This window comes from Kitasatospora sp. NPDC059646 (assembly GCF_042734615.1).
In the GTDB taxonomy this organism is placed as follows: domain Bacteria; phylum Actinomycetota; class Actinomycetes; order Streptomycetales; family Streptomycetaceae; genus Kitasatospora.
Genome location: NZ_JBHWDS010000041.1, coordinates 1 through 54,838, shown reverse-complemented (window position 1 = coordinate 54,838; position 54,838 = coordinate 1). Strand labels below are relative to the sequence as shown.

Here is a 54,838-nt window from a genome sequence, read left to right as displayed (position 1 = left end):
GACCCCCCGGCCCGGGGCCGCGCACGGCGCAGAGGGTGTGTGCGGGACGGGTGAAGCGGACCCTGACCGTCCGCCGGGTCTGTCAGAATCCCCCTTCGGAGCGACCGCGTTCCGGAGGGGGATTCCCTCTCTGCGGAAGAACGTCCCCGGCACGGGGCAACCAGGACAGGGGATCGGGTGTCCAACCAGCGTGACGAACGTGACAGGGGCGGCGGTGGTCATCACCCTGCCCGGGGCGGCCCGGCGGGCCGGTAGTCGGATGGGCTTTGCTGCGGCGGCAGCGGACGCGACCGGGGCCAGCGTCGACCAGCTCACCGACACCTACCGGGCCCACTACCGATCCCTGCTGCGACTCGCGGCCCTCCTGCTCGACGACCTCTCCTCCTGCGAGGACGTCGTCCAGGAGGCGTTCATCCGGGTGCACGCCGCCCGGCGCCGGGTCCGCGACCCCGAGAAGACCCTCGCCTACCTGCGGCAGACCGTGGTCAACCTGTCCCGCTCCACACTGCGCCGCAGGCTGCTCGGCCTGCGCCTGCTGCCCAAGCCCATGCCTGACATGGCCAGTGCAGAAGAGGGGGCTTACGATGCGCTGGAGCGCGACGAACTCAAGGCCGCGCTACGGGGGTTGCAACGCCGTCAGCGGGAGGTGCTGGTGCTGCGCTACTACGCCGACCTGACGGAGGCACAGGTCGCGGAGGTGCTCGGCATCTCCATCGGCTCGGTCAAGGCCTACGGGTCGCGCGGACTCGCCGCCCTCCGGGTGCGGCTGGAGACCGGTGATGACTGACCGGCACCACCCCCACCCGCGCGGCGAACTGACCGAGGAACAGCTCCGGGACCGGCTGCACCGCGCCGTCGCCGCCGTCCAGCCAGCCCCCGGGGCGCTGCCCCGGCTGCGCACCGCCGTCCCCCGCCGCCGGGCCGCCCGGCGGCGCGCCTGGGGCGGCGCCGCCGCACTGGCCGCGGCCGTCGCCGTGCTGCCCGTGGTGCACGCCGCGCAGCCGTTCCACCTGTCCGGAGACCCCACCGGCGGCCAGGCCGCGCCCGGCGGCACCGCCCCCGCCCCGGGCAGGTCCGCGCCCGCCACCGGCCACCCGCACAGCGCCCCCGCCGAGTCGCCCACCGCCCCCGGCAGCACCGGCCCCGGGACCTCCGCCGGGCCCGGCGCCGACCCCAGCCCCGGCACGTCGCCCGCCGTGCCGCCGCCGTGCACCCGCGCCGACCTCGGCCGGCCCGACGCCCGGCAGGCCGCCGCCGGCTCGGCCGACGGCCGGATCTACGGCTGGTTCCAGCTCACCAACACCGCCGACCACCCCTGCCGGGTGACCGAGCCGGGCACCGTCGCCGTCGCCGCCGGGGCGAGCGGCGTCCGGGTGCTCGCGCACACCGCCGGCGACCCGGCGGGCGGACTGCCCGACCCGGCCGGGCTGCCCCGCGAACTGCTGCTCGCCCCCGGCGGCTCCTACCTGGTCCGGTTCGCCTGGGTGCCGGCCCGCTGCGACACCGCCTCGCCCGCCCCCACCGGGCAGCAGCCCACCCAGGCGCCCAGCAGCGCCGCGCTGCCCGCCGCCGCCGGCCCGGCCGGCAGCAGCCCCGCGCCCGCCGCCGCGTCCGACCCCAGCCCCACCGCCGGCGCCACCCCCGGCGGCCAGGCCAGCCCCCCGCCGGCCGCCGGCTTCACCCTCGGCTACGCCCTCGACGCGGCCACCGGGCCCGCCGCCACCACCGCCCTGCCGGCCGGCTGCGGCGGCACGGTCTACCACTCGGCCCCCGAGCCGGCCCCCGTCCCCGGCGGCCCCGCGCCCTCACCGAGCGCCGCCTCCTGACGGCCGGTCAGGCCTGCCGGGTGGGCAGCACCACCAGGTGGCGCAGGTTGACGTGGCGCGGCCGGCTCGCCGCGTACCCGACCAGGTCGGCGACGTCGGCGGCGGAGAGCGCGCCGATCGCGTCGAACATGGCGCCGAGCTGGCCGTCCGGGCCGAGCGCCGGGTTGTCGATGTGGCTGCCCAGCTCGGTGTCGGTCAGTCCGGGCTCGACCGCGGTGACCCGCACGTCGCGCGGGCCGTACTCGGCGCGCAGCGCGGCCGACAGCTGGGTGACGGCGGCCTTGGTCGCGCCGTACACCGCGTAGTTGGGGAACACCACGTGCGCGCCGATCGAGGAGACGTTCACCAGGTCGGCGGTGGCGCCGGCGGCCGCGGCGGCCACCAGGTCCGGGCCGAAGGCGCGGACCACCCGCAGCACGCCCGTCACGTTGGTGTCGATCATGCGGGTCCACTCGTCGATCCGGCCGTCGTCGACCGGGTTGGGCAGCATCACGCCGGCCGCGTTCACCACCAGGTCGACCCGGCCGAACGCCTCGTGCACCCGCTGCCGGGCGGCGTCCACCGAGGCCTGGTCGGTGACGTCGGCGGGCGCCGGCAGCGCGCCCGGGCCGAGCTCGGCGGCCAGCCGCTCCAGGCGGTCGGCGCGGCGGGCCAGCAGCGCCACCCGGGCGCCGTCCGCGGCGAGCTGCCGGGCGACGGCCTCGCCGATGCCGCTCGCGGCGCCGGTGACGACGGCGGTGCGGCCGTGCAGGGTCTGGTACCCCATGGGAAGTCACGCTCCTGTTCGGGTCTGCTGCGGTGACGTCCACGAGTCTCCGCGCGCGCCGCCGCGCCGCCCAGGGCTGCGCTTTTCCTGGGTCTGCCGGAACCACCCTCCCGGCCGACGGCCCCGCGTATCGTCGAGGGATGAGCGAGGTGGGGGAGTTCCTGCGGCTGCGCCGGGCCCGGATCCAGCCGTCCGACGTCGGACTGCCCGAGCACGGGCGCCGCCGCCGGGTGCCGGGGCTGCGCCGCGAGGAGGTCGCGCAGCTGGCCGGGGTCAGCGTCGACTACTACGTGCGGCTCGAACAGGGCCGCGGCGAAGGGGTGTCCGCGGAGGTGCTGGACGCGGTCGCCCGGGTGCTGCGGCTGGACCGGACCGAGCGGCAGCACCTGCACGACCTGGCCCGGCCGCCGCGCGGGCCGGCCGGGCGCAGCCCGCGGCAGCTGCGCCCGGGCCTGCGGCTGGTGCTGGACGCGCTGGACTCGCCCGCGTTCGTGCTGGGCCGCTGCCTGGACGTGCTGGCCTGGAACGCGGCCGGCGACGCGGTGATGGGGTTCTCGGGGATGCCGCCCGGCCAGGTCAACGTGGCCCGGCACGCGTTCCTGTCGGAGGCCGGCCGCCGGCTCTACCCCGAGTTCGAACGGGTCGCCGCCGAGACCGCGGCGTTCCTGCGGGTGGACGCGGCCCGCCACCCCGACGACCCGGAACTGGCCGCGCTGCTCGCCGACCTCGCCGCCGACCCGCTGTTCGCCGAGCTGTGGGCGCGGCACGGCGTCCGGGAGAAGAACCACGGCCGCAAGCTGCTGCTGCACCCGCGGGCGGGGGAGCTGGACCTCGGCTACGAGACGCTCGTCCCGCCCGGCGAGCCCGGCCTGCACCTGGTCGTCTACACCGCGGAGCCGGGCTCGCCGACCGCGCAGCGGCTGGCGCTGCTGGCGGACGGCGCACGGGTCTGACGGCGGTCCGCCGGGAGGGGCCGGTCAGATGCCGAGCGACTCGGCGCGGGCCTCGGCGCGCTGCAGCAGGGCGTGCACCTCGGCCTGCCGCCGGCCCGGGCGGTCGTTCCACAGGTCGGGCGAGGTGGTCGGGCGGCCGGTGGCGTGCAGCACCTCCATGACCTGGGCGCGGGCCCGGCGCACCGTGCAGGCGGTGCCGTAGCCGTGCGCGAGGACGGCGGTCTGCGCGCCGAGCAGGCAGACCCGGCCGGCCGCGTCCCACATCGCGCCCTGGATCCAGCCGGCCTCGGCGAGGTAGCGGGAGGTCAGCCGCAGGTGCCCGGCGACGGTGACCGGCACCGGGCGGGCCGGGCGACGGCCCAGCCGGTCCAGCAGGGTGCGGTGCGGCAGCGGGTAGCCGTGGTTCCACGGCTGGCGGACCGAGCCGTACGGCCCGCCGTGGGTGCCGGGCCGCACCGGGGTCAGCGGCAGCAGGGGGAGCCGGTCGGGGGCGGGGAGTCCGGCCAGGTACTGCTCGATCTCCTCGACCAGGCCCAGGTGCTGGGCGAGGACGGGCAGGTCGAGGTGGTCGAGCGGGGGTGCGGAGACGGTCACGGCACAACTCCTACGGTCGTTATGTCGTATTTGTACCTCTTCGGCTGAGGCTCCGTCAGGAAGCGCACCGCAGCCTTTTCGTGTCCCCACCGTTCGTCACCGCCGTTCCGATCACCCCCCGCGATCCGGTTGGATGAGGGTATGAACGAGCAGACGAACGTCGTCCCGGCGTGGGAGCAGCGGTTCCGGGCAGCACGGGTCTCGCTGCCGGACTGGGCGGACGAGGCACCCGAGCGGGCGCTGTACGTGTCCAACGCGACCGGCACCTACGAGGTGTACGCGTGGGACCGCGCCACCGACGAGCACCGCCGGGTCACCGACCGCCCCAACGGCACCACGGACGCCGAGCTCAGCCCGGACGGCGAGTGGATCTGGTGGTTCGACGACACCGACGGCGACGAGTTCGGCGTCTGGCGGCGCCAGCCGTTCACCGGCGGCCCCGACCAGGAGGCCGTGCCCGGCGTCCCCGCCGCCTACGAGGCGGGCCTGGCGCTCGGCCGCGACGGCACCGTCGTGGTCGGCACCTCCACCGACGACGAGGGCACCACCCTCTACCTGCGCCGCCCCGGCGCGGACGAGCCCGAGGTGATCTACCACCACGCCGAGTACGGCGGCATCGGCGACCTGTCCCACGACAGCACGCTGCTGGCGGTCGACCACACCGAGCACGGCGACGCCATGCACGGGGCGATCCGGGTGCTGCGGCTGTCCGACGGCGCCACCGTCGCCGAACTCGACGAGGTCACCGGCCGCGCCGAGCCGCGCGGCGTCTCCTGCCTCGGGTTCGCCCCGGCCGCCGGCGACACCCGGCTGCTGGTCGCCCACCAGCGCACCGGCCGCTGGGAGCCGATGCTGTGGGACGTCGCCACCGGCACCGAGACCGAGCTGAACCTCCGCGACGAGCAGGGCCGCCCGTTCCCCGGCGACCTGTCCGCCCAATGGCGGCCGGACGCCCGCTCGCTGCTGATCGAGCACGAGTACGAGGCCCGCTCCGAGCTGTTCTCCTACCGGCTCGACACCGGCGAGCTGACCCGCCTCGACACCCCGCGCGGCACTGTCGCCGGGGCCACCGCCCGCCCCGACGGCACGGTCGAGTTCCTGTGGTCCTCCGCCGCCGAGCCGTCCGCGGTCCGCTCCACCGCCGGCACCGTGGTGCTGCGCGCGCCCGGCCCGGTGCCGCCCGGCTCGGTGCCGGTCGAGGACGTCTGGGTGGACGGCCCCGGCGGCCGGGTGCACGCCCTGGTGCAGCGCCCCGCCGGCGAGGGCCCGCACCCGACGGTGTTCGAGGTGCACGGCGGCCCCACCCACCACGACAGCGACTCCTTCGCGGCCGGCCCCGCCGCCTGGCTCGACCACGGCTTCGCGGTGGTCAGGGTCAACTACCGCGGCTCCACCGGCTACGGGCAGGCCTGGACCGACGCGCTCACCGAACGCGTCGGTTTGATCGAACTGGAGGACATCGGCGCGGTCCGCGCATGGGCGGTGAGCAGCGGCCTGGCCGACCCGGACCGGCTGGTGCTGTCCGGCGGCTCCTGGGGCGGCTACCTGACCCTGCTCGGCCTCGGCACCCAGCCCGACCTGTGGACCCTCGGCCTGGCCGCCGTCCCGGTCGCCGACTACCTCACCGCGTACGCGGACGAGATGGAGGCGCTGAAGTCCCTGGACCGCACGCTGTTCGGCGGCACCCCCGAGGAGGTCCCCGAGCGCTGGCACGCCTCCTCGCCGCTCACCCACGTCGAGCGGGTCAAGGCCCCGGTGTACATCAGCGCCGGCGTCAACGACCCGCGCTGCCCGATCCGGCAGATCGACAACTACGTCCGGCGGCTGGAAGAGCTCGGCAAGGTCCACGAGGTGTACCGCTACGATGCCGGGCACGGTTCGCTGGTCGTCGACGAGCGGATCAAGCAGCTGCGACTGGAGATCGACTTCGTCCGGCGGCACCTGGCCCCCGGTACCGTCCGGTGACCCGGTAGGCCCGGCCGACAGGGGGGACAACTGATGGGTGGACGCGCCGCGCTGGCCGCCGTCGCGCTCGGGGCCGTCGTGCTGGCCGCGGCCGGCTGCTCGTCGAACAACGAGACGTACGACTGCGTGGAGGCCGCCGCCCCAGCGAAGGCCGACACCGGGCTCGACCTGCAGTTCCTCGCCAAGGGCAAGAGCGGCGGCCGCACCTCCAAGGGCTCCAGCGGCTCCAAGGGCAGCAGCGGGTCCAGCGGCAAGAAGGGCTCCGGCACCTCCCACTACACGGGAGGCGGCACCACGGTGGTCCACCACTACCACCACCGGCCGGGCTCCACCCGCACCGACGACTACGTCGACGAGTGCGGCAACCCGTCGCCCGCAGCGGGCTTCGGCGGCTTCAACGGCACCGGCCCGGCCTGCGCCACCCCGAACGCGCTGCCCGCCGCGAGCCCCGTCAGCGGCTCGCCGTCGGCGTCGCCGAGCGGGGCCGCGCCGAGCGCCGCCGCCCCGCCGGTGCCCTGCCCCGGCCCCAGTGCGACGCCGTCCGGCAGCGCCCCGGCCCCGCCGTCCGCGCGCCCGTCGCCGTCGGCGTCCCGCTCCGGCACGCGCTGACGGTCAGTCCAGGGCCGGGTCCAGTCCGAGGGCCCGGTCCTGGGCGGCCTCCGCCTCGCGGCGCACCAGCCGGAACCACATGAAGACCACGAAGCCGGCGAAGACGAACCACTCCAGGGTGTAGCCGAGGTTCTGGAACGCCCGCAGGCTCAGCCCGTCCCCGCCCTGCGGCTGCACCGTCGGCACGGCCGACAGGCCCGCCGGGACGTCGTCGGCCGCCACCCAGCCGTCGTACACCGGGTACGGCAGCACGTTCACCAGCGTCGCCGGGCTGATCGTGCCCAGCTGCCCGGTCGGCAGACCGCCCGCCACCGCGCCGCCGCTGCCGCTGTTCTCCGGGGCCTGCAGCCGGCCCGTCACGGACACCTGCCCGGACGGCGCCTCCGGTGCCGCGCCCGGCGAGCCCGCCGCCCAGCCGCGCACCACCGGCACCGCCCGGCCGCCGTCGGTGAGCAGCGGGGTCAGCACGTAGTAGCCCTGCCGGCCGTCCACCGTCCGGTTCGGCACCAGCAGCTGGTGGGCCGTGTCGTAGGAGCCGGTGACGTTCACCGTCCGGCCGAGGGTGTCGGTGCCGACCTTCGCCGCGGCGTCCGGCAGCACCTCGGCCAGCGGCCGGGCCTCGGCCTGCGCGGCCGCGGCCGCCGCCCTGCCGTTCTCCTGGTGCGTCGACACCCGGTTCTCGAACCGGCCCAACTGCCAGGAGCCCAGCATCAGACAGACGCCGATCGCCGCCACCGCGACGACCGAGCCGACGAGCCACCGCGGGCTGAACAGGAACCGGTACACCCCACCACGGTAACCACTCCTGACACCGGCCCCGACCCCCGGGTGCGGCCGCAGTACGGTGGCGCGATGACCCCCGCGATCCGCCCGCTGACCGCCGACGACCTGACCGCCCGCTGCGACGCCCTCGCCGACCTGCTGCTGGACGCCGTCGACGACGGCGCCTCGGTCGGCTTCCTGGCCGGCACCGGCCGCGACGAGGCCGCCGCCTGGTGGCGCACCCTGCACCCGTCCGTCGCCGACGGCAGCCGGCTGCTGTGGCAGGCGACCGGCCCCGACGGCCGCCTGCTCGGCACCGTCTCGCCGGTCCGCGAGACCCGGCCCAACGGCCGGCACCGCGCCGAGGTCGCCGAACTGCTGGTGCACCGCGACGCCCGCGGCGCCGGCCTGGGGCGGCGCCTGCTGGCCGCCGCCGAGCAGGCCGCCCGCGACACCGGCGCCACCCTGCTGCTGCTCGACACCCAGACCGGCAGCGCCGCCGAACACCTCTACCGCACCGCCGGCTGGACCGCCTTCGGCACCGTCCCCGGCCACGCGGCCACCCCGGGCGGCGTCCTCGCCGACACCACCTACTACTACAAGCGGCTGGTCAGCCAGCGCTTCCCGGGCGCAGGAACTCGGGCTGGTCCAGCAGCCGCAGCCAGCTCCCGTCCGGCTGCTGCCGCACCACCTGCGCGCGGGCCCCGGCGCCGTCCTTCGGCGGGGTGGCGGTCAGCGCGACGCCGTCGGCCGCCAGCGTCGGCAGCGGCGGCTCCGGGGCGAACTGCGGACGGTGCGCCAGCACCTGCTCCCACAGCGCCCGGATCGCCTCCCGGCCGACCGTGAACCGCCCCGGCGGGTACGCCATCACGGCGTGCTCCTCGTACAGCGCGGCGACCCCGGCGGCGTCGCCCGCGTTGGAGCGCTCCACGAACAGCCGGGTCAGGTCCTCGGGCCGCATCGCCTTCTCGTACTCGCTCATCACTGCCTCCTCGTCGTGGTGCCTCCATTCTTTTTCCGCCCCGACCAGAAGTCCAACAGCTGGTTCTGCTCAGAACTAGAATCAGGACTCATGGAACTGAGGCAGCTGGAGTACTTCCTCGCCGTAGCCGAGGAGCGCAACTTCACCCGCGCCGCCGAGCGGGTGCACATCAGCCAGTCCGGGGTCAGCGCCCAGATCAGACAGCTGGAACGCGAACTCGGCGCCGAACTCTTCGACCGCACCACCCGCACCGTCACCCTCACCGTCGCCGGCAAGGCCGCCCTCGAACACGCCCGGCAGGCCGTCGAAGCCGCCCGCGCCGTCGGCCAGGCGGTCGGCGAGATCAGCGACCTGATCCGCGGCAGCCTCACCGTCGGCATGGTCGCCGGCTGCACCCTCACCCCGCTGTTCGACGGCCTCGCCGCCTTCCACCGCGCCCACCCGGGCGTCGAACTCGCCCTGCTGGAAGGCGAATCCGACCACCTCACCGAAGCCGTCCGGACCGGCGCCCTCGACCTCGCCCTGATCGGCAGCGCCGGCACCACCCCCGACGGCCTCGACGCGCACACCCTGGTCGACGAACCCCTGGTCGCCGCCGTCCCGCCCGGCCACCCGCTCGCCGGCTCCGCCACCACGCTCGCCGACCTGCTCGCCCACCCGCTGATCTGCCTGCCGCCCGGCACCGGCGTGCGCACCGTCCTCGACCGCGACTGCGCCGCCGCCGGCCTCACCCCCCGGATCGCCCTGCAGGCCTCCGCCGCCTCCGCGATCGCCGACCTCGCCGCCCGCGGCCTCGGCGTCGCCGTGCTCAGCCGCTCCATGGCCGAGGCCTTCCCCGCCCTGCTGCCGGTCCCGGTCGCCGGCCTCACCACCCCGGCCCTGCTCGCCCTGGTCTCCCGCCCCGGCCCCGCCCCCGCCCTGCGCGCCCTGCGGGCCGAGCTCCGCCGGGCGTTCGACCGCTGAACGCCCGGCGGGAAGGCGTCAGTTCACGAACGCCAGCTCGTGCGGCGTCCCGTTGAACCGCAGACCGCCGTCCTCCGTCACCGTCACGATGTCCTCGATCCGGACGCCGAACCGGCCCGGCAGGTAGACGCCCGGCTCGATCGAGAAGCACATGCCCGGCACCAGCGGCCGCGTCTCGCCCTCGATGATGTACGGCGGCTCGTGCGTGGTCAGGCCGATGCCGTGACCGGTGCGGTGGATGAAGTACTCGCCGTACCCGCCTTCGGTGATCACCGCCCGGGCCACCCGGTCGATCTCCTGGCAGCTCACCCCCGGCGCCACCGCGTCGAACGCGGCCTGCTGGGCCCGCCGCACCAGGTCGTGCACCTCCTGCACCTCCTTCGGCGGCTCGGTGCCGACGAACACCGTCCGGGTGGTGTCCGAGCCGTAGCCGTCCAGCAGCCCGCCGAAGTCCAGCACCACCGTGTCACCGCGCTCGATCACCCGGTCCCCGGCCTCGTGGTGCGGATTCGCCCCGTTCGGACCCGAGCCGACCACCGTGAAGTCCACCTGGCTGTGCCCGTGCTCGATCAGCAGCGCCGCCAGATCGGCCGCCACCTGCCGCTCCGTCCGCCCCGCGAACGGCACGCCCAGGATCGCCCCGTACGTCAGGTCCGCCGCCGCGCCCGCCGCCGCCAGCCGGGCCAGCTCGTCCGGCTCCTTCACCGCCCGCAGCATCGGCAGCACCGCCGTCAGCGACGCGTACGAGGTGCCCGGCAGCGCCTCCTGGAACCCCAGCAGGTGCATCGCCCACGCGTTGTCCGAGATCCCGTACCGGCCGGACGGGTCCAGAGCCGGCGCGAGCACCGCGAACGGGTCCTGCCCGTCCACCCAGTCGGCCATCCGGACCGCCTCCGCACCGGCCGCCCGCTCCGCGTCCGGACGCTCCAGCTTCGGCACCAGCAGCACCGGCTCGGCACCCGGCGCGACCACCAGCGCGGTCAGCCGCTCGGTGCTCGCCGTCGGGTGGTAGCCCGTCAGATAGGTCAGGTCCGGACCGGGCGTGACGACCAGCCCGGCCAGCCCCGCATCGGCGGCGGCCGTCGCGGCACGGGCCATCCGGGCCTGGAAATCGGCGGTGGTGAACGGTTCGGGCATCAGGATCCCTCCCTCGGGGTCAGCGGCCGGCGGCCGCGTAGTGACGCAGGAACAGTGCCTCGACCAGGGCCATGTGCTCGATCTCGCCCGGATCGACGCTCTCGTTGGGCGCGTGGATCAGCGAACGGGGCTCCTCCACACCCATCAGGATGATCTCCGACTCCGGGTACTGCGCGGCAAGCGCACTGCACAACGGAATCGAACCGCCCTGCCCCAGGAACGACAACGGCCGGCCGTACGCCTCCCGCGCCGCCCGGTCCAGCGCCGCGTACGCCTTCCCGTCCGTCGCCGCCCGGAACGGCGAACCCTGCGACTCCGGCTCCACCGACACCCGCGCACCCCACGGCGCCGCCGCCACCAGGTGCGCCGTCAAAGCCTGCTGCGCCGCGCCCGGATCCGTCCCCGGCGGCACCCGCAGGCTCACCCGTGCCCGCGCCTCGGCCGGCACCGCCGACGCCGAACCCACCACCGGCGCACAGTCGATGCCCAGCACCGTCACCGCCGGACGCGCCCACAACCGGTCCGCGACCGTCCCCGAACCCGTCAGCGCCACCCCGTCCAGCACGCCCGCGTCCGCCCTGAACTGCTGCTCGTCGTACCCCACGCCCGGCCAGACTCCGTCGGACGGCAGACCCTCGATCCGCGTCCCGCCGTCCGCGTCGCGCAGCGAGTCCAGGATCCGGACCAGCGCCGCGAGGGCGTCCGGGGCCGGGCCGCCGAACATCCCCGAATGCAGATCCGACTCCAGCGTCCGCACCGTCACCACCACGTTCGCCATCCCGCGCAGCGAAGTGGTGGCCGTCGGCACCCCCACCGCCGCGTTGCCGGTGTCGGCGATCAGCAGTGCGTCCGCGTGCAGGTCCTCCGGATGCTGCGCCAGGTACTCCTCCAGGCCGCCCGTCCCCTGCTCCTCCGAACCCTCCACGACCAGCTTCACGCCCACCGGGAGTTCGTCGCCGAGGGCCCGCAGCGCGGTCAGGTGCATCACCACGTTGCCCTTGCAGTCCGCCGCACCGCGCCCGTACCAGCGCCCGTCCCGCTCGGTCAGCTCGAACGGCGGCGAGACCCACAACTCCTCGCCCAGCGGCGGCTGCACGTCGTAGTGGCAGTACAGCAGCACCGTCGGCGCCCCCGGCGGCGGCGGACGGTGACCCAGCACCGCGAAACTGCCGTCCGGCGTCTCCACCAGCCGCACGTCCCGCAGCCCAACCTCCGTGAACGCCGCGGCCACCCACTCCGCCGCCTCCCGGCACCGCGCCGGCGGCTGCTGCCGCGGATCCGCCACCGAGGGGATCGCCACCAGCTCCGCCAGGTCCGCCCTGGCCCGCTCCATCAACCCCGCGACCCGCACACCCAGATCGTCCGCCACGCCCGTCCCCTTCCGCTGAGCCTCCGGCCGCTGTCCCGAGTCCGGTGCCCCGGGCCCGGGTGCGACCTCGACGCACCGATCATGCCCCGCCGGGGGCGCCCGGGGGCAGCGGTGCCGGACAGTGTCGTGCGGTGTCGCGCGGTGTCGCCCGGCGGGCGTACGGGGTGCGGGGGCCGTACGGGGTGCGGGGGCCGTACGGGCTGCCCGGCGTCACGCCACGGCGGCGGCGTCCAGGATGCGCGACCACCACGCCAGCTCCCGGACCTCGTCCCTCCGGTACACCCGGGCGCGCTCGCTCCGGTAGGCCGCGACCAGGCGCTCGGCGGTCGCCCGGGTCAGCGCGGGCAGGTGGTGGTCCAGGATGCACTCCCACGCGGGCGCCGACGGGCCGGCGGTGTCCCGGTGCAGCTCACCCAGCGGCAGCTCCCGCGCGACCGCCCACACCACCAGGTCCGGGGCGTCCGCCAGCAGGTGCCAGTGGTTCGACGACCGCTCGCGGAGCATCTCCTCCAACTCCTCCAGGATCGCCCGCCGGAACATGATCGCGATCCGGACCCCGGTCGCCTCCGTCTCCGTGCCGAACAGCGCCCGGAACTTCGCTCCCGACGGATCCCGCCAGATCTCCTCCCGGCCCTCCGGCGTCAGCGTCTGGAACGCGAGCGCCGGCCCCTGCCCGGTCGAGAACAACGCCAACGCCGTCGTCGCCTCGTCCACCGCGTAGCCGCCGCGACTCGGCCCGCGCCGCTCACCCCGACGCAACCGGAACGGGATCCCGTCGCTCTCGAACTGCCGCACCAGCCTGCGCATCACCGGATGACGGAGCAACAGGTCCTGCGCCACCGTCGGATTGTGGTGACGGTGCGCGTGGTCGTGCGCGGCCCGGGCCAGATCACGCGCCGCACCGCTCACGATCCGGACGTCCAGCACCGCCCGGTCCAGGTGCTCCGTCGACAGGTCCGCCGCACCCCGAGCGATCAGCCCGATCGTCTGGAACCCGTCGATGCACTCGATGCCGGACAGGTCGACACTGCACCCGCCCCACCCCAGCTCCGCCCGCCACAGCAGCTCGTCCACCCCGAGCACCACCCGGCCCACGATCCCGAACAGCTCCGGGCACTCCCGCAACAGCTGCGCCCGCCCCGCGTTCTGCGGACTCGCCAGCAGCTCCCGCCGGGCGCCCAACCGCTCAGCCGCGTCCACCGGCCCCGCCAACTCGGCCAACTGACTGGCCGGCACCCGCAGATCCCACTGATCGTCATCCACCCGCTGCGTGTACGTCGGACGCAGCCAGTACCCGGAGTAGAACACCGGAACACTGGTCGGCCCCTGCTCGACGGGAAACGACTGTGCCATCGCAAACACGCTCATGCCCATCACAACGGCACGACCCCACACAGGTGACGGCCCCACCCCGCCCCCGCCCGCACCCCTGCCCCAACGAGTGAGGACCGCCGCCGATCACCACCGACAACCACGCCCGGCGCAGTCCGGCATGCCGGGAGGCGGAAACCGGTCCAGCATCCCCACCATGAACGGCAGCCGCACTCTCACGACCCTCATCGGAGCCCTGGCCGGGGTCGGCCTCGCAGCCTGCGGAACCACAGCACCGACCACGCCGGCCAGTCCCACGACGACCGCCACAGTCACTGTCACGCCTTCGCCGGTCAGCCCCGGCGTCCCACAGCCGACCACGCCGGAACCCGTCCGCCCGACGGAGACGACCGCTACCGAGGCCACTCCGTCGACCCCGGCCGAGACCCCGACGGACAGCGCCGCCGCCACCCCGTCCGGCGGTCAGGTCACCTGCAGCATCCGATCCAACTCGGGCAACTGCTACAACGCAGGAGAGATATGCCGCCAGCGCGACCTCGGAAGAACCACCACGGACGCCGCCGGCCGACCCCTCACCTGCGTCATGGAATCCGGACGACCCCACTGGCACTACTCAACCGACTGACCACCCTCCGATCGGGCACGGGGAGATCCCCAGGCGGGTCCGACAACGAGGAAGGGCCCTGCCGGATTTCTCCGGCAGGGCCCTCACCTGCACTTACGAAGTCGGGGTAGCGGGATTTGAACCCACGGCCTCTTCGTCCCGAATGAGGTCCGGGAGTGGGAGCGACCAGCAAGTTTTGGAGAAGTACCAGGTAGGAGCGTTGGTCTTGGGTGCCATTCGGGAGGCCGGGGCGCCCGCAGAGGGGAGATCTTCTCCCAGGATTCTCCCGAGGGCTCACACGCTCCGGCCTCCTGCCGAAAGGCAAAGTTCCGTGGACCGCCCCGGGGCTGGCAGTCGCCCCCCGGGATCGCTCATGCTGTCTGGGTACCTGCCCAACGAAGGGAGCGGCCCGTGCCCGAGCGAAGCCCGCGTGGAACCTACCTGCGGATCGCCGACGCGCTGCGCATCAAGATCAAGGAGAACCCGGAGCTGACGGCGCTTCCGTCGGAAGCCGCGTTGATGCGGGAGTACGGCGCCGGCCGCACAACGGTGAAGCGGGCGCTCGATGTTCTTGCAGCCGAGAAGTTGATCCGGTCGAAGCCGGGCATCGGATGGGCTGTCGCCGGGGGCGAGGTCAAGCCTCCGGTGATCGAGCAGCTCACCGCCATGGTTCGGGCGCTCGAAGTCGGGGCGGCCTTTCCGCCCGAGCAGAAGCTCGTTGAGGCCACCGGAGCCTCACGCGGAACTGTCCGCAGTGCTCTTGCACAGCTCGAAGGAGCCGGTGTCCTCGAAGTTCGCCACGGGAAGGGACGCCATGTCCTGACTCTTCCCCCCAGCCAGTCCTGACCACTGCCATTAGGAGCAGATGCCATCGTGTGGGCCTACGAGCTTGCCGAATCCCTTCTCTCCACCGATCTTCCCCGCCGATGGATCCACTCCAAGGGAGTGGCGGCCAAGGCGCGGACTCTCGCAGGGATCCTCGGCCCGGATGCCGAGCTGCTGGAGTCCGCAGCGGTTCTTCATGACATCGGGTACGCGCCGCGGATCGCGGACACCGGGTTCCACCCCCTCGACGGTGCCCGTTTCCTTCGCCGGGAAGGCGTGGACGAGCGCGTCGTGCGGCTGGTGGCCCACCACTCGTGCGCTCTCCTCGAAGCCGAGGAACGGGGCCTTCGGCAGGAGCTGGAGAGCGACTTCCCGTTGGAGGAGCCGCGCTTGGTCGACGCGCTGATCTACTGCGACATGACCACCACGCCGGACGGAATGCCGACCACGACGCCCGACCGCATCGCGGAGATCGTGGGCCGCTACGGACCCGAGAGCATCGTCGGGCGCTTCATCCGGCGCGCCGAGCCGGAGATCGGGGCTGCCGCCCAGCGTGTCGAATCCCGCTTGGAGCAGGCCCGAACCTCCGCCTAGCCGATGTACGGCACGGTGCGGTCCTGCGACAGGCCGTGGTCGATTCGAAGCCGCATTGACGGGTGAATGTCCAGGTCGGCGAGGTCCGCTGGGCTTACCCAGCGGACCTCCTTGGACTCGGAACTCGTCCGCAGCGTTCCCCCGACGGGGCGTGCTCGGAAGCAGATGGAGAACTGCTGCCGGACCTCTCCGTCGTCGTACGCCATGACGTGGTTCGGATCCGTGTACAGGCCGACCACGGACAGAACCTCGACATCGATGCCTGTCTCTTCCCGAACCTCACGAACGACGGTGTCGCTGACTGACTCGCCGACATCGTGGCCGCCACCCGGCAACGCCCACAGGTTGTTGTCGGTCTTGTGGATGAGCAGCAGTTGCCCCTCAGCGTTCGTCACCACGGCCGTCACGGACGGAACCACCGAGTTGGCCGGCGGGGCTGCCGGGTCGTGAAAGTAGTCGATGCGGCTCACGCGGCCTCACTTCCGAGCTGGGGCGAGCTGATGCTCCGTGAACTCTCCCAGATCTTCTCGATGCTTGCGGCGTAGGTGCTGAACAGCTCGCCACCAGGCACCCGGGCCAGGTGCATGACCGGCGCCATGAACGCGCCCACGCCATAGACGTGGCCGTTGACCAGCAGGTCGTCGTCGGCTCGGTAGAGCGAGTTGTAGAGGGTGGTCGAGTGGAGCCGGAACTCGACCCCGGGCAGGCCGAACAGCGGCCCGTAGTTGGCCAGCGCGTTCCGGATCTTTCCCGCCATCGCCGCACCGATCCCCTCGTCCTCCCCACGCTGGGCCACGCCTGTGCAGTCAGGGTCACCGAGCATCAGTCGGACCGGCACCCCGGTGTTCGCCTTCTCCCGGATGAGCTGATGGAACTGCGGGTCCTCCGACAGCCAGAATCCGGCATAAACCACCAGGTCAAAGCTCCGGGTCGCCTTTGCGTACAGCGATGTCCAGAGTTCCTTCGGTGCGACCGCACGGTGCGGGTACAGCTTCACCAGCTCGGCTCGGCCGGCTTCGGCGGTCGCGCTGCTGGTCTGCTCGTCCGCCCAGAGGTCCGATAGGTCTCTCTGCAGCAGGTTGGCGAGCGCGTACTGGAAGCGGCGGTGCGGACGGCGTCCTCCCCTGGCTTCTACCCAGCGTTCGACGGTTCGAGGGCTCACTCCGAGTCGCTCTGCGATGTGCTCCAGCGTCAGTTTGCTTGCGAGGATCGCCCCTCGCAGCCTCTCGTTGGCCAACTCGCCCTCCCCTGGACGAACATGCGGCGCTTGGACGATTCGGGACGCTTCGACGGTAACGAAACTGTTCGGCAGCCGTCCAGGAGTGTCGTGTTCTGACGGCGCCGAAGCGCCGAATCTATTGGTGCGCGGTCGGGACGCTCCGGCGAAAACAAGCGAAGGACTTGACGAAGCGTCACGCTGTCGGCATCGTAAGAGACATGTTCAACATGTCTCGCATAGCGAGGCTGGAGAACTGAACGGCCCTTCTTGGGCTGCTCTGAGCTGTGCAAACGCGCTCCCTCGTGGGGCGTGAGCTGAGGCGGAGGACGCTGCAATCTCCGCAAAGGCCAGGGGACAGGAGTTTCGGCTCCGACTGGCGAGGTGGCCCGGTGACCGCGAGCAACGGCCGGAGGGTGGGGACGAGGTCCCCCTTGCAGTGCTGTTCCCGTGTCCGTCCGATCCGAGAAGGAGGTGTCCATGGACTCGCACCGTCGCAGGCCCCGTGGCCCGCGCTTACGCCAGCCTCGCCGCTGACCGCGGGCGGGGCCTACCGCTTCTGATCGCACACCAGTGATCACGGTGTTCGGCGCGCAACTCTCGCCCCGTGTGGGCGGCGGATGTGCGTCGAGCGCCGCGGCCGCTCGTGGACGTGACGAGTGGTCCAGGCCCGAATCGGGGCCGCCGCGCACCCGGCCAAGGAACGCGCGACGGCCCCTGGGCCCCACCTACAACCCGAAGAGGCAAGGCCATGAAGACGATTGTCGCAGGACAGGAGGCCCTCGGGGCCGAGGAGTTGAAGGAGCTGGCGCTCGGCGTCGGCGTGGACGCCGAGCTGTTCGCCGGCGTGCCGGGCGAGAGCCCGGAGGAGGAGCGGGCCCGCCTGGACGTGGCCCGCGAGGTCGAACGGGAGCTGGACCTCGCCGCGCGGGGTGTCGCCCGCCGGCTGATGCGCGCCGGGGCCGAGCGCCGCCGGGTGCTGGCCTGGAAGGCGGTCGCGTGATGGCCCGCGCCCGCCTGCACCGCCGCAGCCTGCGCGGCACCCGCCGCCCGCACGTCGCCGCCGGCGCGATGCTGGTCGTACCGCCCGCCGAGGGCGACCTGACCGGCGCCGCGTGCAAGGGCCTCGACGCGGACCTGTTCTTCCCCGAGCCCGACCCGGACCGCCCAGAATGGGAATGCATGTTCGAATTCGCGGAGCGTCGGGCGAAGATGATCTGCGCCGGGTGCCCGGTGCGGCAGTTGTGCCTGGCCGGCGCGCTGGAGCGCAACGAGCCGGCGGGCATCTTCGGCGGCCTGACCGCCGACGAGCGCGCCAAGCTCAAGCGCCAGGCCGAGAACCGGCGGGCCCGCGAGCGCCGCGCCGAGCGTGCCGCCGCGATTGGGGGTGCGGCGTGAGCACCTCGGCCATGCCGTTCGGCGTTTCGGGCCCGACCGCTTCTGCTTCGGCGGCGCGCCCCGCCGCTTCGACCGCGCGGTCGGCGGCTTCGGGCAGGCTCATGCTGGGTCTGACGATCCTTGCCGCGCTCGGCGGCGCGGCCCTCGCCGGGATCGGCTTCACCGGCTCCTACACCGCGCTGCGCGACCTCGGTTTCAGGCACGGCTTCGGGGACTTCAGCTACGCCTTCCCGGTCGGTGTGGACGCCGGCATCGTGGCGTTGCTGGCGATGGACCTGCACCTGATCCGCAAGGGCACGCCGTGGCCGATGCTCAGGCTGCTCGCCCACGGTTTCACCGCCGCCACGATCTACTTCAACGCCGCCTCGGCCGGGCCCCTGCTGGGGAATCCGACCGGCACGGCGATGCACGCGGTCATCCCGGTCATGTTCGTCGCCGTGGTCGAGGCCGGGCGCCGGCTGGTCGTTCGGATCACCCGGATCGAGGCCGGCCACCAGAGGGACGGCGTCCCGCTCCACCGCTGGATCCTCGCCCCGGGGCCGTCGTTCGCCATGTACCGGCGCATGCGCCTGTGGGGCATCGACTCCTACCGGCGGGCGATCGAGCTGGAGCGCGAGCGCACCGTCTACCGGGTGATGCTGGAGCGCGACCACGGCAAGAACCTGAAGGACGCGCCCGCCGACCTGCTGCTTCCGCTCACCATGAAGCGCTTCGGGCTGAGCGTGGAGGAGGCCCTCGCGCTGCCGCAGGAGGCCGACGAGGCCGCCCGTCTGCGGGCCGAGCGCACCGCCGCGTTCGAGGCCGAGGCCGCCGTGCGGGCGGAGGCCCGGGCCGCCGAGGTCGAGATCTCCAAGCTCCGCACCGCCGGCCGGATCGAGGCCGCCGGGTACGAGGTCGGTGCCGAGACCGCGACCGCGAAGGCGCACGCCCACGCCCGAAGCCTTGCCGCCGGCCGTGAAGCCGAAGCCGCCGAACGCCTCGACCAGGCGTCCGAGGAACTCGCCGCCGCGGCTGCGGAACAGGAGGCCGCCGACGCCCGTCTGCGCGCCGCCGAAACGGCCAGGCTCGCGGCTGAAACGGAGAAGGCCGCCGCCGAAGCACGCGAGCGCACCACCGAAACCGAGGCCCGCGCGGCATCCCACGAGAAGGCCAAGGCGGAGAACGAGGATGCCGCCCAGACCCTCCGTCTGCGTGCCGCCGAAACCGCCAAGCTCGCCACCGAAATCGAGGCCGACGCCGCCGAAGCAGCGCGTCGCACGGCCGAAGCCCAGCGCGACACCGCCGCCGCCAACCGCGACCGCGCCGACCATGAAGCCGCGGAGAGCACCGCCCGGCTGCGTGCCGCCGAAGCCCGTGAGCGCGCCGCCGAAATCGAACTTCGCGCCGTCGAAGCCGAGGACGCCGCGAAGCTCACCCCCGCCGCCCGCGGCGCCCGCCGCGTCGCCCGGATGATCCTCGCCGCCGGCGGCGACCCCGAGGCCGTCACCCTCCAGACCATCACCGAGGCCCTCGACGTCTCCCTCGCCACCGCCTCCCAGCGTCGCGCCGACGCTGTCGAACTCCTCCACCACGGCTACCGCCCCTGAACAGGAGAAACACGCATGAAGTGCCACTTCTGCAACATCGCCAAGCCGGACGTCGAGGTCGTCGCCGACCCGTACGCGGCGGACGTCAACGACGAGGTGTGGCTGATCCCGCTGTGCGGCGACTGCTACAGCGACCGCTGCGAGGAGATCTGATCATGGGCGCGTCCGCGATCAACGTCGTCTCGTTCGGCTACCTGCACGGCGACCCGCCGCCCGCGCACCTGGTGCTGAACCTGACCAAGCACTTCCGCGACCCGCACGTGTCACCCGCCCTGCGCTACATGGACGCCAACGACCTGCCGGTCCGTCAGGCCGTCCTGGCCACGCCCGGCGTCCGCGAGCTGATCTGCGCCGCGAGCCTGCTCGTGGACGCCTACGACGTCGGCCCCGTCGACGCGCCGCTGACCGTCGCCGTCGACGCGCCGCTGACCGTCGCCGTCGGCTGCGCGGGCGGCCGGCACCGCGCCGCCACCGTCGCCATGGCCCTCGCCGACCGGCTCGGCAAGACCGGCATCCCCGTCCACCTGGAGCACCGCGACCTGGCCAAGCCGGTCGTGGAGCGCTGAAGGAGCCCCCATGCCGTCCGCCCGCCCCACCGACCAGCTGTTCATCGACTACATGCACGCCTTCAAGGCCGCCGTCGAGCACATGGGCGACTGCCTCAACTGCGAGAACGACCTGCCGTGCGAGACGGGCACGTCCACCTGGACGCGCTTCGTCGAGCTCCAGCAGCAGTGGGAGTCCCGTTCCTCGACCGCCCAGACGACCTGAAAGGGGTCGGCGTGTCCAAGGTCCGCATGTCCAAGGCCCGCATTCCCTCCCAGCGCGGCGGCCCGGCCGCCCACGTCCTCGACCTCGGCGGCGGCAGCGCGCCGGTCGTCCTCGTGATGCCCCACCGCCGCTCGCTGGCCAGCCGGTTGGCGCTCGCCGCCGCCCGCGAGCTGTGGGAGCGCCGCTTCGCGTGGGCACCGCTGTGGGCGGGGGTCGGCCTCTTCGTTGCCGCCGCCGTGCTGTCGCTCGTGCTGCCCGGCGCGGCCCTCGCCCTCGCCCTGCCGGCGCTGCTGCTGCCCGCCGGATGGGCGCTCATCGGCCGCCGCCACCCGCGCTGGTCGGTGCGCCGCACCGCCCGTGACCAGTTCCCCTCGATCGCCGTCACCGCCGGCGTGCTGGCGTGGTCGGCCGCCGCGACCTGGTTCGGGCCCGGCCGCGTGCTGACCGTGCTGTGGGCGGTCGGCACCGCCGCCGCGCAGGCCGCCTGGTCCTACCGCCGCACCAAGACGCCAACCCCCGCCCCGGCCGCCGACCCGACCGCCCAGAACTGACCTAGGAGGAACCGCAGATGAGCACCCCCTACAGCAGCGGCAACCCGTTCCCGCCGCCGCGCCGCACCGGCGCCCAGCAGACCTCCAAGGCCCAGACCCGCCCCAGCACCGGCGGTGGTGGCGGTGGTGGGAAGAGCTACCACTTCCACTACAGCCCGAACACCGCCAACGGCGGCGGTGCCGGCCGCGGCAACGCCGGCGGCGGCGCGCAGGGCGGCGGGATCGGCCAGCCGTCCGGCGGCGGTCAGAGTGCGGGCGGGCGGGCGAACTACTCGCCGCTCGGCGACCCGGAGTTCTTCACCAACGCGGACGTTCGCGCCTACTGCGAGCGCGGCCGGTCCCTGCTGATGCAGCTCTCCTTCGAGCTGTCGATGGCCCACGAGATCCTGCGCGCCGTGCTGAAGGAGGTCCCCGACCCCGAGGGCCGGCCGTTCGGGTCGCAGGCCCGGGCCCGCCGCGTCGCCAAGCACCTGGGCAAGGCCGCCGACGACGCCAAGGACTGCGCCGCCGAGATGGCCCGCACCTACGCCGCGTTCCAGCGCGAGTACGACCCGGAGATCTCCCGCGTCGCCAAGCCGCGCCAGCCCCGCCGCAAGTTCGACTTCGGCGGCTGACCTTCCCGCCCCGGCCGGGGCGGGCGATGTGCCCGTCACCCGGCCGCGACCGGGTGACGTGTGCCCCGCGACCGCCCCGGCCCGGCCCAACTCCGCTCCCCGCCAAGCCTGTTCACGGAGGAAGCCGTGCCCCGCCACGCTGCCGCGCACCCCGAAGCCGCCGCCTCGACCCTGACACTGGACGCCAACCAGCACGCCGGCGGCCCCATCGACTACCTGTTCCACCGCGTCAAGCCCTACCTGCCGCCGTGGCTGCTCGGCGCCGGCGTCGGCATGCTGTCGTTCCCCGCCCACGCCATGTGGGGCAACTCCGCCGGCGGCGGCGTCGGACTGACCCTCGCCTCCGTCGGCCTGAGCGGCGTCACCTGGTGGGCGGGCAAGGCCACCAGCGCCCAGCGCCGCCTGCACTCCGCGATCACCGTCGTCCTCGGCTCGACGTGGTTCACCGCCGCCGCCCTCGCCGGACCGACGGCCGGCCCGCTGCCCAGCCTGTTCTTCCTCACCCTGCCGACCGTCGCCGTGTCCTGGAACGCCCGCCAGATCCTGCGGATCAACCCCGAGGGCACCGCCAACAGCGCTGACAAGGGGCTGCTGGAGAAGGTCGGCCTCGCCAAGACCATGGTCACCTCCGCCACCGTCCAGCCCAACAAGGCCAGCTTCGAACTCCAGCTCCCGGGCGGGGAGTTGACGCCGGACGACGTGTCGAAGGCCCTGCCGCGCCTGGCGGGCGCGCTCAAGGTCGCCAAGAACGCCGTGCGGATGACGCCGGACGCCGACGACTCCTCCCGCGCCACCCTCACCGTCGTCCCCAACGACCTCCTCAAGGCCGGAGCCCGCTACCCCGGCCCCTCGCACCCGGGCGGGTCGATCGCCGACCCGATCCACCTCGGCATCTACGAGGACGGCGCGCACCTCGCCGCGTTCTTCCCCGGCGACCCGGCCGCGCACCGCAACGCCATGCACCTGCTGGTCATGGGAATGACCGGCTCCGGCAAGTCCGAGGGCGGCATCACCATCCTGACCGAGGCCATCACCCGGCGCGACGTCATCGTGTGGGCGTCGGATCCGGCCAAGGCCGAGCAGACCCTCGGCCCGCTGCTGCCCGCCCTCGACTGGGCAGCCCTCACCATGGACGACACCAAGGCGATGATCACCGCCCTGCGCGCCGCCATCCCCGCCCGCACCTCCTGGCTGGCCAAGTACGGCTACAAGCAGTGGGAACCCGCCTGCGCCGAGACCCAGGCCGACGGCTCCCCGGGCATGCCCTACCTGCTCGCCTGGTTCGAGGAGGCCGCCAAGACCATCCGCGAGACCGATGACGACGTCTTCACCGGCATCGCCCAGGAAGCCCGCTCCGCCGGCATGTCCCTGGTCATCTCCCTCCAGCGCGCGTCCGGCTCGCAGATCTCCACCGACACCCGCGCCAGCCTCGGCAGCTCGCTGGTCTTCGGCCTGCGCGACGAGCGCGACGCCGGATTCGCGCTTCCCGAGGACGCCCTCGACGCCGGCGCGGCGCCGCACGCGTGGAAGGACAAGAAGCCCGGCTACTGCTACCTCGCCGCCAACGGCATCCCCGAGACGTTCTGGGCCACCCCCGCCCGCGCCTACCTCACCCCGGTCGGCGACACCGAGTGGGCCGTCGCCGCGTTCGCCGGCGTCCGCGCCCAGTGCGACTCCGTCACTGCCAAGGCCGCCGCGAACGCCGTCGGCCCGGCCTTCACCGGCCGCACCCGCTACCCGCTGCCCGCCCTCGACGCCGACCCGGACGAGACGGGCGTCTACGACCAGGAGGCCGACATGCACGGCGACTTCGACTACGACCTCAACCCCGACAGCGAGACGGCCGAGGACGACGGCGACGGCTGGATCGACCCCGAAGCCGAACTCCCGGACGTCGAAGACGTGGTGGAGATCGCCCCGCCCCGGATCCCGCCGCGCACCCGGGTCGGCAAGAACGAGGCCCAGCGCATCATGATCGAACTCCTCGACGCGTTCGAGGACGAGGGCCGCACCGTCGTCGGCCCCGCGGACTTCATGGAGTACTGCGACCGGTTCAACCGCTCCCGCTCCTGGGTGTCCGGAGAGGTCGCTGCGATGGTCGCCGACGGCCGCCTGCGCGAGACCGACGAGACCGGCCGCTACGAGATCGTCCCCCTCCAGGCGATCGCCGCCTGACGGCATCTGACGCGTCAGACGCGTCAGACACCTCTGACGCCAGAAGGCCCTTTTCCCCAGGTGACGCGTGCGCGCGAGGGGTGTCAGACGCGTCTGACACCCCTCCTGACGCTTCTGGCACCCCACCACCTGACACCTCTGACACCCCCTCCCGCTCCCGCCCGAAAGGCACCTTCGTTGGTCTTCACCGCCTCCTCCGCGCTCGTCCTCGGCGCGATCACCGTCATCCTCATCCGCGCCCAGCGCGTCTCCACCGGCTCCGCCGTCCTCGTGTGGCTGTCCGGCTTCACCGCCGCCTCCACCGGCCTCGCCGGCCCCGTCAACAGCGCCCTGACCGCCCTCGCCCACGCCCTCGCAGCTATCCACTGAACCCCCGCCCCGCCGACCGAGGAGAGCACCGTGAACCACACCCCCTACGCGCAGCCCGCCGCCCCCGTGCTCCACACCCCGGACGGCACCCCCTACTACGCCGCCCCGCCGCAGACTGCCCCCCTCGCCCTCTACCAGCCCGTCACCCACCACCCGGTCCCCCTCCCCCAGCACCCGGCCGCCGCCTACCTCCCGGCCCAGTCCGAGGCCGCCGGCCGTGACCCGTGGCCCGCCCGCCTCCTCGCCGGCGGGATCGGCGTCGGCGCCGGCGGCCTCGGCCTGGGCTTCCTCCTCCAGACCCTCGCCGCCGCCACCACCGGCCTCGGCTTCCTCCTCGGCATCCTCGCCGTCGTCTGGCTCCTCAAGAACGGCGGAACCGGTGCCGGCGGCGGACGTGGCGGAGCCGTGAACGTCCACGTCAACGTGTCGAACCGCAACCGCTGAACCGGCCTGTGCCGACCGCCGTTCCGCCCAACACCCGCCTTCTAAGCGGTTGGTGGGCGGTGCGGGGGACGGACAGTCCGCCCCCGGAACCACAAAACCCCGCAACAGCCGCCAGGTCTTGGCAGAGCGACGGCTGTTGCGGGGCCCACGGTTTCGTACGAGACGAACCAGGACACAGCATGCCCGACTTCACACGCTCCACGCTCGTCATCGCCGACGACGTCGCCGACCGGCGCGATGCCTCCGACGACCACTCCCGCTTCGGCTCCTACCTCGCCCTCAACGCCCACCGGCTCCACGACGACGGCCGGCCGCTCAGCGCCCGGGACTTCGCGTTCGCGGTCTGGCGCATCGCCACCGCCCCGGTCATGTCCCCCGGCTACGTCCGCTTCCGCCCCGACCTGCACGCCGTCACCCTCGTGCCGCACCGCGAGGATCTGGACCAGGTCGCGGTCCGCATCGACGTCCCGCTGCGGCACCACCAGCTCGCCGCCCAGCCCGACCACCGCCTCGCGGACTGGCAGCGCAATGTGTGGGCCACTGCCGACGGCTTCGCCGCCCTCGCCGAACCCCGCCCCACCGGCCGGCCCGCCCTGCTCGCCAAAGCCACTCTCCTGCTCCCCGTCCCTGACTACATCCTCGGCACCCCCACCGCCGCCGAGCCCGGCCGGATGATGACCCGGCAGGCCAAGCTCGCCGTCGCCGCGCTCGCGCGCTGGACCAACGGCCACGCTCACCTCGTCAACGACCTCACCGGAGCCGACTCGTGAGCGCCGCTCAGGGGCCGAGGATCGGGTCGGTGTGCACCGGCTACGGCGGTCTCGACATGGCCGTCCAGGCGGTGTTGGGCGGGGAGTTGGCGTGGGTGGCGGACATCGACCTGGGCGCGTCCGCGATCCTCGCCCACCGCTGCCCCGGCGTGCCGAACCTCGGCGACATCACCGCCGTCTCCTGGGCCGACGTCGCCCCGGTCGATGTGCTGACGGCCGGGTTCCCGTGCCAGGACGTGTCCTCCGCCGGCCTGCGCGCGGGCCTGGCGGAGGGCACCCGGTCCGGCCTGTGGCGCGAAGTCGCCCGCGCTGTCCGCGAACTGAATCCCTCTCTGGTGGTGATCGAGAATGTCCAAGGACTTCGCTCCGCCCGTGCCGACGGCGACGTGGAACCCTGCCCGTGGTGTCTGGGAGACGGGGACCGTGAACGTGCTGTGCGGGCACTCGGAACCGTTCTCGCGGACCTGGCCGGCCTCGGGTTCGATGCGGAATGGGTCAGTGTCCGAGCGTCCGACGTCGGCGCCGCCCACCAGCGCGAGCGTGTCTTCCTCCTCGCCTGGCCCGCACACCCCCAGGGCCTGCGACTTCGGGGACGGCTTGCCGAACGTCGTCTCGCTGCTGCCCACCCCCAGGGCCAGCGACACCGGAACTCCGGGACGCCGGGCGTCGGAGGGCTTCAGGCCGCCGCTGTCGGAGGTAGTGCTGCCGCTGCTGCCCACCCCGACCGTCGCGGACGGGGAACGGACGAGTCCGGCCTTCGGCCGGGGCATCCCGACCCTGGCCGGAGCGATCGCGCCGCTGGCGTCTGGGGCCCCTACGCCGACGCGATCCGCCGGTGGGAAGCGGCGACGGGGCGGCCCGCTCCCGGGCCAGTTGACGCTGCCGGACGCCTGAGCCCCGCCTTCGTGGAATGGCTCATGGGCCTGCCGGCCGGGCACGTCACCGCCGTCCCCGCCCTGACCCGCACCGCACAGCTCAAGGCCCTCGGCAACGGCGTCCTGCCCGCCCAGGCCGAACACGCCCTGCGCCTGCTCCTCGACCGCGCCACCGCCGACACCATCCCCGACAACCAGGTCGACAGGGCGGCGGCATGAGCACCCGAATCCCCCCGCTGGTCGGCGCGGACCTGTGGCAGGCCGTCGTCCGGGCCGCCGCCGGCCGGTGCCAGTGCCGCGGGGCCTGCGGGAAGTCGCACGCCAAGGACGGCGGCCGCTGCGGGCGCGAGCACGGCGGCTACCAGCAGCACCACGGCGGCGGCACCGTCCGCCTCCTGGCCGCCCCCGCCGACCCGGCCAGCCTGCTGCTGCCCCCGCACCGCATCGCCGCCCTGCCCAAGCAGGCCCTCGCCGCCTGGTGCCCCGCCTGCCACGACGCCGGCCTCGCCGCCGCCCGCAAGACCGCACGGGCCGCCGCCCCGGCCGAGCCGGACACCCTCTTCGACCTCTGACCCGCCGCCCGTCCGCCCCGTGCCGAGGGGCGGACGGACGGCCCGGAAGGGAATCCCTTTGACCGCACGACCCGACCTGCTCGCCGCCGCCCTGGACGCCGCCCAGCGAGGCTGGCCGGTCTTCCCCCTGCGCCCCGGCGACAAGCGCCCCGCCCTCCACCACACCAGCCGCTGCCCCCGCACCGGCCCCTGCACCGACGGCCACGCCGGATGGGAGCAGCGGGCCACCACCGATCCGGACGCGGTCCGGCGGGCGTGGGGGCACGGCCCGTACAACATCGGGCTGGCAACCGGCCCCGCCCGGCTGCTCGTGATCGACCTGGACGTGCCCAAGCACCCGGGCGACACTGCGCCCGAGCGGTGGGCCGAGCAGGGCGTCACTGACGGCGCGGACGTGCTCGCCGCGCTGTGCGAGCAGCACCAGCAGCCCTACCCCACCGGCACGTTCACGGTGCGGACGGCCTCCGGCGGGACCCACCTGTACTTCACCGCCCCCGCCGGAACGGTCCTGCGCAACACCAGCGGCGAGCACGGTAGCGGGCTCGGATGGAAGATCGACACCCGCGCCGCCGGCGGCTACGTCGTCGCCCCCGGCTCCGCCATCGGCGGGCGGGCCTACACCGTCGAGCACGACGCCGCCCCGGCGCCGCTGCCCCCGTGGATCGCCCGGCTCCTCGCACCCGCCCGCATGGCGGCCGTCCGACCCGCCGTCACCATCCGCGCCCGCAACGGCTCCGCGTACGCGGCGGCGGCCTTGCGCAACGAGACCGCCAACGTCGCCGGCGCGGCCGAAGGCACCCGGAACTGGACGCTCACCCGCGCCGCGCGTGCCCTGGGCCGCCTCGTCGCCGACGGCCGCCTCACCCGGACCGAGGTCGAAGACGCTCTTAAGGGAGCGGGAGAGGCATGCGGCCTGCCCGCCCGTGACGCCGCCGCCACCATCACCAGCGCCCTCGGCTGGTCCATCGCCAACAACCCGCGAGGAGAAGCCGCATGACCAGCCTCCCCGGCTCCCCCCTTAAGAGCCACCCCCAGCACCACCGGCCCGCGCCCGAGGATGGCGCCGCCCTCCTCGACGCCGTCGAAGCCCACCACCGCCGCTTCATCGCCTTCCCCGATGACGCCGCGGCCGTGGCCGTGACCCTCTGGGTCGCCCACACCCACCTGCTCGACGCGTTCGAGTCCACGCCGCGTCTGGCGTTCCTCTCGGAGCCCGGATCCGGCAAGACCCGCGCGCTCGCGGTCACCGGGGACCTCGCACCCCGCGCACACGCCGCGTCCGGCGGCAGTTCCGCGACCCTGGTCCGCGCGGTCTCCGGCCCGGGGGTCCGCCCCACGGTGCTGCTCGACGACATCAACAACCTCGCGCGCTCCAGGACCACCGCGAGCGAGGAACTGCGCGGGCTCATCAACGCCGGCCACCGCCGCACCGGCACGGTCCTGCGCTGCACCGGCCGCGACCACACCCAGGAAGTCCAGGCTCTCCCCGTCTACTTCGCGCTGGCCATCGCCAGCACCAACGACCTGCCCAACGCCGTCATGAGCCGCTCCGTCGTCATCAGGATGCGCCGCGCGTCAGGTGCCTCCGTCGCCGACTACAACCCCCGCCGCGCCGACGGCCACGCGCTGCGCGACCGCCTCGCCACCTGGGCCGACTCCGTCCGTGACGAGCTGGACGTCTGGCCCGAGCTGCCCGACGGCATCAACGACCGCCCCGCCGACGTGTGGGAGCCCCTTCTTGCCGTCGCCGACGCCGCCGGCGGGCACTGGCCCGAGCGCGCCCGCGCCGCCTGCGTACAGCTCACCACCGCCTCCAACGCGCCCACCGGCCAGGCTGGTTAGACCTCGACGGCCCGCCCGAGAGAACCAGGAGCACCCCCGAATGACCGAACACGCCCCGCCGCGCACTACCCCTGAGGCCGAGGACGGCGCGGCCCTCCTCGACGCCGTCGAAGCCCACCACCGCCGCTTCAACGTCTTCCCCAGCGAGGCCGCCTACGTCGCCGTCGTCCTGTGGGACGCCCACACCCACCTCCTCGACTGCTTCGAGTCCACCCCCCGCATCGCCTTCCTGAGCCCCGAGCCCGGATCCGGCAAGACCCGCGCCCTGGAGATCATCGAGACTCTCACCCCGCGCCCGATCCTCACCACGGACGTCTCGCCGGCCGCGCTGTTCCGCTCCGTCTGCGACCCCGAGGCCCGACCCACCGTCCTGTTCGACGAGATCGACACCACCTTCGGGCCCAAGGCCGCCGGCAATGAGGACCTGCGCGGCCTCATCAACTCCGGCCACCGTCGATCCGGCGTCGTCCTGCGCTGCGTCGGCGACGGCAACACCCAGACCGTCCAGCCCTTCCCCGTCTACGCCGCCCTCGCCATGGGCGGACTCGGCGACCTCCCCGACACCATCATGAGCCGCTCCGTCATCATCCGGATGCGCCGCCGCGCCCCCAACGAGAAGACCGAGCCGTTCCGCGAGCGCATCCACGCAGCCCAGGGCCACGCCCTGCGCAAGCGCCTCGCCGCCTGGGCCGACACCGTCCGCGACTCGCTCAACGACGTCTGGCCCGAACTCCCCGACGGCATCAGCGACCGCCCCGCCGACGTGTGGGAACCCCTCCTCGCCGTCGCCGACGCCGCCGGCGGGCGCTGGCCCGAGCGCGCCCGCGCCGCCTGCGTCCAGCTCGTCAACGCCGCCAAGGCAAACGACAAGGGCAGCGTCGGGATCCGCCTCCTCACCGACCTGCGCGACCTGTTCAACGGGGCCGAGCGCATGCTCACCTCCGACCTGCTCAGCAAGCTCGCCGAGCTGGACGACGCCCCGTGGGCCGACCTCGACGGCAAGCCCATCACCGCCCGCGCCCTCGCCCGCATGCTCGGCGACTACGTCACCGCCGACAACGACCCCATCAAGCCCCGCAACATCAAGACCGGCCCGAAGTCCAGCGCCAAGGGCTACTACGCCGCCGACCTCGCCGACGCCTGGCTGCGCTACTGCCCGCCCCCGTCCCAGGAAGCCGCTACTGCCGCTACTGCCGCTACCGCGCAGGTCAGGGCCCTGTTTCCGGTAGCGGATACGACCGAGGTAGCGGATACGGATCCGCTACCCGCCACCCACAGCGCCACCGCACCCTGAACTACCCGGCCGCTCCCGGAACCCGCCCGGGAGCGGCGCCAATCCGCTACCGCTACCCAATCCGCTACCAAAAACATGCCCCTGACCAGGGAGGTAGCGGCAGTAGCGGCAGTAGCGGATCCCTGAGAAGGAGGGGCCCAAGCCTGGCCCCGCGAGACCCGGAGGGTTCCATGCGTCAGGAACGAGGCGCGCTGCCGACGCTCTTTCAGCCGGCCGACGTCGCCAAGGCTCTCGGGAAGTCCGAGTGGTGGGTGAAGGAACAGGCCCGGCGCGGTCGCATCCCCTTCACGAAGCCGGGACGGGCCTACCGTTTCACGGCCGAACAGGTCACCGAGATCGTCCGGCTCTACGAGGAGCGGCCGGCCATCGCGGCCGTACCGAAGCCGCGCGCCGCCGGCGTCCGCGAGCCCGAGAAGCAGGACCGCAGCCGGCGGTCCGGCCGACCGACGGCACGGCTCCGGTCCCGGATCCCGCGCCGGGCCGCACACCAGCAGCAGGAAGCTGCCTGATCACGCGTCACCGCCCCGTCCGGCCGTGGAGTCGGACGGGGCTCGTTCTCCGAAGGACCACATTGGGATACGGCGAAAACCGGGGCGACTACTGGCGCGCCCGGTACAAGATCGCGCCCGGGAAGTACGGGACCGTGCTCGACGCCCACGGCAAGGCAGTTCGCTACAAGACCAAGCGTGCCGCCGAGAAGGCCGCCGGAATCGCCGAGGACGAAGCCGCCAAGGCTGCGGCTCAGCCGCCCGCCGCTCCGGAGCCGGAGCAGATGAGCTTCGGCGAGTACGCGAGCGCCTGGTACGAGGAGCAGGACTTGGCGGCCTCGACCATGCAGAACTACCGCCGCCACATCGAGGAACACTTGCTCCCCGAGTTCGAGGACGCCCTGATCAGCGAGATCACCAAGGGCGCGATCGACGCCTGGGAGCGCAAGGAGCGCGAACGCGGCTACGCGGCGAGCAGCATCAAGACCTGGCGCGGCACCCTGCACCTGATCCTCGCCGACGCCGTGGACGACGGGCTGCGCGACTCCAACCCGGCCACCCGCCGGCGCGGTCGGGGCAAGCGGGCCGGACGCTCCCGGAACCGCGGCCCCGAGAAGGTGGTGACGAACGCGCTCGGCGTCCTGCTGATCGCCGAGCGGGCGGCGCTGCTGTCCGGCCGGGACGACGAGTTCGTCGCCGTCGTCCTCAAGGGCTTCACCGGCATGCGGTGGGGCGAGATCGTCGGCCTGGAGAGCGCGTTCGTCCGCCCGGCAAGCGTCCGGGTGGAGTGGCAGCTCTATGAACTGGACACGGGAGAACTGCACCGCTGCCCGCCCAAGGACGACTCCTACCGGACGATCGACTCGCCCGAGTTCTTGTCGGCCCTGCTGGCGGGGCAGGCGGCGCGGGCCAAGCGGACGCCGTGCGAGTGCCACGGCCTGAACTACCTGTTCAGCGGGCACGGCGCCGCGAACGGCGCGGCCCAGCGGCCCGGGGCGAAGCTGTCCGACGTCGCCCGCGCGGCCGGCGTCTCGACCGGCACCGTGTCCAACGTGCTCAACCGCCCGGAGATGGTGGCCGAGTCCACCCGCGTGCGGGTGGAGAAGGCGATGGCCGACCTCGGCTACGTCCGCTGGCAGACGAGCGGCGAGAGCGCGGCGCACTGGCGGCGAAACGGGTTCGCCACGTGGCTGTTCCACCCGGCGGCCACCGGCTGGTATCCGAAGAAGGCCCCGGAGGAGGCGCGTCCGGTGCCGGTGCTGGCCGAACCCTGGCCCGGCGTCCCCGCCCGGGGCAGGGGAGCCGCGGGACGCGCTCAGGCGTGCTGGCTGCCGATCGCGCGCGGCCTCACGCCCCACGGGCTGCGGCACTCGCACAAGACGATGATGGACGAGCTGCGGACACCCGCGAAGCTCAAGGACGAGCGGATGGGGCACGAGGACGGGTCGGTCCAGGCCCGCTACTCGCACATCACGCCGGAGATGCGCCGGGACCTGATGGACGGCCTGACTCAGATGTGGATCGCCGCCCTCGACACCCGCCGGCGGATGGCACCGGGCTCGCCCGTGGCCGTCCTCGACGCACTGCTGAGGGAGCCTCAGGAGTAGGGCGGGGGCGACGGTTCTCCGGCAGATTTCTCCCAGGATTCTCCCGAGAGGGCTGGGAGAGACAAGCAGGGCCGGTGTTCCCTGAGGAACACCGGCCCTGACCTGCACTTACGAAGTCGGGGTAGCGGGATTTGAACCCACGGCCTCTTCGTCCCGAACGAAGCGCGCTACCAAGCTGCGCTATACCCCGGTCCTGCTTTGTTGCCTTCCGTGTCCGGCGCAACGAGTAGAACTCTACAGGAGGTGGGGCCAGAGACGAAATCCGGTTTAGGGGCTGGTCAGCGAGGGGCGGGGGTGAGGGTGAGGAGGGTGGCTTCGGGAGGGCAGGCGAAGCGGACGGGGGTGTAGCGGTTGGTGCCGCAGCCGGCGGAGACGTGGAGGTGGGAGCGGCGGCCGGCGGCGGTGTGGGTGGAGAGGCCCTTGACCCGGTCGGTGTCGAGGTCGCAGTTGGTGACCAGGGCGCCGTAGAAGGGGATGCAGAGCTGGCCGCCGTGGGTGTGGCCGGCGAGGATCAGGGGGTAGCCGTCGGCGGTGAAGGCGTCGAGGACGCGCAGGTAGGGGGCGTGGACGACGGCGAGGGAGAGGTCGGCGTCGGGGGAGGGGCCGCCGGCCACCGCGCTGTAGTCGTCGCGGCGGATGTGCGGGTCGTCGAGGCCGGTGAACTCGATGTCGAGGCCGGCGACGGAGAGGTGGCCGCGGGTGTTGGTGAGGTCGAGCCAGCCGGCCGCGTCGAAGCCGTCGCGGAGTTTCTGCCACGGGTTGTGGACGGCGCCGGTGATGCCGCGCCGGCCGGTGCCGTCCGGGTTGTTGAGGCCGTGGACGCCGCTGCGGAGGGCCTTGAGGTAGCGGGTGGGCGATTTGCGGGCGGGCCCGTAGTAGTCGTTGGAGCCGAAGACGTAGACGCCGGGGAAGTCCATCAGCGGGCCGAGCGCGTCCAGCGTGGCGGGCACGCCGAGCGGGTCGGAGAGGTTGTCGCCGGTGTTGACGACCAGGTCGGGCCGGAGCCCGGCGAGGCTCTGCAGCCAGCGCTGCTTCTTGGCCTGTCCGGTGACCATGTGGATGTCGGACACCTGGAGGATCCGGATCGGCCGCGCGCCGGCGGGCAGGACCGGGACCTCGACGCGGCGCAGCCGGAACGAGCGGACCTCGTACCCGGCGGCGTAGACGAGACAGGCGGCGCCGGTGGCGGCGACACCGAGCGGGACGGAGTACAGCGGTCGCATCGGTCCATGGTCGCAGACCGTTCGAAAAGCCGGGCAAGCGCCCGGGGGTCGACGGAGGATGACGGGCCGTCAGCACGAACCGGCAGGTAAAGGGGCGGCGTCGGGCCGGGACAGGTGTCAGAATCGGCGGCATGACGACGCTCAAGGAGCAGCTGCACGAGGACCTGACGGCTGCCATCAAGGCACGGGACGAGCTGCGCTCGTCCACTCTCCGGCTGACGCTGGCCTCGGTGACGGGTGCGGAGGTGGCGGGCAAGCAGAAGCGCGAGCTGTCCGACGCCGAGGTGCTGCAGGTGATCGGCAAGGAGGCGAAGAAGCGGCGGGAGGCCGCGGACGCGTTCGAGGGCGCCGGTCGTACCGAGCAGGCGGCGCGCGAGCGGGCCGAGGGCGAGGTGCTGGAGGCCTACCTGCCGAAGCAGCTCACGGACGAGGAGCTGGCCGGGATCGTGGCCGCCGCGGTGGCGGAGTCCGGGGCGAGCGGCCCGCAGGGCATGGGCGCCGTGATGAAGCTGGTGCGTCCGCAGGTCGAGGGCAAGGCGGAGGGCGGCCGGGTGGCCGCGGCGGTGAAGGCCGCCCTGGCCGGCTGAGCAAGCCTGCGGAAGGGCCGCGACCGCGGCCGGTGACCGACGAAGCCGCCCGTCCCCGGAGGGGAACTCCGGACCGGTGGCGAACCGACGAAGCCGCCCGCCCGGAGGAGATCTCCGGGCGGGCGGCTTCTTTTCTGTCTGGACGGGAGCGACCGGGGTCGGGCAGCGGGCCTAGCGGTGGCCGGGCTTGCCGGAGTTGCCGCCGCCGGGGTTGGGCGGCGGCCAGGAGATGCCGCCGTTGGTGAGGCCGCCGGCGGGCCAGCCGTTGGTGCCGCCCTGGGCGTTGTCGCCGGACGGGGTGCTCGGGTCGGTGGCCGGCGGGGTGGTGGGCTGCTGCTGGGCCGGGATGTCGACGGTCTGGAAGCGGGTCACCGGGGTGCCGTCCAGGGCGTCGTTCATGGCCATCTGCCAGATCGGGCCGGGGCCGTCGGCGCCGTAGACGGAGGGGAAGTACTTGCCGCCGATGGTGATGTTCTTCATCGAGACGTTGCCGCCGACGCCGCCGAGCCAGACCGAGGTGGCGAGTTCGGGGGTGTAGCCGGTGAACCAGGCCGCGTACCGCTCGTCGGTGGTACCGGTCTTGCCGGCGATCGGGCGGCCGTCGTCGAGGCCGAGGGAGGAACCGGTGCCCTTCTCGGTCACGCCGAGCAGCAGGGTGTTGACGCCGTCCGCGGTGGACTGGGACATCGCCTGGTTGCAGTTGGCCTTCGGCACGTCGAGCTTCTTGCCGTCGGTGCCGATCACGGAGGTCAGCGCGACCGGGGAGCAGTACACGCCGCGCGCGGCGAAGGAGGCGTAGACCGAGGCCATCTGCAGCGGGCTGACCTCCTGGGTGCCGAGCACCATGGAGGGGACCTCCTGCAGCGCCTTGCCGTTGGCCAGGGTGCCGACGCCGAGCTTGTCGGCCATCTGCTTCATCGGGCAGAGGCCGGTCTGCTGCTCCAGCTGCACGAAGTAGGTGTTGACCGACTTCTGCATGGCGATCTGCATGCTGTACGGGCCGACTTCCTGGGCCGACTCGTTCTGCACGGTGGGCTTGCCGGCGTCCTTCCACATGCCCTGGCAGGTGGAGACGCTGGGGTACTCCATCTTGGGCGGCGAGGAGAGCTCCTGGGTGATCGGCACCCCGTTCTCCAGGGCGGCCGCGGCCAGGATCGGCTTGAAGGTCGAGCCGGGGGAGAAGCCGTTGCCGCCGCCCATGGCGGAGCCGACGTTCAGGTTGAGGACGGTCTGCTTCTTGGACTCGTCCAGGCCGTACGGGCGGGTCTGGGCCATCGCGAGGATCTCGCCGGTGCCGGGCTTGACCATGGTGCCGGCGGCGGACACCTTGTCGGTCACGTGGACCTTCTTGGTGACCGCGTTGTACATGTCCTTCTGCTTGTCCGGGTCGATGGTGGTGTTGATCTTCAGACCACCCTGCGACCAGACCTTCTGCCGTTCGGCGGCGGTCTTCCCGAACACCGGGTCCTGCTTGATCACGTGGCGCACGTAGTCGCAGAAGAAGCCCATGCCGTTCTGCGCGGTGATGCAGCCGTTCTGCGGCTCGGAGTACTTGATGCCGAGCGGGGCGGCGAGCGCGGCCTTCGCCTCGTCCGGCGAGATGTGCTTGAACTCCAGCAGCTTGTTGATCACCGTGTTGCGGCGGGTCTGCGCCGCCTGCGGGTGGGTGATCGGGTCGTAGGCCGAGGGGTTCTGCACCAGGCCGGCCAGCATCGCGGCCTCGGGGATGGTGAGGTCCTTGGCGCTCTTGCTGAAGTAGCGGTTGGAGGCGGCCTCGATGCCGTACGCCTGGTGGCCGTAGAACGTGATGTTCAGGTAGTTGGTGAGGATCTGATCCTTGCTCAGGTCCTCCTCCAGCTTGATGGCGTACTTGAGCTCCTGGATCTTGCGACCCATGCTCTTCTTGGTGGCTTCCAGGAACGCCTGCTGGTCGTCGCCGGCCTGCTCGACGAAGACGTTCTTCACGTACTGCTGGGTGAGTGTCGAGGCGCCCTGGGCGGTGGTGCCGGACTCGGCGTTCTTGGTGGCCGCGCGCAGCACGCCCTTGAGGTCGACGGCGCCGTGCTCGTAGAAGCGGGCGTCCTCGATGTCGACCTGGGCGTGGCGCATCACCGGGGCCATCTGGTCGGCGGTGAGGATGGTGCGGTCGCGGTCGTACACCTTGGCGATCAGGCCGCCCTTGGCGTCGTAGATCATCGACGCCTGCGAGAGGGTCGGCGTCTTGAAGTCGTCCGGGATGTTGTCGAACGACTCGGCGGTGTCCTTGGCGGTCAGACCGAACGCGCCGACGGCCGGCAGGGCCATTCCGGCGACCAGGATGCCGGCGAGCACGGCGCTGCCCAGGAACTTGACGCCGAGCCCTGCCTTGTCCAGTGCGGAGCCCGTGGATCGCGTAGGTGCCATGGGGAGAACCCTACGTTGCGGAATCCCGTACAGGGGGGCAGGTGTTCGCCTACGCTTGTCACAGAACTGCGACAGCTTCGCTCCGTTCATCATCATCACTCTTGTGAGTGATGAGCTTTGTCCGATTCGCGGCAATCTGCACCGAATTCGGGACGCTGCACGGCGGGCGACTGTCGCGCACCGTGACGAAAACGCCCCAAACGACCCCGGCAAGCCCCGCGACCTGCAATCACTCCAACGAGTGAGCTGTCGGACACCCATAGTCCGATCGGGTCATTCGAGATTGGGCCGACAGGGGCTGTTGCGTTGTGTCGTTCTTCCGTAACGTCCTCAACTGGCAACGGTGAATATGCCGTTGCCGCCGTGGGGGAGCCCCGAATCGGGAGAGGACGGCGCCGGAATGGGCTGGGTGGACGACTGGAGCGCGCAGGCCGCGTGCCGCACGAGCGATCCGGATGAACTGTTCGTGCAGGGGGCGGCGCAGAACCGCGCCAAGGCGGTGTGCAGCGGGTGCCCCGTGCGCACCGAGTGCCTCGCGGACGCACTCGACAACCGTGTCGAGTTCGGCGTCTGGGGCGGAATGACGGAACGCGAGCGTCGCGCGCTGCTGCGCCGGCGCCCGACGGTGGGGTCCTGGCGCAGGCTGCTGGAGACCGCGCGCACCGAGTACGAGGAGTCGCTGGCCACCGGAGTGGTCCTGCGGGACTACGCGCAGGCGGGCTGATCCGTCCGGGCACCCGGCGCCCGGACGGCCGGTTCTCCGCGGGCGGGGCGACTGCCGTCGCCGGTGTCACGCGGGCCGGGCGATTGCCGTCGGGCGGGATGACGAACCGTCAGGCGGGTTGGTGCGGTGGGCTGTCGGCTCACTCGGCGGGGGAGCCGAGGCGTTCGCCGATGGCCCGCAGTCCGTCCAGGTCGTGGACGTCTCCGGGCAGGGCCGCCACCTCGACGATCGGCACGTCCGGGTAGACCGACGCGAAGCGGTCGCGGGTGCGGCGCTCCCGCGCCATGACCTGCATGCGTTCGGCGTGCAGCCGCAGCAGTCCGGCGGCCAGGGTCTCGGCCTCGGCGGTGGCGGCGGCGGTGCCGTTCTCCTCCAGGGCCTCGGCGGCGGCCAGCGCGCGTTCGGCGGTGAGCTGCGGGGCGCCGGAGGTGTGCACCCGGTTGAGCACCAGGCCGGCCAGCGGCATGGCGTCGGCGGCGAGCCGGTCGACGAAGTACGCAGCCTCGCGCAGTGCGTCCCGCTCGGGCGCGGCGACCACCAGGAACGCGGTGCCCTCGGCCTTGAGCAGCTGGTAGGTGCGGTCGGCGCGTTCCCGGAAGCCGCCGAACATCGAGTCCATCGCGGAGACGAACGTCTGCACGTCGGTGAGGAGTTGAGCGCCGAAGATCTTGCCGAGGGTGCCGGTGATCAGCCCCATGCCGACGTTCAGGAACTTCATCGCCGACCGGCCGCCGACCTTGGCGGGGGCGGTGAGCAGCCGGATCACCTTGCCGTCCAGGAAGGAGCCGAGACGGCTCGGCGCGTCCAGGAAGTCCAGCGCGGAGCGGGACGGCGGCGTGTCGACGACGATCAGGTCCCAGCGGTCCTCGGCGCGGAGCTGCCCGAGCTTCTCCATCGCCATGTACTCCTGGGTGCCGGCGAAACCGGCCGACAGCGACTGGTAGAACGGGTTCTCCATGATCGCCTTGGCCCGGTCGGGTTCGGCGTGGGCGAGCACGACCTCGTCGAAGGTCCGCTTCATGTCCAGCATCATCGCCTGGAGTTCGCCCTCCCCGCGGGTGCCCTTGACGATCCGCGGGGTGTTGTCGAGCTCGGTCAGGCCCATCGACTGGGCGAGCCGGCGGGCCGGGTCGATGGTCAGCACCACGACGCGGCGGCCGCGTTCGGCGGCACGCAGGCCGATCGCCGCCGCGGTGGTGGTCTTGCCGACGCCGCCGGAGCCGCAGCAGACCAGGATCCGGGTCGCCGGGTCGTCGATCAGGGTGTCGATGTCCAGCCCGGTCATGCCGCCCCCTGCCGCTTCAGTTCGCCCGCCAGCCGGTACAGGCCGGCCAGCTCCACGCCCTCGCCGAGCAGCGGCAACTCGTAGGTGGGAAGCCGCAGCTGCTGGAGGTCGACACGCTGGGTGCGTTCCAGTTCGACCCGCTCGGCGTGCTCCCGGGCCTGCTCCAGCAGCGGGTCGAGGAGCGGCTCCACGGCGGCCCGCACGGTCTCGGGCTTGCGCGAGCGCCCGCCGAGGCCGGCCTCGCCGAGGGCCAGCGCCACGTCCTCGCGGTGGTCGCCGTCGGCGGCCGCCACCGCCGCCGCGTCCAGTATCGGCGGGCGCACCATGTTCACCAGGACGCCGCCGACCGGCAGCCCGGCCTCGCGCAGGTCGGCGATGCCGTCCACCGTCTCCTGCACCGGCATCTCCTCCAGCAGCGTCGTGAAGTGCACGGCCGTCTCCGGGGAGCGCAGCACCCGCATCACGGCCTGCGCCTGGGTGTGGATCGGGCCGAACCTGGCCAGGCCCGCCACCTCGGAGTTGACGTTCAGGAAGCGGGTGAGCCGGCCGGTCGGCGGGGCGTCCATCACCACCGCGTCGTAGCGCAGCCGGCCGTCCGGGCCCTTGCGGCGGGACGCCTCGCAGGCCTTGCCGGTGAGCAGCACGTCGCGCACGCCGGGGGCGATGGTGGTGGCGAAGTCCACGAAGCCGACCTTCTGCAGGGCCTTCCCGGCCCGGCCCAGCTTGTAGAACATCTCCAGGTACTCCAGCAGCGCCTGCTCGGTGTCGATCGCCAGCGCGTGCACCTCGCCGTGCCCGGTGCCCGGCAGCCCGAGCTGAGCGGGCGTCACGGTCGCCACCCGGCGCTCCTCGTACGGCAGCGCGGCGATCTGGAACAGCTCGGCGATGCCCTGCCGGCCCTCCACCTCGATCAGCAGGGTGCGCCTGCCGTCGGCGGCCAGCGCCAGCGCCAGGGCCGCGGCCAGGGTGGTCTTGCCGGTGCCGCCCTTGCCGCTGACCACGTGCAGCCTGACGCCCTCCCAGTCCGGCTCCCGCGGCGACGCCTGCCCGGCCGGCCCCGCCGTACCGCTGCTGCCCGCCACGCCCGCTCTCCGTCCGTCGCTGCCTGCTGCTGCCTGCAGGAGCACTGCCGGGGCACTCCTCCTGCCGGGATCCCCGCGGGCATCCCTCACCGCGAGGGTAACGAGCGAGCGCTCCGGATGACGGGAGCATCCCGGTCGCTCCGGCGAATGATGCCCCCTTTGTGTCCCACCTCACACCGGCCGGGGCGGCTAGAGTCACCCCATGACCAAGTGGGAATACGTCACCGTGCCGCTGCTCGTGCACGCCACCAAGCAGATCCTCGACACCTGGGGCCAGGACGGCTGGGAGCTCGTCCAGGTCGTCCCCGGGCCGAACCCGGAGCAGCTGGTCGCGTACCTGAAGCGGGAGAAGGAGTAGTCATGGGCCAGGTCGAGCAGAAGCTCGCCGAGCTCGGGCTGACCCTGCCCGAGGTGGCGGCCCCGGTCGCCGCGTACGTCCCCGCACTGCGCACCGGCCACTACGTGATGACCTCCGGGCAGCTGCCGATGGTCGGCGGGAAGCTCCAGCTGACCGGCAAGGTCGGCGCCGAGGTCACCGCGGACGAGGCCAAGGACCTCGCCCGGATCTGCGCGCTGAACGCGCTGGCCGCGATCAAGTCCGTGGTCGGCGACCTCGACAAGGTCGAGCAGGTCGTCAAGGTGGTCGGCTTCGTCGCCTCCGCCCCCGACTTCACCGGCCAGCCCGGCGTCGTCAACGGCACCAGCGAACTGCTGGGCGAGGTCTTCGGCGAGAACGGCGTGCACGCCCGCAGCGCCGTCGGCGTCGCGGTCCTGCCGCTGGACGCGCCGGTCGAGGTCGAGCTGATGGTCCGCGTCCGCGACTGACGCGGCGCCCCCGGGGCCCGTCGCCGCGACCGCGGCGGCGGGCCCTTCGTGCTGCCCGGGAGGTGGTTCCGGCGCGGAGCGGCGGCGGTTAACATCCGTGAACATGCCCGAGATGCCGCCGTCCTGGCCCGCCCGAATCCGCGCCCTGGCCGCGGGGGAACTCACCCCCGCCGCGCCCCGGCCCGCCGCCACCGTCGTGCTGCTGCGCGACGGCGCCGCCGGCCCCGAGGCGTACCTGCTGCGCCGGCGGACCACGATGGCCTTCGCCGGCGGCATGTACGCCTACCCCGGCGGCGGAGTCGACCCCCGCGACCGCGAGGTGCGCCCGCCGTGGGCCGGCCCGTCCACCGAGGAGTGGGCCGAGCGCCTGGGCGTGGACGAGCCGAGCGCCTGCGCCGTGGTCTGCGCCGCCGTCCGGGAGACCTTCGAGGAGGCCGGCGTGCTGCTGGCCGGCCCCGACGACCGCACGCTGGTCGAACCCGGCGACTGGGCGGCCGAGCGGGCCGCGCTGGAGTCCCACGAGCTGTCCCTGGCCGAGTTCCTGACGCACCGCCGGCTGGTGCTGCGCAGCGACCTCTTGGCCGCCTGGGCCCGCTGGGTCACCCCCGAGTTCGAGGAACGCCGCTTCGACACCTGGTTCTTCGTCGCCGCGCTGCCCACCGGCCAGGCCGCCGCGGACACCGTCGGCGAGGCCGACCGGGTCGCCTGGATGACGCCCGCCGACGCGGTGGCCGGCTTCCACGAGGGCCGGCTCGGCATGATGCCGCCGACCGTCACGGTGCTGCGCGAACTGGCCCCGGTGCGGGCCGCCGCCGATGCGCTGGCCGCCGCCGCGGACCGCAAGGTCACCCCGGTCCTGGGCCGGGCCGAGCTGCTCGGGGACCGCATGACGGTCCGTTGGCCCGGCTACGACGAACTGACTGTCGACGGCGTCTTCCCGGCGTGAGAACCTTCCCCCGGAGAGCACGGCACTGCCGTGCCGACCAGTGACTCTGCCCTGCGACAGCACCGCCTGCGTACATCCCGGAAGGAGACCTCCGATGACCCACAACGACGTGGCTCGCCGGACCCCGGCCATGCCCGCCCGCACCGTCACCCCCCGAGCCGCCGCCTGCGACGCCGAGGCGGTGCCCCCGGCCGGCGCCCGCCTGCTGGTCCGCGAGCTGCCCGCTCGGGCGCTGCTGCGGCCGCTCCCGCTGCGACGACTCAGTCGGGCCGAGGCGGACGCCGCGTGAGCGGTCTGCTTCCGGGCGACCCCGCCGACACCGTCGGCGGGGCCGCCACCCCGCGCGCCCAGTGCGTGCTCGCCCCCAACCCGTCCCCGATGACGCTGGACGGCACCAACACCTGGCTGCTGTCCGAGCCCGGCTCCGACCTCGCCGTGGTCGTCGACCCCGGCCCGCTGGACGAGGCCCACCTGCGACGGGTCGTCAGCGTCGCCGAACAGCAGGGCAAGCGGATCGCCCTCACCCTGCTCACCCACGGCCACGCCGACCACGCCGAGGGCGCCGCCCGGTTCGCCGAGCTCACCGGCACCGCCGTCCGCGCCCTCGACCCGGCGCTGCGGCTCGGCGAGGAGGGGCTGCACGGCGGCCAGTGGCTGGAGGTCGGCGGCCTCGACCTGCGGGTGGTGGCCACCCCCGGGCACACCTCAGACTCGCTGACCTTCCACCTGCCCGCCGACGGCGCGATCCTGACCGGCGACACCGTCCTCGGCCGCGGCACCACGATGGTCGCCCACCCCGACGGCCGCCTCGGCGACTACCTGGCCTCCCTGCGCCGCCTGCACGCGATGGCCGCGGAGCACGGCGTCCGCACCGTCCTGCCCGGCCACGGCCCGGTCCTCGCGGACGCCCTGGGAGCCGTCGACTACTACCTCGCCCACCGGGCCGGCCGCCTCGCCCAGGTCGAGACCGCCGTCGAGGCCGGCTGCCGCACGGCGCCCGAAGTGGTCGCCCGGGTCTACGCCGACGTGGACCGCGCCCTCTGGCCGGCCGCGGAACTCTCGGTCCGGGCGCAGCTGACGTACCTGGAGGAGCACGGCCTGATCTGAGCCGGGCCGGAAACGGAGATCGCGCCCCGCGCACCGACGTGCACGTGGGCGCGACCCGGGTGGGCGGCTGCCTACCGGGAGCGGCGGGAGAGCCGCTCGACGTCCAGCAGGACGACCGCGCGGGCCTCCAGCTTCAGCCAGCCGCGGCCGGCGAAGTCGGCGAGCGCCTTGTTGACCGTCTCGCGGGAGGCGCCGACCAGCTGGGCCAGCTCCTCCTGGGTGAGGTCGTGCGCGACGTGGATGCCCTCGTCGGACTGCACGCCGAAGCGGCGGGAGAGGTCGAGCAGGGCCTTGGCGACGCGGCCGGGCACGTCGGAGAAGACCAGGTCGGACATCACGTCGTTGGTGCGGCGCAGGCGGCGGGCGATCGCGCGGAGCAGCGCGATGGAGACCTCGGGGCGGGCGTGCAGCAGCGGCAGCAGGTCGCCGTGGCCGAGGCCGAGGAGCTTGACCTCGGTGAGGGCGGTGGCGGTGGCGGTGCGCGGGCCCGGGTCGAACAGCGACAGCTCGCCGATCATCTCGGAGGGGCCGAGCACGGCGAGCATGTTCTCGCGGCCGTCCGGCGAGGCGCGGTGCAGCTTGACCTTGCCCTCGACCACGACGTACAGCCGGTCGCCCGGGTCGCCCTCGTGGAACAGCGACTCGCCGCGGGCGAGCGTCACCTCGGTCATGGAAGCGCGGAGCTCGGCAGCCTGGTCGTCGTCGAGTGCCGCGAACAGCGCGGCGCGCCGCAGAACGTCGTCCACGAGCTTCCTCCTGCTGGTGTCATGGGCAGTGCTACTCACCACCAAGGATGACGCATGTCGCTCCGATCATATGAGGAGGGGGTGTGCTCGGGTGCCGCCTACGCGGCCATTCGCGCACTTCGGGTGACCGCGGCGACCGCGCCGGTCCGACGGCGTGTCGCCGACCGGGCCGGTCGGAGGGCCGGCGATCGGCCGGCCCCGCGCTCAGCGTCCGAGCGCCCGGAGGGCGAACGCCCGGGTGCCGGCGACGTGCTGGCGGGCGAGTTCGGCGGCGGTCTCCGGATCGCGGGCCTTGATGGCGTCGAGCAGCTGCTGGTGCTCGGTGCACATGGGGAGGCTGGTCCCGAGGTCCGAGGTGAGGCGGAACAGGCGGCGCAGGCGGCCGTCGAGCGGGGCCATCATGTCGCGCAGCAGCGGGTTGCCGGAGAGTTCGACGATCGCGCGGTGGAAGTCGGCGTTCAGGCCGACGGTCTCGCGCAGCCGGCCGGCCTCGGCGGCCTTGCGGGTGCGGGCGAGCAGGCGTTCGAGGCCGCGGACGCCGGCGGCGGTGGCGTGCTGGGCGGCGAGGCTGGCGGCGAGCGCCTCCAGTGACTCGCGGACGGCGAAGAAGTGCTCGGCGTCCTCGGGCCCGAAGTCGGCGACGACGGCGCCGCGGCGCGCCTGGGCGGTGAGGAAGCCCTCGCGTTCCAGGCGCTGCATGGCCTCCCGCAGGGGGATCCGGGAGACGCCCAGGCCTTCGGCGAGCTCGCGTTCCACCAGGCGCTGCCCGGCGGGGTACTCGCCCTCGATGATCCGCTCGCGCAACCGGAGGTAGACGAGGTCCGCCAGCGACTGGTGGGTGTCGCCGAGGGTGTCGGGCATCGGGGGCTCCAGGCGTGAGCGGGAGGACGGAGCGGTCTGAGGATCAGATCATTCCAGATCGTTCCCGGCCACCCCCTTGTTCGGTATTCGGTATACCGGATAGCTTGGCCGCCCAGCGGCTCGGAACGGCTCCCGGCCGCCCCCCGCATCCCCTTCGCCGAGCCGAGGAGGCCCCCGTGACGACCCGTCCGATCCCCGCCCCGCAGCTGCTGCTGGACGCCGCCCTGCCGGACGGAACCCGCGCCGACCTGCGGATCGACGGAGGCCGGATCACGGCGATCACCCCCGTGCCGCCCGGCCGCGAGCGCACCGCCGCCGGCCCCGGCGCGCGCAACCTGGACGGCGCGCTGCTGCTGCCCGCCCTGGTCGACGGCCACGCGCACCTCGACAAGACCTTCCTCGGCGCACCCTGGCAGCCGCACCGCGAGACCGCCGACCTGCGCGCCCGGATCGCCGCCGAGCGGCAGCTGCGCCGCGAGGTCGCCGGCCTGCTCCCGGTGGCGGACCGCGCGGAGGCGCTGGCCCGCCGGATGGCCGTGCTCGGCACCGGCCACGTCCGCTCGCACGTGGACGTCGACCCGGACACCGGCCTCGACCACCTGTACGCCGTGCTGGAGGCCCGCGACCGGGTGCGCGAACTGATCGACGTGCAGCTGGTGGCGTTCCCGCAGAGCGGCGTGGTCGCCGAGCCCGGCGTGGCCCGGCTGCTGGACGCGGCGCTCCGGGAGGGCGCCGAACTGATCGGCGGCCTCGACCCGTTCGGGTTCGACGGCGACGCGGACGGCCAGCTCGACGTGGTCTTCGGCCTCGCCGAGCGGCACGGCGCGGGCGTCGACATCCACCTGCACGACGGCGGCGCGCCCGGCGCGGCGCAGCTGCGGGCGATCGCCGACCGGACCGCCGCCCTGGGCCTGGCCGGCCGGGTCGCGGTCAGCCACGCGTACTGCCTCGGGCAGCTGGACGGCCGCGCGCTCGAATCCACCGCGCGGGCGCTGGCGGACGCCGGGGTGGCCGTGATGACCAACGGCCCGGCCCGGTCGATGCCGCCGGTCAAGCGGCTGCACGAGCTGGGCGTGCTGGTCTTCGCCGGCTCGGACAACATCCGTGACGCGTGGTGGCCGTACGGCACCGGCGACATGCTGGAACGGGCCACGATCATCGGCCTGCAGGGCGACCTGATGACCGATCAGGACCTGGAGCTGGCCGCCGACCTGGCCACCGCGCACGCCGCCCGGGCGCTCGGGCTGGCCGACTACGGGATCGCCGTCGGGGGACGCGCGGACCTGGTCGCGGTGGCCGCCCGCTCCGTGCCGGAGGCGGTCGCCGCCCACCCCGAACGGCTGCTGGTGCTGCACCGCGGCCGCCCGGTGCTCGACCGGCTCGCCCCCTGACGCACCCGAACTCCCCCGTACCGCCCCGTGTTCGGAAGGACCCCCACATGACCGCCGTCTCCACCCCCGCCGGCAGACCGCCCGCACCGGCCGCCGAGCCCCCCGGACAACTCGCCAAGGGCCTGATCGGCACCACCGACCTGGTGTTCTTCGTGGTCGCCGCGGCCGCGCCGCTGACCGTGCTGGCCGGCATCGCGCCGTTCGCGATCGGCGTCGGCGGGGCGTCCGCGCCGGCCGCGTACCTGATCTCCGGCGCGCTGCTGGTGCTGTTCGCCGCCGGGTTCACCGCGATGAGCCGGTACGTGCGCAACGCGGGCGCGTTCTACGCGTACGTGGCGCGCGGGCTCGGGCGCACCCTCGGTGTGGTCACCGCCTATGTGGCGGTGGTCAGTTACAACCTGATCACGCCGGGCGTGGCGGCCGCGTTCGGGTACTTCGCCGCCGGGCACATCGAGCAGCGGACCGGCGCGCACGTGCCGTGGTGGCTGCTGTCCGGGGCGTGCGTGGCCGTGGTCGGCGTCCTCGGCTGGCTGAAGGTCACGCTGTCCGCGAAGGTGCTCGGCGTGGCGCTGGTGCTGGAGGTGCTGTCGCTGCTGCTGATGGAGGGCGGGGTGCTGGCCGACCGGGGGACGGCCGCGCTCGACCCGGTCTCCTTCGACCCGTCGCTGCTCACCCAGGCCGGCGTGGCCGGCATGTTCGTGCTGGTGATAGGCGCGTTCACCGGCTTCGAGGCGACCGCGATCTACGCCGAGGAGGCCCGCGACCCGGCCCGCACGGTGCCCCGGGCGACGTTCGTCGCGATCGGCTTCCTGGCCGTCTTCTACGCGCTCGGCACCTGGATCGTGATGGGCGCGTACGGCACCGACCGGGCCGTGGCGCAGGCCCGCGCGGACGGCGGCCCGGACCTGACGTTCCGTGCCGCCGAGCGGTTCGTCGGCCTGTGGCTGTCCGACACCATGCACGTGCTGATCATCGTCTCGGCGTTCGCCTCCGCGCTGGCCTTCCACAACGCGGCCGCCCGCTACCTGTACGCGCTGGGCCGGGAGGGCCTGCTGCCGCGCGGCCTGGGGCGGGTGTCGGCGCGCACCGGCTCGCCCGGGCCCGCGGTGCTGGTGCAGTCGGTGTTCAACGCGCTGGTGGTGGTCCTGGGAGCGGTCCTCGCCGTCGACCCGTACCTGGTGGTGCTGCTCTGGTCGAACAGCGTCGGGGTGCTCGGCATCATGGCGATGCAGGGCCTCGCGGCGGTCGCGGTGTTCGCGTTCTTCCGCACCGACCGGCGCGGGCTGTCCGCGTTCCGGGTGGTCTGGGCGCCGCTGCTGGCGGCCGCCGGACTGGCCGTGCTGACCGTGCTCGCGGTGTTCAACTTCGACCTGCTGAGCGGCCGTTCGGGCCTGGTGAACTGGCTGCTGCTGGTCCCGCTGCCGTTGGTCGGCGCGGTCGGCTGGGTGGTCGCCCGGCGGATCCGGCGCACCGACCCGGAGCGGTTCGCCCGGCTCACCGAGGTCGACGTCGAACGCGACTGAGCGAGCCGGCGGACGGCGGTGGCGGCCCCTGACGGGCCGTCACCGCCGCTTCGGCCTGCCTCAGTCCAGCAGTCGGCCGCGCTCGGCGACCACCCGGCCGGCCTTCACCACCAGCTCCCGCTCCGGCAGATCGACCACCACCTGCGGCGGGCACTCGCCGTCCACCAGCAGGAAGTCCGCGGGCGAACCCGGCGTCAGGTCGGCCTTCGGGAGGCCGAGCAGGTCGGCGCCGCCGTGCGCGGCCAGCTCCAGGCAGTCGGTGAGCTCCCGGTCGGTGCGGGCGTCGGTGGTCCAGCCCAGCAGGTGCGCCCGGTGCAGCATGTCGGCGTTGCCGAACGGGCTCCACGAGTCCCGCACTCCGTCCGAGCCGAGGCCCACCCGCAGGCCGCGGGCCTGCAGCGCACGGAACGGCAGCACCTGGTGCGCGGACGGCGCGACGGTGGTCAGCGCGATCCCGGCGGACGCCAGCAGCTCCGCCACCGCATCGAGGTCACTGCCCGTCAGCTCGGGCAGGCAGAACACGTGGCTGACCGTCACCCGGCCCTGCAGGCCCGCCGCGACGGTCCGCGCGGCGATCTCGCGCAGCGGGCCGAGGCCGGCCGCGCCCCGGTCGTGCAGGTGGACGTCCAGCAGCACCCCGTACCGGTCGGCCAGCCCGAACAGCAGGTCCAGCTGCTCCCGGCCGTCCGCGCTGCCGCCGTCGAAGCCGGCCGGGTCGATGCCGCCGACCGCGTCCACCAGGTGCTCGCGGGCCGCCTCGGTGAGCAGTTCGGCCGCGCCCGGCGTGCGCACCACGCCGTGCTGGGGGAACGCCACCGACTGCACGTCGAGCTTCCCGGCGAGCCGGTCGGCGGCCTCCCGCAGGCCGGTCACGCCGGCCAGGCCGTACGCGGGCGCGACGTCCACGTGCGCGCGGACCGCGCGGGTGCCGCGGGTCACCGCGTGGGCCAGCAGGCGGTGGGCGCGCTCGCCGATCGGGCTGCGCTGCCGCCGCCACAGCTCGACGTCGCCCGCCACGTACTCCGGCAGGCTCCCGGCCGGACGGCGGCTGTACCAGGGCTCGCCCCAGGCGGTCTTGTCCGGGTGGATGTGCGCGTCCACCAGCGTCGGCAGCGCGATCCTGCCGCCGCCCTCGACCACCACCGGGCTGGTTCCGGCCGGCAGTTCGGCCACCAGGACGCCGTCCACGGCGGCCAGATCGGTGACCGGACCGCCGAACGGGCGGACCTGGCGGAACAGTGTCGCGTGCATCGTGTCGCTCCCGGGGAGGTGCTGAGGGGCTTTCCGGAACCAACCTGGACGGTGCCGGGGCTTGCAGTCAACTCGCCTTCTCAGTAGGCGAGTTGGCGAGTTCGCCGTGCCCGCGCGGTCGGGACGCGGGCACCGGCTCGGGGCGGGCGCCGCAGCGCGGCGGCACGGCCGGGCGTCAGGGCGGCGTTCGGAAACCGGGCGCCGGCGTCAGGGGTGCGTCAAGGGCGGCCGGGGGCGGGCCCGGGTGCGATCTGCTGGGTGGTGCGGGCCCCGGCGACCGGAAGGCCGGAGCCCGCGAGTACCTGGACGGAGGACGTGTCATGGAGCAGCGGCCGCGGATCGTGGTCGGGGTCAGCGGATCGCTCGGCAGCCTGGCGGCCGTGCACCGCGCGGTGGCCGAGGCCCGGCGGCTGGGCGGCGAGGTGCTGGCCCTGCACGCGTGGGAGCCGCCGAGCGGCGAGTTCGGCCACCGCCGCTCGCCCTGCCCGCCGCTGCTGTCCGCGGTCCGCGAGGCCGCCGCGACGACGCTCGCCGAGGCGATGGCGGAGGCGTTCGGCGGCACCGACCCGGGCGTCCCCCTCACCGCCCGCACCGTGCGGGGCCGGATCGCCCCGAGCCTGCTGGCCGCCGCCGACCGGCCCGGCGACCTGCTGGTGCTCGGCCCGTCCGGCTCCTGGCTGCACCGCGGCCTGCGCGGCTCGGTCCCCGCGTACTGCCTGCGCCGGGCGGTCTGCCCCGTGCTGGTCGTGCCGCGCTCCGAACTGGCCGTCACCCTCGACGAGTTGAGCGGCCACCTGTTCGCCGCCCGGGCCCTCGACAGCGAGCTGCGGGAACTGGTGGACGCCGGCCGGCGGGACGGCCGGGGGTGACCGCCCTGTCGGCCGGGCCGACCGTCGCCGCGGCGCTGCTCGGCGCGGCCGGGCTGACCGCCGCGCTCGGCCTGCTGGGGGAGCTGCACGGCGGCTGGTTCGGCACGGCCGCGTTCGCGGCCGGCTGCTGGGCGCTCGGCCGCCGCTCGCGGCTGCCGCTCGCGCCCGCCATCGGCCTGGCGGCGTGGCTGTTCCACAACGGCTTCGCGGAACACCGCTACGCCGAACTGCGTTGGCAGGGATGGGGCTTCGAGACCCGGCACCTCGCGGTGTTCGCGGGCGCGGCCCTGCTCGCCGCACTCACGGCCCGGGTGTCCCGCCGGTCGTAAGGGCGACGTACAAAGGAAGACGGCGGCAGTCCGGGCTGTGGGGGCCGGGGCGGCCGCGATCGGGAACGGTCCGGGTGGTGCGTGGGGGCACTGCCCGGGCCGTCTGCCCGTTCTGCCCGGAAGCCGGCCGGGGCGGTCACAATGGACGGTATGAGTACGCCTGAGGACGGCCTGTCCGCCGTGGCCCGGCTGCTGGCCGGCGGCGGGGTGGCCGTGCTGAGCGGGGCCGGGCTGTCCACCGAGTCCGGCATCCCGGACTACCGCGGGCCGGACGGGATCCGCCGCCACCGGGCGCCGATGACGTACCAGGAGTTCCTGGCGGGGGAGCCGGCCCGGCGCCGCTACTGGGCCCGCAGCCACGCCGGCCGCGCCGTGATCGCCGGGGCCCGCCCGAACGCCGGCCACTACGCGGTGGCCCGGCTGCGCGACAGCGGCCGGATCTCCGCCGTGATCACCCAGAACGTGGACGGCCTGCACCGCGCCGCCGGCACCGCCGACGCCGTCGAACTGCACGGCGGCCTCGACCGGGTGATCTGCCTCGGCTGCGCCGCCGTCAGCCCCCGCCGCGAGCTGGACGAGCGCCTCGCCGCCCTCAACCCGGCCTTCCGCGACGCCGGTTCGCGCATCAACCCGGACGGCGACGTCGAACTCCCCGACGCCCTGGTGGAGTCCTTCACGGTCGCCGACTGCGCCCGCTGCGGCGGCGTCCTCAAGCCCGATGTGGTGTTCTTCGGCGAGAGCGTCCCCAAGGACCGGGTCGAGCTCTGCTACCGCCTGGTCGACGAGGCCCGGGCCCTGCTGGTCCTCGGCTCCTCCCTGGCCGTGATGTCCGGCCTGCGTTTCGTCCGGCACGCCGCGAAGGCCGGCAAGCCGGTCGCCATCGTCACCCGCGGCACCACCCGCGGCGACGACCTCGCCACCACCCGCCTCGACCGCCCCCTCGGCGAGACCCTCACCGCCCTCGCCGACCTGCTCGCCGCACGGCCCCGGTAGGCGCGGGCCGGCCCCGCGGCGGCGGCGCGCGTCAAGGAGGCGTCAAGGGCGGGGAACCATCCGTATGGGGGCCGTCAGGAACCGTCGTGGCGGGCGGCGGCGCTGCTTGGCTCACTGTGCCGGCGAGATACGCAGGCCGTTGTCCCGAGCCACCCTGGTGGATGCCATGTCGGATCTGATCTATGTCGGCGTCACGGTTGCCGTGTTCGCCGTCATCGCCCTGATCGCGCGGGGGGTGGAGAAGCTGTGACCGCGGAGAACCTCGTCGGTCTCATCGTCGCCGCCGCGCTGGTCGGCTACCTCGTTCTCGCGCTGATCCACCCGGAGAAGTTCTGACATGAGCGACACTCTTGCCGGCTGGCTCCAGGCGATCGCCCTGGTCGGCGCGCTGGCCCTCTGCTACCGGCCGCTCGGTGACTACATCGCGCGGCTGCTCACCACCTCGAAGCACCTGAGAGCCGAGAAGGCCCTGTACCGAGTGGTCGGCGTCGACGGCGACGCCGACCAGCGCTGGCCGGTGTACCTGCGGTCGGTGCTGGCGTTCTCCACGCTGTCGGTGCTGTTCCTGTACGGGCTGATCCGCCTCCAGACGCACCTGCTGCTGAGCCTGGGCGTGCCGGAGATGGAGGCCCACCAGGCGTGGAACACCGCGATCTCGTTCACCACCAACACCAACTGGCAGTCGTACAGCGGCGAGTCCGCGATGGGCCACCTGGTGCAGATGGCGGGCCTGGCGGTGCAGAACTTCGTCTCCGCCGCCGTCGGCATCGCCGTGGTGGCGGCGCTGATCCGCGGGTTCACCCGCAACCGCACCGACCGGGTCGGCAACTTCTGGGTGGACCTGACCCGGATATCGCTGCGGCTGCTGCTGCCGATCTCGATCGTGTTCGCGCTGGTGCTGGTGGCGAACGGCGTGGTGCAGAACTTCCACGGCTTCCACGAGGTGACGACGCTGACGGGCGGTCAGCAGTCGGTCCCGGGCGGGCCGGTGGCCTCGCAGGAGGTCATCAAGCTGCTCGGCACCAACGGCGGCGGCTTCTACAACGCCAACTCGGCGCACCCGTTCGAGAACCCGACCGGCTTCACCAACCTGGTGGAGGTGTTCCTGCTGCTGGTGATCGCGTTCTCGCTGCCGCGCACCTTCGGCCGGATGGTCGGCGACCACCGGCAGGGCTACGCGGTCGTCGCGGTGATGGGCCTGTTCTGGGTCGCCTCGGCGGCGCTGATCACCTACTTCGAGCACCAGCACGGCGGCACCGCCCTGCAGGCGGCCGGCGCGGCGATGGAGGGCAAGGAGCAGCGGTTCGGCATCGCCGGGTCCAGCCTGTTCGCGGCGTCCACCACGCTCACCTCGACGGGCGCGGTGAACTCCTTCCACGACTCCTACTCGCCGTTCGGCGGCGGGCTGACGGTCTTCAACATGATGCTCGGCGAGATCGCCCCCGGCGGCACCGGTTCGGGCCTGTACGGCATGCTGATCCTGGCGATCGTCGCGGTGTTCGTCGCCGGCCTGATGGTCGGCCGGACCCCCGAGTACCTGGGCAAGAAGCTCGGCGGCCGGGAGATGAAGTTCGCCTCGCTGTACATCCTCACCACTCCGACGATCGTGCTGATCGGCGCCGGCACCGCGATCGCGCTGCCCGGCGAGCGCGCCGGGATGCTCAACTCCGGGGCGCACGGCTTCTCCGAGGTGCTGTACGCGTTCACCTCGGCCGCGAACAACAACGGCTCGGCGTTCGCCGGCATCACCGTGAACACCGCCTGGTACGACACGGCGCTGGGTCTGGCCATGGTGTTCGGCCGGTTCCTGCCGATGGTGTTCGTGCTGGCGCTGGCCGGCTCGCTCGCCAAGCAGCAGCCCGTCCCGCCGAGCGCCGGCACCCTGCCCACCCACAAGCCGCTGTTCGTCGGCCTGCTCTCCGGCGTGGTGCTGATCGTCGTCGGCCTCACCTACTTCCCGGCCCTGGCCCTCGGGCCGATCGCAGAAGGTCTCCACTGATGTCCACCACCCTTGAACCGGCGGTCCCCGACCAGGCGCCGCACAGAGTCTCCGCGGGCCTGCTCGACCCGAAACTGCTGCTCTCCTCCCTCCCGGACGCGGTGAAGAAGCTCGACCCCCGGGTGATGGTGAAGAACCCGGTGATGTTCGTGGTCGAGGTCGGCTCGGTGGTCACCACCGTCGCCGCGATCGCCGACCCGTCGGTGTTCTCCTGGGCGATCACCCTGTGGCTGTGGCTGACCACCGTCTTCGCCAACCTGGCGGAGGCGGTCGCCGAGGGCCGCGGCAAGGCGCAGGCCGACACGCTGCGCCGGGCCAAGACGGAGAGCGTCGCCCGCCGCCTCACCGACTGGCCCGCGTCCCGGGCCGAGGAGGAAGTGCCGGGCACCGCGCTGCGGCTGGGCGACCACGTGGTGGTCGAGGCCGGGCAGGTGATCCCCGGTGACGGCGACGTGGTCGAGGGCATCGCCAGCGTCGACGAGTCGGCGATCACCGGCGAGTCCGCGCCGGTGATCCGCGAGTCCGGCGGCGACCGGTCCGCGGTGACCGGCGGCACCAAGGTGCTGTCCGACCGGATCGTCGTCAGGATCACCTCCGAGCCGGGCAAGACCTTCATCGACCGGATGATCGCGCTGGTGGAGGGCGCGGCCCGGCAGAAGACGCCGAACGAGATCGCGCTGAACATCCTGCTGGCCTCGCTGACCATCGTGTTCCTGATCGCCGTGGTCACCCTCCAGCCGATGGCCGGCTACGCCGGGGCGCCGCAGTCCATGATCGTGCTGGTGGCGCTGATCGTGGCGCTGATCCCGACCACCATCGGGGCGCTGCTGTCGGCGATCGGCATCGCCGGCATGGACCGGCTGGTGCAGCGCAACGTCCTCGCGATGTCGGGCCGGGCCGTGGAGGCCGCCGGCGACGTCAACACCCTGCTGCTGGACAAGACCGGCACCATCACGCTCGGCAACCGGCAGGCCGCCGAGTTCCAGCCCGCCGAGGGCGTCACCGTCGAGGAACTGGCGGACGCCGCGCAGCTGTCCTCGCTGGCCGACGAGACCCCGGAGGGCCGCTCGATCGTGGTGCTCGCCAAGACCGGCTACGGCCTGCGGGCCCGCGCCCAGGGCGAGTTGGAGCACGCCGAGTGGGTGCCGTTCACCGCGCAGACCCGGATGTCCGGCGTGGACGTCGACGGCCGGCAGGTCCGCAAGGGCGCGGCCGCCTCGGTCGCCAACTGGGTCACCGGGCACGGCGGTTCGGTCGGCGCCGAGGTGGCGGACCTGGTCGACGGGATCTCCGCCGCGGGCGGCACCCCGCTGGTGGTCGCCGACCGCGACGGGGAGCGCCCGCCCCGGGTGCTCGGCGTGATCCACCTCAAGGACGTGGTGAAGGAGGGCATGCGGGAGCGCTTCGAGGAGCTCCGCCGGATGGGCATCAAGACCGTGATGATCACCGGTGACAACCCGCTGACCGCCCGGGCGATCGCCGAGGAGGCGGGTGTCGACGACTTCCTCGCCGAGGCCACGCCCGAGGACAAGATGGCCCTGATCAAGAAGGAGCAGGAGGGCGGCAAGCTGGTCGCGATGACCGGCGACGGCACCAACGACGCCCCCGCGCTCGCCCAGGCCGACGTCGGCGTGGCGATGAACACCGGCACCATGGCGGCCAAGGAGGCCGGCAACATGGTGGACCTGGACTCCAACCCGACCAAGCTGATCGAGATCGTCGAGATCGGCAAGCAACTGCTCATCACCCGCGGCGCGTTGACGACCTTCTCGATCGCCAACGACGTGGCCAAGTACTTCGCGATCATCCCCGCGATGTTCGCCGGCGTGTACCCGGGCCTGAGCCACCTCAACATCATGGGCCTGCACAGCCCGACCTCCGCGATCACCTCGGCCATCGTCTTCAACGCCCTGGTCATCGTCGGCCTCATTCCGCTGGCCCTGCGCGGCGTCAAGTACCGCCCGTCCGACGCGGGTTCGCTGCTCGCCCGGAACATCGGGGTGTACGGCCTGGGCGGCCTGGCGGTGCCGTTCGTCGGCATCAAGCTGATCGACCTGGTCGTCCAGTTCGTGCCCGGCCTGAGCTGACCCGAGAGGAGAACGAGACATGCCCACCTTCCTGCGCACCCACCTCACCGCGCTGCGGATGCTGCTGGTGATGACCGTGATCCTCGGCATCGCCTACCCGCTGCTGGTCACCGGCATCAGCCGGATCGCCTTCCCCGCCGCGGCCGACGGCTCGGTGGTGAAGGCCGACGGCAAGGAGATCGGCTCCAGCCTGCTCGGCCAGGGCTTCGACCTGCCCAAGCAGAACCCCGACGACCCCGACGAGCAGGCGCAGCCCGACCCGAAGTGGTTCCAGCCGCGCCCGTCCGCCGGCGGCCACGATCCGAAGTCCTCCGGCGCCTCCAACCTCGGCCCGAACAGCGAGGACCTGCTGAAGGCCGTCGAGGAACGGCGCGCCGCCGTCGCCGCGTTCGACGGCGTCGACCCGGCCGCCGTCCCGCCGGACGCGCTCACCGCCTCCGGTTCAGGACTCGACCCGCACATCTCGGTCGCCTACGCGAAGGAGCAGGTCCAGCGGGTCGCCAAGGCCCGCGGGGTGCCCGCCGACCGGCTCGACCGGCTGGTCGAGGAGTACACCGACGGCCGCTCGCTGGGCTTCCTCGGCCAGCCCGGCGTGAACGTGGTAATGCTCAACCGTGCGGTCTCCGACCTGAAGTGACAGCACGTCAGGGCACGGCCGACCCGGGCGCTCCCCCGCCCGGGTCGGCCGGCCGCGTCCCCCACCCCCATACGCCCACGACCGCGATACCTGCCGCCAGGCCCGAGGACCAGTAGC

General features: G+C 73.4%; 60 protein-coding genes, 1 tRNA gene and 1 pseudogene (1 of these 62 cut by a window edge). 45 read left to right on the top strand and 17 right to left on the bottom strand.

The window, feature by feature from the left end; genetic code table 11:
- The 3 genes from ACFV1L_RS25755 to ACFV1L_RS25745 all read left to right on the top strand — a co-directional run.
- Positions 1-2, top strand: partial view of an aspartate kinase gene (locus ACFV1L_RS25755; protein WP_380369802.1) — a 2-nt sliver only. The gene continues 1,279 nt to the left of window position 1, outside the view; a 2-nt sliver of its 1,281-nt coding sequence is all that appears in the window; its start codon lies beyond the left edge, outside the window; the stop codon is cut by the window's left edge — 2 of its three bases fall inside, at positions 1-2.
- A gap of 257 nt (positions 3-259) precedes the next feature.
- Positions 260-787 (top strand): SigE family RNA polymerase sigma factor, encoded by a 528-nt coding sequence (locus ACFV1L_RS25750; RefSeq protein ID WP_157032412.1) that lies wholly within the window; start codon positions 260-262, stop codon positions 785-787.
- The gene (locus ACFV1L_RS25745; RefSeq protein ID WP_380369799.1) at positions 780-1,826 is read left to right on the top strand and encodes a hypothetical protein; all 1,047 of its coding nucleotides are present in this window, start codon (positions 780-782) and stop codon (positions 1,824-1,826) included. The genes ACFV1L_RS25750 and ACFV1L_RS25745 overlap by 8 nt, the downstream gene beginning before the upstream one ends.
- A gap of 7 nt (positions 1,827-1,833) precedes the next feature.
- On the opposite strand, the gene ACFV1L_RS25740 is transcribed toward ACFV1L_RS25745, so the two are convergent.
- Positions 1,834-2,592: an SDR family oxidoreductase gene (locus tag ACFV1L_RS25740; RefSeq protein ID WP_380369797.1), complete on the bottom strand. Its 759-nt coding sequence runs from the start codon at positions 2,590-2,592 to the stop codon at positions 1,834-1,836.
- Between the two features lie 140 nt (positions 2,593-2,732).
- Between ACFV1L_RS25740 and ACFV1L_RS25735 the strand changes: the two genes are divergently transcribed.
- Complete coding sequence (locus ACFV1L_RS25735) at positions 2,733-3,545, top strand: helix-turn-helix transcriptional regulator (RefSeq protein ID WP_380369795.1); 813 nt, start codon at positions 2,733-2,735, stop codon at positions 3,543-3,545.
- A gap of 24 nt (positions 3,546-3,569) precedes the next feature.
- Here the strand turns inward: ACFV1L_RS25735 and ACFV1L_RS25730 are convergent, their stop codons facing one another.
- Complete coding sequence (locus ACFV1L_RS25730; protein ID WP_380369792.1) at positions 3,570-4,139, bottom strand: hypothetical protein; 570 nt, start codon at positions 4,137-4,139, stop codon at positions 3,570-3,572.
- 141 nt (positions 4,140-4,280) lie between these two features.
- Here ACFV1L_RS25730 and ACFV1L_RS25725 point away from each other — a divergent pair, with 141 nt between their 5' ends.
- Both ACFV1L_RS25725 and ACFV1L_RS25720 read left to right on the top strand, forming a co-directional pair.
- Positions 4,281-6,104, top strand: a complete 1,824-nt coding sequence (locus ACFV1L_RS25725) for a prolyl oligopeptidase family serine peptidase (RefSeq protein WP_380369789.1) — start codon at positions 4,281-4,283, stop codon at positions 6,102-6,104.
- Positions 6,105-6,137: 33 nt separating this feature from the next.
- Positions 6,138-6,713 (top strand): hypothetical protein, encoded by a 576-nt coding sequence (locus ACFV1L_RS25720; RefSeq protein WP_380369787.1) that lies wholly within the window; start codon positions 6,138-6,140, stop codon positions 6,711-6,713.
- Positions 6,714-6,716: 3 nt separating this feature from the next.
- Here the strand turns inward: ACFV1L_RS25720 and ACFV1L_RS25715 are convergent, their stop codons facing one another.
- On the bottom strand, positions 6,717-7,499 hold the full coding sequence (locus tag ACFV1L_RS25715) for an SURF1 family protein (RefSeq protein WP_380369784.1): 783 nt from the start codon (positions 7,497-7,499) through the stop codon (positions 6,717-6,719).
- Between the two features lie 66 nt (positions 7,500-7,565).
- Here ACFV1L_RS25715 and ACFV1L_RS25710 point away from each other — a divergent pair.
- A pseudogene (locus ACFV1L_RS25710) lies at positions 7,566-8,003 on the top strand (GNAT family N-acetyltransferase); the annotation flags it as partial.
- Between the two features lie 82 nt (positions 8,004-8,085).
- Here the strand turns inward: ACFV1L_RS25710 and ACFV1L_RS25705 are convergent.
- Positions 8,086-8,457, bottom strand: coding sequence for a YybH family protein (locus tag ACFV1L_RS25705; protein WP_380369781.1), 372 nt, complete (start codon positions 8,455-8,457; stop codon positions 8,086-8,088).
- Between the two features lie 90 nt (positions 8,458-8,547).
- Here ACFV1L_RS25705 and ACFV1L_RS25700 point away from each other — a divergent pair, with 90 nt between their 5' ends.
- Complete coding sequence (locus ACFV1L_RS25700) at positions 8,548-9,420, top strand: LysR family transcriptional regulator (RefSeq protein ID WP_380369779.1); 873 nt, start codon at positions 8,548-8,550, stop codon at positions 9,418-9,420.
- Between the two features lie 18 nt (positions 9,421-9,438).
- Here ACFV1L_RS25700 and ACFV1L_RS25695 read toward each other — a convergent pair whose 3' ends face one another.
- The 3 genes from ACFV1L_RS25695 to ACFV1L_RS25685 form a co-directional block, all read right to left on the bottom strand.
- Complete coding sequence (locus ACFV1L_RS25695; protein ID WP_380369778.1) at positions 9,439-10,557, bottom strand: aminopeptidase P family protein; 1,119 nt, start codon at positions 10,555-10,557, stop codon at positions 9,439-9,441.
- Between the two features lie 19 nt (positions 10,558-10,576).
- Positions 10,577-11,926 (bottom strand): dipeptidase, encoded by a 1,350-nt coding sequence (locus ACFV1L_RS25690; protein WP_380369775.1) that lies wholly within the window; start codon positions 11,924-11,926, stop codon positions 10,577-10,579.
- Between the two features lie 210 nt (positions 11,927-12,136).
- A complete protein-coding gene (locus ACFV1L_RS25685) occupies positions 12,137-13,279 on the bottom strand; it encodes a hypothetical protein (RefSeq protein WP_380369772.1) in 1,143 nt (380 codons plus the stop codon).
- 994 nt (positions 13,280-14,273) lie between these two features.
- Here ACFV1L_RS25685 and ACFV1L_RS25680 point away from each other — a divergent pair.
- Together ACFV1L_RS25680 and ACFV1L_RS25675 are read left to right on the top strand one after the other, a co-directional pair.
- Positions 14,274-14,708: a GntR family transcriptional regulator gene (locus ACFV1L_RS25680; protein WP_380369769.1), complete on the top strand. Its 435-nt coding sequence runs from the start codon at positions 14,274-14,276 to the stop codon at positions 14,706-14,708.
- Positions 14,709-14,735: 27 nt separating this feature from the next.
- Positions 14,736-15,281, top strand: a complete 546-nt coding sequence (locus ACFV1L_RS25675; protein ID WP_380369766.1) for an HD domain-containing protein — start codon at positions 14,736-14,738, stop codon at positions 15,279-15,281.
- On the opposite strand, the gene ACFV1L_RS25670 is transcribed toward ACFV1L_RS25675, so the two are convergent.
- Entirely contained in the window at positions 15,278-15,751 is a 474-nt protein-coding gene (locus ACFV1L_RS25670) for an NUDIX hydrolase (RefSeq protein WP_380369764.1), read from the bottom strand. The two genes, ACFV1L_RS25675 and ACFV1L_RS25670, sit on opposite strands and share 4 nt — an antisense overlap.
- On the bottom strand, positions 15,748-16,518 hold the full coding sequence (locus ACFV1L_RS25665) for a helix-turn-helix domain-containing protein (protein ID WP_380369762.1): 771 nt from the start codon (positions 16,516-16,518) through the stop codon (positions 15,748-15,750). The genes ACFV1L_RS25670 and ACFV1L_RS25665 overlap by 4 nt, the downstream gene beginning before the upstream one ends.
- A 730-nt stretch (positions 16,519-17,248) precedes the next feature.
- On the opposite strand from ACFV1L_RS25665, the gene ACFV1L_RS25660 reads away from it, so the two are divergent.
- The 19 genes from ACFV1L_RS25660 to ACFV1L_RS25570 all read left to right on the top strand — a co-directional run bounded on the left by ACFV1L_RS25660 (position 17,249) and on the right by ACFV1L_RS25570 (position 31,853).
- The gene (locus ACFV1L_RS25660) at positions 17,249-17,500 is read left to right on the top strand and encodes a hypothetical protein (RefSeq protein ID WP_380369759.1); all 252 of its coding nucleotides are present in this window, start codon (positions 17,249-17,251) and stop codon (positions 17,498-17,500) included.
- The gene (locus ACFV1L_RS25655) at positions 17,500-17,895 is read left to right on the top strand and encodes a WhiB family transcriptional regulator (protein ID WP_380369756.1); all 396 of its coding nucleotides are present in this window, start codon (positions 17,500-17,502) and stop codon (positions 17,893-17,895) included. The genes ACFV1L_RS25660 and ACFV1L_RS25655 overlap by 1 nt, the downstream gene beginning before the upstream one ends.
- Positions 17,896-17,996: 101 nt before the next feature.
- Complete coding sequence (locus ACFV1L_RS25650) at positions 17,997-19,481, top strand: DUF2637 domain-containing protein (protein ID WP_380369753.1); 1,485 nt, start codon at positions 17,997-17,999, stop codon at positions 19,479-19,481.
- Between the two features lie 15 nt (positions 19,482-19,496).
- Positions 19,497-19,634: a hypothetical protein gene (locus ACFV1L_RS25645; protein ID WP_380369750.1), complete on the top strand. Its 138-nt coding sequence runs from the start codon at positions 19,497-19,499 to the stop codon at positions 19,632-19,634.
- A 2-nt stretch (positions 19,635-19,636) separates the two neighbouring features.
- Complete coding sequence (locus ACFV1L_RS25640; RefSeq protein WP_380369747.1) at positions 19,637-20,047, top strand: ATPase; 411 nt, start codon at positions 19,637-19,639, stop codon at positions 20,045-20,047.
- 10 nt (positions 20,048-20,057) lie between these two features.
- Entirely contained in the window at positions 20,058-20,252 is a 195-nt protein-coding gene (locus ACFV1L_RS25635; RefSeq protein ID WP_380369745.1) for a hypothetical protein, read from the top strand.
- A gap of 11 nt (positions 20,253-20,263) precedes the next feature.
- A complete protein-coding gene (locus ACFV1L_RS25630) occupies positions 20,264-20,803 on the top strand; it encodes a hypothetical protein (RefSeq protein ID WP_380369742.1) in 540 nt (179 codons plus the stop codon).
- A 17-nt stretch (positions 20,804-20,820) separates the two neighbouring features.
- Entirely contained in the window at positions 20,821-21,417 is a 597-nt protein-coding gene (gene traA, locus ACFV1L_RS25625) for a plasmid transfer protein TraA (protein WP_380369739.1), read from the top strand.
- A gap of 126 nt (positions 21,418-21,543) precedes the next feature.
- Positions 21,544-23,592 (top strand): plasmid transfer protein TraB, encoded by a 2,049-nt coding sequence (gene traB / locus ACFV1L_RS25620; protein ID WP_380369737.1) that lies wholly within the window; start codon positions 21,544-21,546, stop codon positions 23,590-23,592.
- A 177-nt stretch (positions 23,593-23,769) separates the two neighbouring features.
- The gene (locus ACFV1L_RS25615; protein WP_380369735.1) at positions 23,770-23,961 is read left to right on the top strand and encodes a hypothetical protein; all 192 of its coding nucleotides are present in this window, start codon (positions 23,770-23,772) and stop codon (positions 23,959-23,961) included.
- A 30-nt stretch (positions 23,962-23,991) separates the two neighbouring features.
- Positions 23,992-24,405: a hypothetical protein gene (locus ACFV1L_RS25610; protein WP_380369733.1), complete on the top strand. Its 414-nt coding sequence runs from the start codon at positions 23,992-23,994 to the stop codon at positions 24,403-24,405.
- 179 nt (positions 24,406-24,584) lie between these two features.
- Positions 24,585-25,175 (top strand): hypothetical protein, encoded by a 591-nt coding sequence (locus ACFV1L_RS25605; protein WP_380369730.1) that lies wholly within the window; start codon positions 24,585-24,587, stop codon positions 25,173-25,175.
- Positions 25,172-26,269: a DNA cytosine methyltransferase gene (locus ACFV1L_RS25600; protein ID WP_380369729.1), complete on the top strand. Its 1,098-nt coding sequence runs from the start codon at positions 25,172-25,174 to the stop codon at positions 26,267-26,269. Before ACFV1L_RS25605 ends, ACFV1L_RS25600 begins: the two co-directional genes overlap by 4 nt.
- The gene (locus tag ACFV1L_RS25595) at positions 26,266-26,622 is read left to right on the top strand and encodes a hypothetical protein (RefSeq protein ID WP_380369726.1); all 357 of its coding nucleotides are present in this window, start codon (positions 26,266-26,268) and stop codon (positions 26,620-26,622) included. Before ACFV1L_RS25600 ends, ACFV1L_RS25595 begins: the two co-directional genes overlap by 4 nt.
- 52 nt (positions 26,623-26,674) lie before the next feature.
- Complete coding sequence (locus tag ACFV1L_RS25590; RefSeq protein ID WP_380369846.1) at positions 26,675-27,619, top strand: bifunctional DNA primase/polymerase; 945 nt, start codon at positions 26,675-26,677, stop codon at positions 27,617-27,619.
- Positions 27,616-28,464, top strand: coding sequence for a DUF3631 domain-containing protein (locus ACFV1L_RS25585; RefSeq protein ID WP_380369725.1), 849 nt, complete (start codon positions 27,616-27,618; stop codon positions 28,462-28,464). Before ACFV1L_RS25590 ends, ACFV1L_RS25585 begins: the two co-directional genes overlap by 4 nt.
- Positions 28,465-28,504: 40 nt before the next feature.
- Positions 28,505-29,758 carry a DUF3631 domain-containing protein gene (locus ACFV1L_RS25580; protein WP_380369722.1) on the top strand — a complete coding sequence of 418 codons (1,254 nt, stop codon included), beginning with the start codon at positions 28,505-28,507 and terminating at the stop codon, positions 29,756-29,758.
- A gap of 170 nt (positions 29,759-29,928) precedes the next feature.
- Positions 29,929-30,267, top strand: coding sequence for a helix-turn-helix domain-containing protein (locus ACFV1L_RS25575; protein WP_380369720.1), 339 nt, complete (start codon positions 29,929-29,931; stop codon positions 30,265-30,267).
- A gap of 62 nt (positions 30,268-30,329) precedes the next feature.
- Complete coding sequence (locus ACFV1L_RS25570) at positions 30,330-31,853, top strand: tyrosine-type recombinase/integrase (RefSeq protein WP_380369719.1); 1,524 nt, start codon at positions 30,330-30,332, stop codon at positions 31,851-31,853.
- Between the two features lie 116 nt (positions 31,854-31,969).
- Here ACFV1L_RS25570 and ACFV1L_RS25565 read toward each other — a convergent pair.
- Positions 31,970-32,043, bottom strand: a tRNA-Pro gene (locus ACFV1L_RS25565).
- 88 nt (positions 32,044-32,131) lie between these two features.
- Entirely contained in the window at positions 32,132-33,076 is a 945-nt protein-coding gene (locus ACFV1L_RS25560) for a metallophosphoesterase (RefSeq protein ID WP_380369717.1), read from the bottom strand.
- Positions 33,077-33,207: 131 nt separating this feature from the next.
- Here ACFV1L_RS25560 and ACFV1L_RS25555 point away from each other — a divergent pair, with 131 nt between their 5' ends.
- A complete protein-coding gene (locus ACFV1L_RS25555; RefSeq protein ID WP_380369715.1) occupies positions 33,208-33,663 on the top strand; it encodes a GatB/YqeY domain-containing protein in 456 nt (151 codons plus the stop codon).
- A 171-nt stretch (positions 33,664-33,834) separates the two neighbouring features.
- Here the strand turns inward: ACFV1L_RS25555 and ACFV1L_RS25550 are convergent, their stop codons facing one another.
- Positions 33,835-36,066: a transglycosylase domain-containing protein gene (locus ACFV1L_RS25550; protein ID WP_380369712.1), complete on the bottom strand. Its 2,232-nt coding sequence runs from the start codon at positions 36,064-36,066 to the stop codon at positions 33,835-33,837.
- A gap of 400 nt (positions 36,067-36,466) precedes the next feature.
- Here ACFV1L_RS25550 and ACFV1L_RS25545 point away from each other — a divergent pair, with 400 nt between their 5' ends.
- Positions 36,467-36,790, top strand: a complete 324-nt coding sequence (locus tag ACFV1L_RS25545) for a WhiB family transcriptional regulator (RefSeq protein ID WP_035864045.1) — start codon at positions 36,467-36,469, stop codon at positions 36,788-36,790.
- Between the two features lie 139 nt (positions 36,791-36,929).
- Here the strand turns inward: ACFV1L_RS25545 and ACFV1L_RS25540 are convergent, their stop codons facing one another.
- Positions 36,930-38,075 carry an ArsA family ATPase gene (locus ACFV1L_RS25540; protein WP_380369709.1) on the bottom strand — a complete coding sequence of 382 codons (1,146 nt, stop codon included), beginning with the start codon at positions 38,073-38,075 and terminating at the stop codon, positions 36,930-36,932.
- Positions 38,072-39,082 carry an ArsA-related P-loop ATPase gene (locus ACFV1L_RS25535; RefSeq protein WP_380369843.1) on the bottom strand — a complete coding sequence of 337 codons (1,011 nt, stop codon included), beginning with the start codon at positions 39,080-39,082 and terminating at the stop codon, positions 38,072-38,074. Before ACFV1L_RS25535 ends, ACFV1L_RS25540 begins: the two co-directional genes overlap by 4 nt.
- Before the next feature lie 277 nt (positions 39,083-39,359).
- Between ACFV1L_RS25535 and ACFV1L_RS25530 the strand changes: the two genes are divergently transcribed.
- The 5 genes from ACFV1L_RS25530 (at position 39,360) to ACFV1L_RS25510 (ending at position 42,035) form a co-directional block, all read left to right on the top strand.
- Positions 39,360-39,515: a DUF4177 domain-containing protein gene (locus ACFV1L_RS25530; RefSeq protein ID WP_014136749.1), complete on the top strand. Its 156-nt coding sequence runs from the start codon at positions 39,360-39,362 to the stop codon at positions 39,513-39,515.
- Between the two features lie 2 nt (positions 39,516-39,517).
- Positions 39,518-39,982, top strand: a complete 465-nt coding sequence (locus ACFV1L_RS25525; protein WP_380369706.1) for a RidA family protein — start codon at positions 39,518-39,520, stop codon at positions 39,980-39,982.
- 103 nt (positions 39,983-40,085) lie between these two features.
- Entirely contained in the window at positions 40,086-40,928 is an 843-nt protein-coding gene (locus ACFV1L_RS25520) for an NUDIX hydrolase (protein ID WP_380369703.1), read from the top strand.
- A 94-nt stretch (positions 40,929-41,022) separates the two neighbouring features.
- A complete protein-coding gene (locus ACFV1L_RS25515) occupies positions 41,023-41,217 on the top strand; it encodes a hypothetical protein (protein WP_380369701.1) in 195 nt (64 codons plus the stop codon).
- Positions 41,214-42,035: an MBL fold metallo-hydrolase gene (locus tag ACFV1L_RS25510; protein WP_380369699.1), complete on the top strand. Its 822-nt coding sequence runs from the start codon at positions 41,214-41,216 to the stop codon at positions 42,033-42,035. Before ACFV1L_RS25515 ends, ACFV1L_RS25510 begins: the two co-directional genes overlap by 4 nt.
- Positions 42,036-42,106: 71 nt before the next feature.
- Here ACFV1L_RS25510 and ACFV1L_RS25505 read toward each other — a convergent pair whose 3' ends face one another.
- Together ACFV1L_RS25505 and ACFV1L_RS25500 are read right to left on the bottom strand one after the other, a co-directional pair.
- Positions 42,107-42,781, bottom strand: coding sequence for a Crp/Fnr family transcriptional regulator (locus tag ACFV1L_RS25505; RefSeq protein WP_014136744.1), 675 nt, complete (start codon positions 42,779-42,781; stop codon positions 42,107-42,109).
- A 204-nt stretch (positions 42,782-42,985) separates the two neighbouring features.
- Entirely contained in the window at positions 42,986-43,642 is a 657-nt protein-coding gene (locus tag ACFV1L_RS25500) for a GntR family transcriptional regulator (protein WP_380369696.1), read from the bottom strand.
- Between the two features lie 176 nt (positions 43,643-43,818).
- Here ACFV1L_RS25500 and ACFV1L_RS25495 point away from each other — a divergent pair, with 176 nt between their 5' ends.
- Together ACFV1L_RS25495 and ACFV1L_RS25490 are read left to right on the top strand one after the other, a co-directional pair.
- Positions 43,819-45,033, top strand: coding sequence for an amidohydrolase family protein (locus ACFV1L_RS25495; protein WP_380369694.1), 1,215 nt, complete (start codon positions 43,819-43,821; stop codon positions 45,031-45,033).
- A gap of 47 nt (positions 45,034-45,080) precedes the next feature.
- Complete coding sequence (locus ACFV1L_RS25490; protein ID WP_380369691.1) at positions 45,081-46,556, top strand: APC family permease; 1,476 nt, start codon at positions 45,081-45,083, stop codon at positions 46,554-46,556.
- Between the two features lie 60 nt (positions 46,557-46,616).
- Here ACFV1L_RS25490 and ACFV1L_RS25485 read toward each other — a convergent pair whose 3' ends face one another.
- Positions 46,617-47,891, bottom strand: a complete 1,275-nt coding sequence (locus ACFV1L_RS25485) for an amidohydrolase (protein WP_380369841.1) — start codon at positions 47,889-47,891, stop codon at positions 46,617-46,619.
- A 236-nt stretch (positions 47,892-48,127) separates the two neighbouring features.
- Here ACFV1L_RS25485 and ACFV1L_RS25480 point away from each other — a divergent pair, with 236 nt between their 5' ends.
- The 7 genes from ACFV1L_RS25480 (at position 48,128) to kdpC (ending at position 54,721) form a co-directional block, all read left to right on the top strand.
- A complete protein-coding gene (locus tag ACFV1L_RS25480; RefSeq protein WP_380369688.1) occupies positions 48,128-48,676 on the top strand; it encodes a universal stress protein in 549 nt (182 codons plus the stop codon).
- A complete protein-coding gene (locus tag ACFV1L_RS25475; RefSeq protein ID WP_380369685.1) occupies positions 48,673-49,005 on the top strand; it encodes a hypothetical protein in 333 nt (110 codons plus the stop codon). The genes ACFV1L_RS25480 and ACFV1L_RS25475 overlap by 4 nt, the downstream gene beginning before the upstream one ends.
- A gap of 141 nt (positions 49,006-49,146) precedes the next feature.
- Positions 49,147-49,998, top strand: a complete 852-nt coding sequence (locus ACFV1L_RS25470; protein ID WP_380369683.1) for an NAD-dependent protein deacetylase — start codon at positions 49,147-49,149, stop codon at positions 49,996-49,998.
- A gap of 246 nt (positions 49,999-50,244) precedes the next feature.
- A complete protein-coding gene (gene kdpF, locus ACFV1L_RS25465; protein WP_035864019.1) occupies positions 50,245-50,334 on the top strand; it encodes a K(+)-transporting ATPase subunit F in 90 nt (29 codons plus the stop codon).
- 1 nt (position 50,335) lies between these two features.
- Entirely contained in the window at positions 50,336-51,997 is a 1,662-nt protein-coding gene (gene kdpA / locus ACFV1L_RS25460; RefSeq protein ID WP_380369681.1) for a potassium-transporting ATPase subunit KdpA, read from the top strand.
- Positions 51,997-54,084: a potassium-transporting ATPase subunit KdpB gene (gene kdpB / locus ACFV1L_RS25455; protein ID WP_380369678.1), complete on the top strand. Its 2,088-nt coding sequence runs from the start codon at positions 51,997-51,999 to the stop codon at positions 54,082-54,084. Before kdpA ends, kdpB begins: the two co-directional genes overlap by 1 nt.
- A gap of 19 nt (positions 54,085-54,103) precedes the next feature.
- Positions 54,104-54,721 carry a K(+)-transporting ATPase subunit C gene (kdpC, locus tag ACFV1L_RS25450; RefSeq protein ID WP_380369675.1) on the top strand — a complete coding sequence of 206 codons (618 nt, stop codon included), beginning with the start codon at positions 54,104-54,106 and terminating at the stop codon, positions 54,719-54,721.
- Positions 54,722-54,838: the final 117 nt, after the last annotated feature.

Coding starts and splice junctions, on each gene's coding strand:
- ACFV1L_RS25525 (WP_380369706.1), top strand. CDS start 39,518: ATGGGCCAGGTCGAGCAGAAGCTCGCCGAGCTCGGGCTGACCCTGCCC.
- ACFV1L_RS25545 (WP_035864045.1), top strand. CDS start 36,467: ATGGGCTGGGTGGACGACTGGAGCGCGCAGGCCGCGTGCCGCACGAGC.
- ACFV1L_RS25720 (WP_380369787.1), top strand. CDS start 6,138: ATGGGTGGACGCGCCGCGCTGGCCGCCGTCGCGCTCGGGGCCGTCGTG.
- ACFV1L_RS25575 (WP_380369720.1), top strand. CDS start 29,929: ATGCGTCAGGAACGAGGCGCGCTGCCGACGCTCTTTCAGCCGGCCGAC.
- ACFV1L_RS25605 (WP_380369730.1), top strand. CDS start 24,585: ATGCCCGACTTCACACGCTCCACGCTCGTCATCGCCGACGACGTCGCC.
- ACFV1L_RS25640 (WP_380369747.1), top strand. CDS start 19,637: ATGGGCGCGTCCGCGATCAACGTCGTCTCGTTCGGCTACCTGCACGGC.
- ACFV1L_RS25470 (WP_380369683.1), top strand. CDS start 49,147: ATGGACGGTATGAGTACGCCTGAGGACGGCCTGTCCGCCGTGGCCCGG.
- ACFV1L_RS25515 (WP_380369701.1), top strand. CDS start 41,023: ATGACCCACAACGACGTGGCTCGCCGGACCCCGGCCATGCCCGCCCGC.
- kdpA (WP_380369681.1), top strand. CDS start 50,336: ATGAGCGACACTCTTGCCGGCTGGCTCCAGGCGATCGCCCTGGTCGGC.
- ACFV1L_RS25540 (WP_380369709.1), bottom strand. CDS start 38,075: ATGACCGGGCTGGACATCGACACCCTGATCGACGACCCGGCGACCCGG.
- kdpC (WP_380369675.1), top strand. CDS start 54,104: ATGCCCACCTTCCTGCGCACCCACCTCACCGCGCTGCGGATGCTGCTG.
- ACFV1L_RS25530 (WP_014136749.1), top strand. CDS start 39,360: ATGACCAAGTGGGAATACGTCACCGTGCCGCTGCTCGTGCACGCCACC.
- ACFV1L_RS25700 (WP_380369779.1), top strand. CDS start 8,548: ATGGAACTGAGGCAGCTGGAGTACTTCCTCGCCGTAGCCGAGGAGCGC.
- ACFV1L_RS25725 (WP_380369789.1), top strand. CDS start 4,281: ATGAACGAGCAGACGAACGTCGTCCCGGCGTGGGAGCAGCGGTTCCGG.
- ACFV1L_RS25655 (WP_380369756.1), top strand. CDS start 17,500: ATGGCCCGCGCCCGCCTGCACCGCCGCAGCCTGCGCGGCACCCGCCGC.
- ACFV1L_RS25500 (WP_380369696.1), bottom strand. CDS start 43,642: ATGCCCGACACCCTCGGCGACACCCACCAGTCGCTGGCGGACCTCGTC.
- ACFV1L_RS25685 (WP_380369772.1), bottom strand. CDS start 13,279: ATGGCACAGTCGTTTCCCGTCGAGCAGGGGCCGACCAGTGTTCCGGTG.
- kdpB (WP_380369678.1), top strand. CDS start 51,997: ATGTCCACCACCCTTGAACCGGCGGTCCCCGACCAGGCGCCGCACAGA.
- ACFV1L_RS25695 (WP_380369778.1), bottom strand. CDS start 10,557: ATGCCCGAACCGTTCACCACCGCCGATTTCCAGGCCCGGATGGCCCGT.
- ACFV1L_RS25745 (WP_380369799.1), top strand. CDS start 780: ATGACTGACCGGCACCACCCCCACCCGCGCGGCGAACTGACCGAGGAA.
- ACFV1L_RS25490 (WP_380369691.1), top strand. CDS start 45,081: ATGACCGCCGTCTCCACCCCCGCCGGCAGACCGCCCGCACCGGCCGCC.
- ACFV1L_RS25595 (WP_380369726.1), top strand. CDS start 26,266: ATGAGCACCCGAATCCCCCCGCTGGTCGGCGCGGACCTGTGGCAGGCC.
- ACFV1L_RS25705 (WP_380369781.1), bottom strand. CDS start 8,457: ATGAGCGAGTACGAGAAGGCGATGCGGCCCGAGGACCTGACCCGGCTG.
- ACFV1L_RS25635 (WP_380369745.1), top strand. CDS start 20,058: ATGCCGTCCGCCCGCCCCACCGACCAGCTGTTCATCGACTACATGCAC.
- ACFV1L_RS25555 (WP_380369715.1), top strand. CDS start 33,208: ATGACGACGCTCAAGGAGCAGCTGCACGAGGACCTGACGGCTGCCATC.
- ACFV1L_RS25580 (WP_380369722.1), top strand. CDS start 28,505: ATGACCGAACACGCCCCGCCGCGCACTACCCCTGAGGCCGAGGACGGC.
- ACFV1L_RS25480 (WP_380369688.1), top strand. CDS start 48,128: ATGGAGCAGCGGCCGCGGATCGTGGTCGGGGTCAGCGGATCGCTCGGC.
- ACFV1L_RS25520 (WP_380369703.1), top strand. CDS start 40,086: ATGCCCGAGATGCCGCCGTCCTGGCCCGCCCGAATCCGCGCCCTGGCC.
- ACFV1L_RS25660 (WP_380369759.1), top strand. CDS start 17,249: ATGAAGACGATTGTCGCAGGACAGGAGGCCCTCGGGGCCGAGGAGTTG.
- ACFV1L_RS25560 (WP_380369717.1), bottom strand. CDS start 33,076: ATGCGACCGCTGTACTCCGTCCCGCTCGGTGTCGCCGCCACCGGCGCC.
- ACFV1L_RS25550 (WP_380369712.1), bottom strand. CDS start 36,066: ATGGCACCTACGCGATCCACGGGCTCCGCACTGGACAAGGCAGGGCTC.
- ACFV1L_RS25750 (WP_157032412.1), top strand. CDS start 260: ATGGGCTTTGCTGCGGCGGCAGCGGACGCGACCGGGGCCAGCGTCGAC.
- traA (WP_380369739.1), top strand. CDS start 20,821: ATGAGCACCCCCTACAGCAGCGGCAACCCGTTCCCGCCGCCGCGCCGC.
- ACFV1L_RS25645 (WP_380369750.1), top strand. CDS start 19,497: ATGAAGTGCCACTTCTGCAACATCGCCAAGCCGGACGTCGAGGTCGTC.
- ACFV1L_RS25585 (WP_380369725.1), top strand. CDS start 27,616: ATGACCAGCCTCCCCGGCTCCCCCCTTAAGAGCCACCCCCAGCACCAC.
- ACFV1L_RS25650 (WP_380369753.1), top strand. CDS start 17,997: ATGCTGGGTCTGACGATCCTTGCCGCGCTCGGCGGCGCGGCCCTCGCC.
- ACFV1L_RS25740 (WP_380369797.1), bottom strand. CDS start 2,592: ATGGGGTACCAGACCCTGCACGGCCGCACCGCCGTCGTCACCGGCGCC.
- ACFV1L_RS25735 (WP_380369795.1), top strand. CDS start 2,733: ATGAGCGAGGTGGGGGAGTTCCTGCGGCTGCGCCGGGCCCGGATCCAG.